Consider the following 57671-nt stretch of genomic DNA (forward strand, 5'->3'; position numbering starts at 1 on the left):
GGCTGGTGGATGGGCGCGCCATGGACTATGAAAAAATATATCGATGATGTATTTACCATAGGCCATGGTACGTTGTATGCCAATGATGGCCGTTCACGTAGTGACGCAACCAAGAAATATGGATCAGGTGGGCTAATTCACGACAAAAAATATATGCTCTCTCTCACGTGGAATGCCCCAATGGATGCATTTGAAGATCAAGAACAGTTCTTTGAAGGAGTTGGGGTCGATGGTGTCTATCTACCCTTTCACAAAGCAAATCAATTTTTAGGTATGCAAGGTTTAGAAACTTTTATTGTCAATGACGTGATTAAAGCACCAGATATCCCGCAATATTTAGAAGCTTATCGCAGCCACTTAAATAGCATTTTTAATAGTTAAAGGAATCGGTATGCTAACTGTTATTGCAGAAATTCAAATGCACGAAGGTGTAACACATTTTGAAACTGTCTTAAATGCATTTAAAGAAGTGACCCCTTTGGTGCTACAGGAAACAGGGTGTTTCGGTTATGAGCTTTATATCGATCAAGCCACCCATGCCAGTTTCCAACACCCCTTATCCAATTCGATTATTATGTTTGAAAAATGGCAATCTTTAGCGGATTTGGAGCAGCATCTGAATACAGCACATATGCAGGATTTTCAAAATAAAGTGAAAGATGCGGTGAAAGAAACAAAAATTCGGATTATGCATTTGGGTTTGAACAGCAATTAAATCCCTCGTAGCATGATGATTGTGTATGAAATTATCACAAGACTGTTAAAAACTGATAAAGTAGCCTGCGCTTAGCAGGCTTTTTTATGCTCCCTCGCCATGGTACTCATTTTTAAATGGGTAACTAGATGGGCAAGGATAAAAGCACAAAGCGATAAAATTATGCAACTCAAGAGGTTACATCTGAAATGCTTCTCATGATCGACAATTATGACTCCTTTACTTACAACATCGTGCAATATTTTGGCGAGTTGAACCAAGAAGTGAACGTAGTCCGTAATGATGCCGTGACTTTGGAAGACATTGAACGATGGCAACCGAAGTATTTGGTCATTGGTCCGGGACCTTGCTCACCTACTGAAGCTGGTATTTCTATCCCAGCCATTCAACATTTTGCTGGAAAAATTCCATTGTTGGGTGTGTGCTTAGGTCATCAAAGTATCGGACAAGCTTTTGGCGGTAATATCGTTCGCGCCAAAACCATCATGCATGGTCGTTTATCGGACATGTATCACAGTGACAAGGGCATTTTTAGCAATCTACCTTCACCATTCTCTGCAACCCGCTATCACTCTTTGGTGATTGATCAAGCGAGCTTGCCAGATTGTTTAGAAGTTACTTGCTGGACCCAAGAAGCTGATGGCTCAATGGAAGAAATTATGGGCGTAAAACATAAGACACTGCCTGTCGAAGGTGTGCAGTTCCACCCAGAATCGATCCTCAGCCAACACGGTCACCAAATCTTCAAAAACTTTTTAGAGATTTATGCATAAATGAATATTCAACAAGCTTTAAATCATATTACCAAAAATATCCATCTTACCCAGACTCAAATGGAAGAGGTCATGCGCACCATCATGAGTGGTGAAGCCACTGATGCACAGATTGGTGCATTAATGATGGGGCTACGCTTAAAGGGCGAAAGCATTGATGAAATTACGGCTGCTGCACGCGTGATGCGTGAATTTGCCACAAAAATTGATGTGAGTGATGTACCAAATCTAATTGATATTGTCGGTACAGGTGGTGATGGACAAAACTTATTTAACGTTTCTACCGCTTCAGCCTTTGTGATTGCTGCGGCTGGTGCCACTATTGCCAAACATGGTAACCGCGGTGTTTCAACCAAGTCAGGTTCATCAGATTTATTAGAGCAAGCCGGCATTCAGCTTGATTTGAATATGCAACAAACTGAACGTTGTATTCGTGAAGTTGGCGTCGGTTTCCTGTTTGCACCCAACCATCATAAAGCCATGAAATATGCAGTGGGTCCACGTAAGGAACTCGGTATCCGTAGCATCTTCAACTTACTCGGCCCGCTTACGAATCCGGCTGGAGTAAAACGTCTGGTGATTGGTGTGTTCTCGAATGAATTGTGTCGCCCAATTGCAGAAGTGATGAAACAATTGGGCGCTGAACACGTGATGGTGGTGCATTCTAAAGACGGACTAGATGAAATTAGCCTCGCATCATCAACTTATGTTGCTGAACTGAAAGATGGTGAAGTCACTGAATGGATCATTAACCCAGAAGATGTCGGGATTGAATCGCAAACCCTCACAGGTTTAATCATTGATGATTCTGCTGAAAGTTTGGCACTGATTAAAGATGCACTCGGTCGAAAAAAATCTGATCGTGGCGCCAAAGCCGCAGACATGATTGCTTTAAATGCAGGTGCAGGTATTTATGTCTCTGGTTTAGCCAAAAGCTATAAACAAGGCGTAGCATTAGCGCATGACATTATCTACGGTGGGCAGGCTTTAGAAAAAATGAGTGTGCTATCTGAATTTACTAAAACACTCAAACAATACGAAGCTTAAGGAAGAATGCTCACATGGTTGATATCGCAAATACAATTTTAGGCAAAATTGTTGATCGTAAACATGAAGAACTGGCAGCGCGCCTCAAGCAACGTAGCCTGCATGATGTAGAACAATGGGCGCAAGAAGCAACACCCGTGCGTGGTTTTGCTCAAGCCTTAAGCCACAAACGCCCAGGCGTGATTGCTGAAATCAAAAAAGCATCACCTTCAAAAGGGATTATTCGTGAAAACTTTAATCCTGCGGAAATTGCAGCTCAATATGAACAAGCAGGTGCAGCGTGTTTGTCTGTATTGACCGATGTCGATTTTTTCCAAGGTGCGGATGAAAATATTCAAATCGCACGTACGCACTGTGCTTTGCCAGCACTACGTAAAGATTTTTTAGTCGACCCATACAATGTCATTGAAGCACGTGCCTTACACGCGGACTGTATTTTACTGATTGTAGCTTGCTTGTCAGACCAACAATTAGAAGAAATGTCGAAAACAGCGTTTGAGCATAATTTAGATGTTTTAGTTGAAGTACACGACGAGGAAGAACTTGAACGTGCATTACAACTTTCTGAGCGCTGCTTATTAGGGGTGAATAACCGCAACCTTAAAACTTTTGATGTGGATTTAAATACATCAATTCGTTTAAAGAAACTCCTTGATCCTTCTCGCTTACTTATTACTGAAAGTGGGATTGCAACCCCAGAAGATGTTCGTATGATGCAAGAGTATGATATTCATAGCTTCTTGGTGGGTGAAAGCTTCATGAAGCAACCACGTCCAGATCATGCCTTCACCGCATTATTTGGTCAGCCTGAAGAGGTTTGAGCTTACGAGATGCAGCCAATATCTTATTGGCTGCATCTTAAAATTAAATGCTGAAGTTTTTTAATTTCAGCTGTAATAATTTTTTCCTCTCACAAATAAAATTAATAAACTTATTAAAACTATAAGATTCTATTTCAGGAATAAAATGACGTTTTTTAAAGTTAGTATCTCTTGATTTTAACCATTTATCAAAATCTTCTGCATTCTTTTCCTTATTTTCAGACTCGGTTAAAAGCTCTAAATTTAAAATAGAATTAAAATTTTTCTGATACTCTATAATTAAATCACTTGAGTACCCTCTTTGCTTTAGTTTTGAATTTGTGAACTCTGATTTAGGGTAAATATGATCCTCATTGAAAATTTTATCCTTCCAATCCCTATCTGGATAGAGTAAAGATAAGATCAGATAACTATATTTTGTAGAATAATGTACAGACAATAAATTCTCAATTTCATTATCACTAAATGAATCTTCAATATTGAGTTTTTTATTTAAAAGCTGATATGGGAATCGACTAACATCCTCTATATTAGCAATTACTTCCTGTAAGTTTCTTAGTGTGGTATCAGAAGAACCGCCAAAACTATTTTTTAAAAGTACAAGTGTCAACCACTTTTGTATAAAAATCTGATTTTCAACATCACTCTTATCTGTAGAATCAACAAAATTTTTCCTATTCAACTTTTTCAAATATAAAGCTACAGGTAAAATAGACATTTTAGCAACTAAGTTTTTATCATTAAAACCAAACTTATTAACGAGTTTTACTGCATCTTCTATATTTATCTTAATATTTTCCCAATTTTCTTCAATTTTTTCTAGATTTTCTTTATTAAAATTTTTAACTTTATACTGAATAGGTAAGTTATCTGTTAAATATAAACACCCTTTAAGTACAAAATCTTTTTCGAAAGAATAACCATTTCCAATTGTATTAATATTATCCGTGAAATTATAAATTTCCTCTCTAGCATTCAAAGTATTCCATTTTGCAGTGGCTGTTGAAAGCAGGATATCACTATACTCTAATTTCTTTCCGCCTGTATTTGCACGAATAAAAGCTTCTACAACTTTGTCATAATCTTGAGACTTTTCCTCATAATAATTGAGTAATCGTAATGTATGGATACGGGAATGTAGTCGACCAATATGTGTATTAGCAATATCTCTTTCCTCATCGCTAAAGTCTTTGAGGTTTTGCTTCATATCTTTCTTAGCATCTTCAGCATCAATAAAGTTTAAAATATCGCCAACAAGATACCAACATTGTGAGTTCGGATCTTTATTGTTTGGTATACCGCTTTCTCTAAACTCGAATTGATAAACCAATTCTTCAGGATCATCACTCTTAATAGCAGGTTTAAGAATATTCAAATATAATCTTTTCTTCTTCCAATTATAGTAAAAGTAACGATATGACCCTCTTAAACCAATTAGTAATGACGTTAATCGTTGCTGACCGTCTAGTACTAAATAAATATCTTGATTGATCCCATTAAGATTTGCTTCTTGATTGTGGGGTTGTTCTTTATCAAAATCTCTTATAAAATCATAAGCGATCCATTGATTCTTATTTTCTTCTCTTATTTTCCAAAACAAAAAAGTGCTAATTGGATAATCTCCCATAATAGAATCAAATAGTTTCTCAATTCCATAAGTATCCCATACATATTCTCGCTGAATGGCGGGAAGATATGTTGTTCTATTTAAATATTCTGTTACAACCTCACTGATTGTTTTGGCTATATAACTCATTATCAACTTCTCAAAATCTTAAAAATAATCATTTATAAATAAAGTAACTTTTTAAAAAAACTTCATGCAACTTGAATGCGATACAATGCAGTTCAAATTGCAAACGAATAATACTATAATTATTAGATTAACCCTATCTTGCAGTTATTTCTGGACATTATGAGCAAACATGATTCATCGCTTTCTAAAGATCAGTACAACTTACTGAAAGCCTTTAAGAAGCAAATTAATCATCCCCATTCAGCAGCTGCTGAACAGCAAGTTGAAACGAAAAAGCAAGCCGTAGTTGCTGAACCCGATGAAGCCGAATTATTTCTAAAATCCATGCAAGGTGTACAAAAAATGGCTGCTGGCAATATTGCACAGCTTGCCAAAACTCCCAAAAAGAAATTAGATGCTCAAATGTTGGCAAAACGCGCATCAGCAGAAGGTTCCATCCAGTCCGAAATGGCTGAACTTTCCGATACACAAGCCATGCTCAACCCTGTGGCTAGCCAAGCGAATTTGAGTTATCGCATTGCAACGTTGCAACATAAAGTCTTCGAAGATTTAAAAGCAGGAAAAATACGTTGGTTTGAAGCTGTAGATTTACATGGCTGTACCGTAGAGCAAGCCCGTGCCGCCGTATTGCAAATTATTCAAATGGCAAAAGATGAAAATCAAAATGTCATTAAAATTGTCCATGGCAAAGGGCCTGAAGCAATTTTAAAAACCTATGTAAACGGCTGGTTACGCCAGCATCGTGACGTACTGGCTTTTGTCAGTGCACCTGATAATCAGGGCGGTACGGGTGCTGTTTTAGTTTTACTCAAACGTTCAGAAAAAAATCCAAAGCACAAACAGTAATCGGATTTTGATATTAAACACGGCATTGTTTCGGTTTTCTGGTACAATGCCGTCCTTGTTCAATATAAGAGTAAGTGAAAACGTCTTATGTCTATGCAGCAATCCTACGCAAATATTTTAACTGCCGTTGGTGAAGACCTGAATCGTCCAGGTTTACTTGATACACCTGTGCGTGCTGCTAAAGCGTTTTCGTATTTAACGTCTGGTTATAGTAAGACGCTAGAAGAAGTGACCAATAAAGCGGTGTTCCCATCGGACAACCGAGAAATGGTTTTGGTGAAAAATATTGAATTTTATTCGCTTTGCGAACACCATCTCCTCCCTTTCTATGGTCGTGTACATATTGCGTATTTACCAGAAGGTCATGTACTTGGCTTGTCTAAATTTGCACGTATTACTGAAATGTTTGCGCGTCGTTTACAAATTCAAGAAAACTTGACTCAACAAATTGCTGAAGCTGTTGCTGAAGTAACGCAAGCGCGTGGTGTTGCCGTGGTTATTGATTCTGCACATATGTGCATGATGATGCGTGGTGTGGGTAAACAAGAGTCGACAACACGTACCGTTTCATTTGTTGGTGAATTTAAAACAGATAAAGAATCACGTCGTGAATTCCTCAGTGCTGTGCCTGAAAGTTACTGATTCATCTCAAATGAATTAAAAAATAAACCCCGAATGTTTCGGGGTTTATTTTTATCTTATTGTGAACGCTGATTCACGCGTTTTGACAACTGCTCAGCCGTTTCGACACGTTCAGAATAACGATCCGTTAAATACGCCGATTGTCCACGAGTTAATAAAGTAAATTTGTACAACTCTTCCATCACATCCACAATACGATTGTAATATGACGATGGCTTCATCGACCCATCTTCTTCAAATTCCAAGAATGCCTTAGGAATAGAGGATTGATTTGGAATGGTGATCATCCGCATCCATCGTCCTAAAATACGCATTTGGTTGAGCGCATTAAACGATTGCGAACCACCACAAACTTGCATCAACGCCAGTGTTTTACCTTGTGTGGCACGAATTGCTCCCGCTGCTAGCGGAATCCAATCTATCTGTGCTTTTAAAATAGAACTCATAGCGCCATGCCGTTCTGGTGAACACCAAACCATGCCTTCTGACCACAGTAATAACTCATGCAGTTCTTTGACTTTTGCATGTTCTTGATCCGCATCTTCGGGTAAAGGTAGACCTTTAGGATGGAAAATTCTGACTTCAGCACCGAAATATTGCAAAATTCGTCCCGCTTCTTGTACTGCCAAACGACTATAAGATCGATCACGGTTTGAACCATATAACAGTAAAATGCGTGGCGGATGCTCAACAGTTTTCGCTTGTACCTGCGCTAGTGTCGGTTTTGGCAATAAATCTAAATCAATATTTGCAAAACTCATCCCAACACCTCAGTTTTAAAATATTTTTTGCCTAACCATAAAGACACACTAACCAGTGCAATTAACACAGGAACTTCTACCAATGGGCCAATGACGGTGGTAAATGCAACTGGAGAAGCCAAACCAAAGGTTGCTATCGCAACAGCCAATGCCAGTTCAAAGTTATTGCCCGCAGCCGTAAATGAAATCGCAGTGGTACGCGCGTAGTTATTGCCCATCCATTTACTCATAAAGAAGCTGATAAAAAACATCACAACAAAATAAATGGTCAATGGAATCGCAATACGCAATACATCCATCGGCAGGCTGACCACTTCTCCACCTTTAAGGCTAAACATCGCCACAATGGTGAACAGCAATGCCATTAAACTGAGTGGACCTATTTTTGGCAGGAAATGGCTTTGATACCACGCCAAGCCTTTTTGTTTAACTAAAATCAAACGAGTTAAAAAGCCCAATAAAAATGGAATGCCTAAATAGATCAGTACCGCTTGGGTAATCATCCAGAAACTAACTTGAATGACTTGTGCCTCAACCCCGAAATATGGCGGCAAGAAACTCAGGAATAGCCATGCATAACTGCTGAAGAATAAAATCTGGAAAATACTGTTAAATGCAACTAATGCTGCAACATATTGATTATCACCACATGCCAGATCATTCCAAACCAAAACCATGGCAATACAACGTGCCAGCCCAATTAAGATCAGTCCTGTCATGTATTCGGGATAAGATTGTAAAAATATGATTGCCAAAATAAACATCAGACACGGTGCAATCAACCAGTTTTGTACCAGTGAAAGCGTCAAAGTGCGTTTATCTTTAAAGACTTCTGGTAAAGCTGCATAGTCGACCTTTGCCAATGGTGGATACATCATCACAATAAGACCGATGGCAATTGGAATATTAATACTTCCGATATGCATTTGGTTTAAAGCCGCAGATGCTTGTGGAAAAAACACCCCGATTGCCACCCCAAGTGCCATCGCGATAAATATCCACAAAGTTAAATTGCGGTCTAAAAAAGAAAGTCTAGAAGTCGACATGTGTTTTCTCAAGCAGGGAGATTTCATTCATCGAATGAATGACATTCGATATGTTTTATAATCAGCTTACAACAAACGGACATCTAGCTTTCAAGATAGGAAATACATACGATTCTGACTACATTCTAGCAGTACTGAACTCAACCCCATCATTCAACGCCTTAAGTTAACCAACCCTTGGACAATAAGCTTGCTGAATGATGTGATTTAATCACAATAAATATTCACCGAAGTATTCAAATAAGAGGTTTGTCTGTCTGTTTGCGCTGACTGAGCAATGATCTTTAACACCGCATTCGCCCATTCAGGTAAATCAGGATTCACACGGTAATAGACCCACTGCCCTTGGCGCTGATCCAATAGAACTGATAAATTTCTTAACAATGCCAAATGCCGTGAAATTTTAGGCTGACTTAATTGCAGTAATTCCGTCAGTTCACACACACAGACATTTTCTCGTGCCATGACCCACTTAATAATGTCCAAGCGAGTGGGGTCAGAGAGACATTTAAAAAAATCAGTTTGATCCATTTTACAGCCCAAAAATTAATAATTGCAAATATACGCATATCCATATATAAATGCAATAAAGTTTATTTAACGAAAGAAGATGTCTAAAAATGATTAAGATTTATCATAACCCAGCTTGTGGTACGTCCAGAAATACCCTTGCCCTCATACAAAATACAGGACAAGAACCAGAAATTATCGAATATCTTAAAACCCCACCTAATAAACAGGAATTAACCGATTTAATCAAGCATTCAGGTTTATCGGTACGTGAAGTTCTGCGCAAAAATGTTCCCCCTTATGAAGAGTTGCAACTCGATCAGTCAGCACATAGTGATGAACAACTCATTGATTTTATGTTGCAATATCCAATTTTAATCAATCGACCTTTTGTGGTAACAGAACTCGGTGTGAGATTATGTCGTCCTTCTGAGGTCGTTCTGGAAATTCTTGCAGAGCCGCAACGCGGTAGTTTTAGCAAAGAAGATGGTGAACTCTTAATCGATGAACAGGGTAACTTGATTCAAAAGTAAAACGTGCACAAGAAAAAAGGCGCTTTCGATGCACCTTTTTTCTAAGCATTAGTTCAGAAGAATCGAACATAACCCAAGCTCAGCTTGTTCCAATCTTTTTCATCTTGATATTGATACTCCCACCCCACGCGTAATGCATTCTGCGCATTCAATGCATACTGCATTTGCGAATTCAATCTGATTTGCCATTGATTCGAATCTTCCCAATATGGCAACTCAACTTGCACGATAGAATTAATATGATCTGTCCAAATATTCTGGCAACCTACTGTTGGTCCCATCCCCAATCGCCAACCTTTCTCTAACGATTTTCCACCTTGAAGATAGGTTTGCATTTGCGCATAACATAGATTCTCTCGTTTTGAATCTGCATAGCTATAACCCATCTGCATTTTTAAACTAGCAACACCATGTTGATTCTGCTCGCTAAAATGCCCTGAAGAATCCGTTGCTTCTTGTTGCCAACCTAGATTGAACCCCCATGTTAACGGCGTTTTAAATGCTGTAATCGGGTTATAAGAATTTACCGTCAGAAAGTCAAAATGTTCTAACTTTAATTCATCCTCACGGAATTGAAGAGAACCATCCCAGAATAGCAATTGTGTTCCAACACGGTATCCACCTTGTGGATCAATCAAATCATGATAGGCTTGACGGTGTCCCAACTCAATAAATTCATCGCCTTGAACAGTTCCCGCTTTTACCGAAAAATTTCGAGCATCATGAGATTGTGTCGGATCAATACGTGGTCGTTCAGGTTCTTTACGTTGCCTCTCTAAATCGATTGTACTGCGTAAAATGAGTAATTCACGAAGATTAGGCTGTGCAAAGGCAACATCCACTTTACGTGCGACCAATTGCAAATACAGATCGTCATAGGCCATTTCTAAAATTTTGGCACGATCTTCCGCAGAATAAGCCGCCAAAATTTCCAGTCTTTGTTTTTGCTCGGCAAAGGCAACCTGATGTGCTGTTTTGGCCAAACTTTGCCCATGCTGTTTGGCTTGTGCCAATAATTGGGTTTCTAAAGCTGGACGATAAACTGTTTCACGAACAATCCCTTGTTGATCAATGGCCTTAATGGTCTGCATTGGAATGGCAGCCACTTTAAACTGTTGACTTAAATTGAGTTCGGGACGGACTAAATCAATTAATCCTAATAGGCGATAAGCACAGTTATCACTGACAAAATAATAGGGAAAAGTCACATGTTGCATTTCCCAGATATGCTGAACCAAAAAGCGAGTTTCTTCTGGGTTTAAATTGAGTTCATATTCCCACAAGTCTCGACTTTCTAAGTCACCATATTCTTTTACCTTACGATAATATGGCATTAAAGAGTATTCGCCAGGATATTGTCCTGTTAAACCTTTCCAAGCAAAAGACCAACCATCAGCGCTTGCGACCGTGGCTGCATAGTTCACCGCATAGGAAACCAAGTTTAATTGCTTCTGATCTTTGGGGTCTAAACGCAATAGAGTATGCCCAAACATCGAACTCGGATTCCCCATAAAGTCCGTTGCATAAATTAAAGTGGCTTTATAGGGTTTGATTTCACCAAGCCATTTGTCTAATTCAGGGCATTCAACGTGTGGTAAATCTGCCGTGGCAATATTCAGTTGCTGAATTAACCATTGGCTACGTGCTGGAAATCGGCAGCGAACGGATTGATTCGGAGCTGCGGATAAGAACAATGCTTCGATATTGGCATTTAATTCATTTTGTAAATGTGTACGTCCTTCTGGGCTAAGAAAATAGCCTGTATAGTGAACTGCACTCTGCCCTTTGGAGTCGGCATACATTAATCGTTGCCAGGTTGTCTCTTGCACAAGGTGTTTCTGAGTTGCCATTTGAACATAGTGCATGGACGTTGTTGGTTCAGCGGCATACGCCAAACTAGAACCGAATAAAGCTGTAAATAATGCAATCTTTTTCATTAAAGTTTAATTTTTTAGATATAAAAAACCCTGTCATTGACAGGGTTTTACAACAATCAATTAGACGTAAGCTTTGAGAACTGCGTCTTTTGCCATTACAGCTTGTAGAGAGCTTAGAACCTTGTAGGAATCTTTGTTCTCTGTAGAATAAATTTCAGCAAAGTTTTGCTTAGATACGGCAAAGAAACGTGCTTTATCTTGTGCTTTGATATTCAGCAATTCAGCCAAAACATTCAAACTTTCACCTTGACCCACCGCCATATCACGCGCCAATGCTTCTGCATTTTCATTGGTAAAAGTGACAGCTTGTGCAGTGACTGTACCCGAACCACTACAACCGAGAGTACCAAAGGTGATACCAAATAATTGGTTGGCAAATAAACCATTTGTTGTAGCGGCAAGTAACTTCGGCACTTTACCTGATTGACCCGCCCAAATCTCAGAACCAATACCACAACCTGCATCGCTATCTGCAAATGCTGCTGTAGAACCTATTGCCAATACTGCTGCTAACGCTACTTTTTTTAACATCGCACTTCTCCAGAATTATTCTCTGAGTGTTCTAATTATTCACATGTAATGATGGATTACACAAACTTAGATTATCCGCATATCCCTAATAACGCAAAACAATTTATACTAAAGTTAAAAAATGCAAACTAAACTGTTCATATTAATCATTATTTAGATGCCAATCGCCATTTGAGCTGCGTATTCCAAGAATTTTCAAGACTAAAACTAAACTTAATAATAACAACAGATACCACGAACCTAACTTCCCCCAACCCACCATATGCCAAGCTTCGACCTGACTTGGATAAAGCCAAATTTTGTAAAATGTACTCACGTTTTCTGCAAGCCAAATAATAAAAGCCAAGACCGATAAAATGGGCAACATCGGTAATTGAATGGTGTGATGTTGTAACTCAAAACGAATCTTGGTTTTCCAAAACATCACAATACTCCAGCCAAACAATACATAGCGAATATCTGGAATAAAGAATTTGCTCATAAAATTCAAATAAGACAACACCGCCAAGGTCAACATATGACTAAATTTGGGCAAAGCCTTAAAAGACACGGTATAAAGCCGTAAAGAGCGAGCAAAAAAACTTCCCACTGCTGAATACATAAACCCAGCAAATAAAGGAACAGTCCACAGTTTAAAAATTGCAGGTTGTGGATATTGCCATGAAGCAATTGCAGGATGCGTAAGAAAAATTTCCATCCCCATTGCCATAATGTGAAATAGGGCAATGACTCGCGCTTCTGCCCAAGATTCTAATTTTAAATATAATAAGCCGCATTGAATCATTAAGGCATAAAACAACAGGTAGTCATAACGATAAAAACCATAATGTTGTTCATAACCTAATGGAGCTGTAACCACAAAAGCCAATAATAAAAGTATTCCAAATAAGGCAGCCGAAGCTGCCTTATAAGAAAACTCAACACAAGATTGAGCAACACGCAACACAATAAATACTCAACCTAAATTTATAGATATTTGGCGCTATATTCATGTACGGTATCAATGAACACTTTTGGATGATCAGGATTCACCCATTGGGTAATACCATGACCCAAATTCGCAATATATCCCGTTTTTTCACCATTGGCATAAGCGTCATCCAACATGGCTTGAGTCGCTTTTTGAATCGTTTGTGAAGAACCATATAATGTTGCTGGATCTAAATTACCCTGTAATGCTACGCGACCATTCACGACTTTACGTGCTACAGACAGTGGCGTCGTCCAGTCTAATCCCAGTGCATCTGCACCAGTTGCGACCATTGGTTCTAACCATTGACCACCACCTTTGGTGAATAAAATCACTGGAATTTTTCGTCCATCTTTTTCACGCTTTAAACCACAAACAATTTTATGCATGTAATTTAATGAAAATTCGATGTATTCACGATGCGCTAATGCACCACCCCAACTGTCAAAAATTTGAACAGCTTGTGCACCCGCATCAATTTGCGCATTTAAATAGTCAATAACTGCAATAGCTAAACGGTCAAGTAAAGCATGTAAGACTTCTGGCTGCGCGTACATCATGTGCTTGGTATAACGGAAGTCTTTACTAGAACCACCCTCAACCATATATGTCGCTAACGTCCAAGGGCTTCCAGAAAAACCAATCAGTGGCACTTGACCACCTAAAGCAGAATGAATGGTCGATACCGCATTCATGACATAATCTAAATCAGACTTTGCATTGAATTTCGGCAAATTCATGACATCTTGCTCGGTACGCACAGTTTTATGAAACTTTGGACCTTCGCCTGCTTCAAAATACAGGCCTAAACCTAAGGCATCTGGAACGGTCAAAATGTCCGAAAATAAAATTGCAGCATCTAAGTCATAACGACGTAAAGGTTGTAAGGTCACTTCACATGCAAACTCAGTATTTTTACATAAAGAAAGGAAATCACCTGCCTTTGCACGTGTTTCACGATACTCAGGTAAATAGCGCCCTGCCTGACGCATCATCCATACAGGTGTAGTATCAACAGGCTCACGCAATAAAGCACGCAGAAAACGATCATTTTTTAAGGTCGCCATTGACTTTCCTAACTTAATTTAATCTTTGCAGCATCATAACAAAAAGGACTAAATTTTAATAACTTCTCACACGATTAAAATTTAATGTTCTTGTTCGACAAACGTCTATTTACACAAAACAAATACTGCATCTGCCATTTTTTTCTGCAATACTTGTGTAGTTTGTCACTTAGTAAATGAATAATTCTTAAGGTTGAATTACATGTTCGTTCGCACAATACTCGCAATGAGTTTAGGCTGCCTTTTTGCTGGCACAGCTTTTGCCACAGCTACTACTGCTGAACAACCATTAAAGCCCAAAGTCGTTACCAATACTGCCGTAGAAGACCCAATTAATCCTCTTGCTGTAGGCGCAGCATCTTCAGCACAAGATGCACAAATTACGCCTCAAGAACAGCAAGACTTAAATAAAGCGTCACAGACTTTACAAAATCTTCAACAATCTGAAGATAACACAGCAGATATTGGAACTGCTCCAGCTAGCGCGGCTGTAGCAACGAGTTCAGCAACAGCACCGACCTCTCCTGCTGCAAAAGCCTCTTGGACACTTGATGGTCTGAATAATGCATCTTGGTTTGACAATATTGGTAAAGGTCAATTCCCTGTATATGCACGAACTCAAGTCATGTTGAATAACGCACATGCTTCGCCTGGGGCTATTGATGGTGCTAGCGGTAAAAATACGTTAAAAGCACTGGCTACTTTTCAGCAAATGAATGGTTTGCAGCCTACAGGGACTTTAACCAAAGAAACTTGGGATGCATTGATCGCGAAGCAAAGCAACCGACCAGCATTTGTAGAATACACCATTACTGATGCCGATCTTCAAGGTCCATACGCAGCTTCAATTCCCCACGACTATGCATTACAAGCCAAAATGAAAGGTTTGTACTACACACGTGTGACTGAAATGTTGGGTGAAAAGTTCCATATGGACGAAGATTTCTTAAAGAAACTTAATCCAAAAGCAACATTCAAGAAAGCTGGCGAAAAGATTATTGTGACCAATATTCGCAATGAACTGCCAGAAGACATTCATTTAATTGTCGCGCATAAAGGTGCAAAACAACTGTATCTATTCAATAGCCGCAACCAAATGATTGCTTCTTTCCCTGCGACCATTGGTAGCGCGGATACCCCATCCCCTGAAGGGACTTATAAAGTAACTGGTGTAGCGCAAAATCCTTGGTATAGCTACTCACCAAGCAACTTTATTCAAGGTAAAAATTTAAAGCCACTTTCTTTGCCACCTGGTCCAAACGCTCCAGTCGGTAACATTTGGATTGGTTTAAGCAAAAAATCATTTGGTATTCACGGCACACCAAATCCATCTGCAATTTCAAAAACTGCATCACATGGCTGTATCCGTTTAACCAACTGGGATGCCAACGACCTCGGTAAAAAAGTTCGTTCTGGCGTGACTGTAAAATTCCTGAATTAATTCTTGCAATTAGCCCGAAATAGCCTGCACTTGCAGGCTATTTTTTTAAGTTGAAGTTCTAATGGTATTTTTGTTGCAAAAATAGAATGAACTGTCGCTTATATAAGATTTAAACCACATAATCGAAACGCTATGATGAGTCCATGAACAAATTAAAAATAGGATAACGATTATGCAAAGTTATTTACATCGTAGTGAAAATCGCGGTCACGTCAAAGCAGGATGGCTCGAATCAAAACATAGTTTTTCTTTTGGCAGTTGGTATGATCCTAAATATATGGGAGTAAGCGTATTACGTGTCATTAACGATGACATCATTGCTGCCCATAATGGTTTTGGCACACACCCACACGACAATATGGAAATTTTGACCTGTGTACTTGAAGGGACTATTTCTCATAAAGACAGCATGGGCAATGGGCGCCATATCTCTGCGGGTGAATGGCAGCTCATGAGTGCAGGTACAGGTGTGCAACATATCGAAATGAATCAGGGTGATGTTCCTGTACATCTACTGCAAATTTGGATCCATCCTAATGTACGTGATGCTGAACCTAATTATCAACAAATTCAATGTGATCCAAAATTACAGCCGAATCAATGGCATGTCATTGCAGGCCCAAATAGTGATGCTGCTATGCAGATCCGCCAGCAGGCCGAGGTCAAAACGGCCTTTATACAAGCAGCGCATAATTTAGTCGTCAAAACGACGCAGAAACTCAATTATGTTCATGTGATTTCTGGCGAGCTTGAAATTGCGGGTGAGAAATTGAAAGCTGGTGATGCATTAGCATTTGCTGAAGAAGCTGAAATTAAAGCTTTGACAGACAGTCAATTGATTTGGTTTGATTTACCAGTTTAATCAGTACATCCAATCTAAGCATTGAATTTACTTAGCCATGTATTTGCATGTTCTGACCTTGTCACATGCAACGTATATTGATAGTAAGAGCATAAAAAAACCTCACAATTGTGAGGTTTTTTTATGCTCTTCGGAAATTAATAGCCCCATGCTTTCGGATCTAATGGCAAATCCACAGCGACTGAAAGCCCTGTATCATTACCATGCACATCTGAATCACTCACCCAACCATTTAATTTCAAAGGAACATCTGGGCGTAGATAATGTGACCATGTTAAATCGAATGCTTTCACTTCATCTTTTTCTGGGAATGCCTGATTAATATCCAGATTAGACTGATTCACTTTAGCCACTAAAACACGTCCAGAAACACGGTTCATCGGGTCAAGACGAATATTACCGCCGACTGAATACATTTCACCATCACCGCCCATTGCATGGCCTAATGGGAAACCATGTTGGTAATAACCATCTTTATATACATAGTGATTATATGAAATACCTTTCACATCACCATTGGTACGGGTGTCCGCCCACTCTGTATACAATTGGAATGGCATATTTTTAACGCTTGAAGAGTAATCTACACCAGCTAAATACATTTTTTTAGATGGAAGCAACCCAGCCTCATCTTCACCCACATACTGACCATAAACGCTCAGTGGTGTATTCAACCATTGGTTTAGATTTAAACGCGCATCAAAACCCGCAAGTTGGTTTGACTTATCATCATCCGAGTTATAGAAATTATCATTCCCTTTAATCGCATTCCATAATGAATCCCAACTTTCCGAACGCCCATCACCACCCCATTGAATCATGCGTGACGCACCCAATTCCAAATACGGTAAAGGCTGAGCAGTTAAACGTAAGCCAATCAGTTTGGTGTCTGGAATAGCATCATAATCTGCGAGTTGACCTGCAAAGGCTTGATATTGCCAAGGTCCAATCCATGATAACCATTTCGTTTCAAATGCACTTTGGTCAGCACGCTGCATAGTCAAACCATAAACTGGACGGCTTGCATCACCACGGATTAAGCTACCATCATGTCCTGGCCCCCAATACGTTGGCATTTGACCAGCAATCAACCACTGGTTCCACAGTTTACCCGCCAAATATGATCCTTCAACATTTACATATTCCCCGTTATCGATCATCGGGTCATGTTCAACATTTATTTTTAATTTGGCATCCCAATTTTCGCTGCCTGCATTTAATTCTAATGCGCCCACATATTGAGATTTGTTGCTTTCAGCGAAGGCCTGTGGAAATTGTTTTTCATCAGTTGCAGCGTAAAGACTCACTTTCGCCATCTGATTGTCCGCTTTAAGACTGGCTAGAACAGAGTCAACTACTTTTTGTTGTTCTGGTTGACTGATGCGTGCTTTGGATAACGCACGTTGAATTTCATCCCCACTCATTGGCCATGTTGATGTACTGATTTGAATGACGCCTTGTTGATTTAACCAATTCAAATCCGAACGTAAATCTTGATTATTCACGACAATCCCTTGCGCAAAACCCGATGACACTGACACCACCAACAACGCCGAAACTAAAGATCTTTTTAAAAACATTATCGTGACTTTCTCGTTACTTAATTCTGCCGACTACCATATTTTCTTTGATTAGAGATTGCAACCTGAGTATTGATTTTTGTTGTAAATCAGCAACAAAAAAACCCGCCGAAGCGGGTTTTTTTTATTGCATACAAACCTTAGTCTTTACGGCGCATGTGTGGGAATAAAATCACATCACGGATACTTGGCGCATCAGCAAAGAGCATAACTAAACGGTCAATACCAATACCTTCACCCGCAGTTGGAGGTAAACCATATTCAAGTGCTTCAACAAACTCAGCATCATAGTGCATTGCTTCGTCATCACCCGCATCTTTCTCTGCAACTTGTGCTTGGAAACGTTCAGCTTGATCAATTGGGTCATTTAACTCAGAGAAACCATTTGCCAATTCACGACCACCGATAAAGAATTCGAAACGGTCAGTAATATGCGGATTATCATCATTACGACGTGCTAATGGTGAAGTTTCAGCAGGATATTCAGTAATAAAGGTTGGTTGACGTAATTTAGTTTCAACCGTTTCTTCAAACACGATCGTTTGAAGCTTACCCAAACCAAAACCTGGCTTCACTTGTTCCTTTAACACTTCTTTGGTGAACTTTGCCAAAAACTCACGGTCATTGACATTTTCAGGGGTAAAGTCTGGGTTGTTTTCCAAGATCGCATCAAACATTGAAATTTTCTTGAACGGCCCTTTGAAGCTAAACACTTCGCCTTGGTAAGGCACATCTGTGCTGCCCAAAATATCCAAAGCTAATTTTTCCAGCATATTTTCAGTCAAAGCCATTAAATCTTTGTAATCTGCATAGGCTTGGTAGAATTCAATCATGGTAAATTCAGGGTTATGACGTGTTGATACCCCTTCATTACGGAAGTTACGGTTAATCTCAAACACTCGTTCAAAACCACCAACCACCAAACGTTTTAAATAAAGTTCAGGCGCAATACGCAAGAACAAAGGCATATCTAAAGCATTATGATGCGTTTCAAATGGACGCGCAGATGCACCACCTGGAATTACATGCATCATTGGTGTTTCAACTTCCATGAAACGTTCGTTGTTCAAGAATGCACGGATTCCTGCAACAACTTTGGCACGAATTTCAAACGTCTTACGTGTTTCTTCATTTACAATCAGGTCAAGATAACGCTTACGGTATTTCGCTTCCGTATCGGTTAAACCATGAAATTTATCTGGAAGTGGGCGAAGTGATTTAGTTAAAAGCTCAAAATGTTCGATGTGAACATATAAATCGCCTTTACCCGAACGACCGATATAACCTTCTACCGCAATAATATCGCCAAGATCTAAGCTCTTGATGGTTTCTAAAGTTTCAGGTGTTAATTCCTTACGCGCAACATAAAGCTGAATACGGCCTGTCATATCTTGAATCACAATGAATGATCCACGATTTAACATGACACGACCCGCAACTTTCACATAAACGTGTTCAGCCGCTTCAATCTGCTCTTTCGATTGATCTTGAAATTGTTCTTGTAAATCTTGTGCATAATGTTCGCGCTTGAATGAGTTCGGCCATGGGCTAACGCCCGTTTGTTTGGCTTGCTCTTCAATTTGCTTCAACTTGGCATGACGCTGTGCAATTAAATCGTTTTCGGAAATAGGTTGTTCAGAAGTCGATTGAGCGTTGTTTTGCGTCATCTCTGCCTCGTAAAAATACTAAAAAATGAAGTGCTATAGCATAGCAGATTCCTTCATGATTTCGTATGATTTCTCTTAAACAAAATAATGACTTTGAATTTAACTTTCTTTTCTACAACTTTATTATTCTACTGTTCTGCTAATTCTTGAACACGCTGCAATCCTTGTTCAAAAGCTTGCTCCATCATGTATTTATAATCCTCCATTGTTTCCAGTTCGACACTCAGTACAGTTTTTCCATCAACTTCCTCCAAAGAATATTGCTCGAGTAATCCTTGCCATTGCTGAACTTCGGGGCTGGTTAAATCCTCCACTCCACCTTGCAATAGACCTTGATATTGAAAAATAACTGAACAATTCGGTAGATAAACTAAAATCGTTGCAATCAAACCATCGCCATTGCTGTCTATAAATAAAGTTCTTCCACCCACTGTCCAGTCAGACTGTATTTTTGATCCTTCCGTAAAGAATTTGGTCCATTCAGTATAGGTATCTGGTGACCAAAGAATATTCCATATTTTTTCAGGGCTTGCATCTATATCGATACTAAAGCGAAGATGTTCCATCATTTTTTTTACTCAAGCGGCTGGCTTCTCTCCAAACTACTGAATAATTCAACTAAACAGTAAAATAAATCGTTAAAAAATATTTATCAACTTGGCCAATTCCACTGGAAACACGATATATCTCTCTGTTTTATTTATTATTAAAAACTACGTCACTATATGACGCATTATCTCCTTAGACCAAATGCTAAGATCAATGCCAACTGAAGATTCGTAAAATAAACTCAATTTTAAAAGTTGAAAAGTGAACGTTTATTATTCCGTTCTATCTTTGCAAAAAGAGAGCCTATGAATGCGATAACAATCAATATAGACCAATCGAAAATTCTTTTTTTTCATGGATTAGACTCATCTAAAGAATCGACCAAATTCCATGCAATTGACTCTGCCAAAAAATATTGTATAGATGTCGATTACAGAAATTTAAACTATTCCACTGTTGCCGAATTTTATCAAAATGCGTTAACAACTATTAAACCTGACTTATTAATAGGCCACTGTTTAGGTGGATATTGGGCACTCAAAATGTCCTTACAGCACCGAATTCCCTGCATTGTAGCCAATCCCACTTTAACTCCAGATTTCCGTGCTGATTATCCTGCAATTACTGAATTCGATTTAGAACATGATATTCCTCAAATTGCCTATGTTGAACTGGGTGATGAGGTTTTAGATATGTATGCAACGACGGCTTTTTTAGAACCTTATATGCAAGTCGATGCAGTTGAAGGTGGGCACCACCGACTGGCTGCTCCAGAACGCATCAACCAACTGATTGATTATATGGAACAAACCTTTATCTTTTAGCGCAATAAAAAAGCCAATCAAACGCATTTGATTGGCTTTTTCTACAGCTATTGCGTGCTTAAGCGACAGCAGCTTCTAATGGTTTTGAGTTTTCTTCCAATACAGTCCACACTTTAAAACCTAAATCTTGATGCAAAGTCGGCAAATCTAAGAAAATGCTCGCACCCAATACTTGATGCTGACATTTATCCATTAATTGTTTCACTGCTTTTAATGTGCCGCCTGTCGCAAGTACATCATCGACAATAATGACTTTTTGTGGCTGAATATTGGCTGCAATTTCTAAACGATCGACACCATATTCAAGGCTATATCCCACTCCAATCACTGGAGGTGGTAATTTCCCCGCTTTACGAACCAATAAAAGACCTTTGTTTAAGCGTTGTGCCAATAGGCTCGCAAGTACAAAACCACGTGCTTCAACCGCCACGAAGCTCTCAACTTCTGCCAACTGTTCTTCTGGAATACTTGCAATAAGAGCATCGGTTAATGGCGCAATATTACTCATAAACAATGGGGTCAAATCGTAGAAGCAAATCCCTGGTTTTGGGAAATCTTGGACAGTACGAATGTGCGACCACAATACAGCAGACAAATTTTTCATGGGAGAGAATTTAAAACGAAAGGAATAGGTGAATTTTAACGCTTATTCAACTTTCAGGATAGATAATAACCCGATTTTGAAGCTTAGGTATTTTGAGATCGTTTTTGCAAGAAATTGAATTATATAAATAATTTTTATAATAAATATTAACTATAGACTTGTATGATTATAATATAACTGTTTTATACTTTTAAATCTGCTCGACCTTAGTCTGATAATCCCCAATCAAGCTCGTTGCCATGAATCCATTCTCAATTGTCTAACAAAAATACACAGCAGTGTTTGAATTGATAAGTTTTGTCCTACTCAGCCATTCAGATTTAGGATTCTCCAATTAAAATCCGATATTTGCTTTACATTCGTCCTAGAACTGCGTAAAAATTTAGGCGAAAATAGCGCTAGCAATTAGATCATTAGAGCCATGCGGTATATGAGTTATTGCTGATCTAAATTGACCCGATCAGAATTGGAGAATCAGATGAAAAAGTATCAATGCATCGTTTGTGGATGGATTTACGACGAAGCAGAAGGCTGGCCGCAAGATGGTATTGTTGCAGGCACTAAATGGGACGATATTCCAGATGACTGGACTTGCCCAGATTGTGGTGTTTCTAAAGCCGACTTTGAAATGATTGAAATTTAATAATAACTAAAAGACCCTTCTAGTGGTCTTTTTTTACACCTTATTCTTGGAGAAAAAAATGCAGCCTATCGTTATCATTGGTTCAGGCATGGCTGGCTATACCGTGGCACGTGAGTTTCGTAAACTCAATGCGGAACAAGAACTTATTATGATTACCGCAGATGATGCCAGCAATTATGCGAAGCCAACCTTATCTAATGCATTAGCAGGCAAAAAATCTCCTGAACAAATCGCCTTGGGCGATGCTGAAAAAATGAGTTCACAACTCAATATGCGCATCGAAACCCATACCTGGGTTAAAGAAATCCGTAGCGAGCAACATCAACTCATCTTAGAAAAAGATGGACAATCGAGTACGTTGGACTATGCAAAACTGATTCTTGCGGTAGGTGCAAACCCAATCCGTCTCGCCATTGCTGGAAATGGTAGTGACGATATTCATGTGGTCAACTCCCTTAATGACTACAAAGCATTCCGTGCAAGCCTTGATCAATGCCAAGATCAACGTGTGGTGATTTTAGGTGCAGGATTAATTGGCTGCGAGTTCGCCAATGATCTACAAAATACAGGGCATCATGCCACAGTCATTGATTTAGCAGCACAACCTTTAGGTCGCCTACTGCCTGCGCACATTGCTTCGGCGTTCCAAGAAAATCTGGAAGAAACAGGCATCCATTTTGTTTTAGGCACAACGGTTGAGAAAGTATCTAAGGTCGAAAATGGTGATTATCTTGTCACTTTGGCCAATGGACAATCTGTAATCGCTGATATAGTGCTTTCAGCAATTGGTTTACAGCCGAATATTAGTTTAGCTAAAACAGGCAATATTCAGACCAGCCGCGGCATATTAACCAATAGCCATCTAGAAACAAATTTATCCAATATTTATGCCGTAGGTGACTGTGCAGAAGTAAATGGAACGTTATTGCCTTATGTCATGCCAATTATGCAGCAAGCACGCGCACTGGCAAAAACCTTAAATGGTGAGCATACCGCAGTACATTATCCTGCGATGCCTGTAGCCGTCAAAACGCCTGCGGCACCACTCACGGTTCTACCTGCACCAATTGATGCTGACGTGAATTGGGAAACTGAAGAGTTTGATGATGGCATGTTAGCCAAAGCACTTGATAGTTCAGGAACTTTACGCGGTTTTGTCCTGTTAGGTGCAACTGCAGCGAAACAACGTTTGGCACTCACAAAGTTAGTTCCAGACTTGATTCCTGTATCAGTTTAAGTTCAAAATATAGGGGACGTTCACATTTTGAATGTCCTCTTTAGGGGAGAAAGAAGAATGAATAGCGTATTACAATTCAAAAATTCACCTTATACCCCGTTTATGCATGAAACCAAGGTAAACTTGGGGAATGGAATTGAATTACACGTCGAAGTTGGCGGTCAACCTGACCATCCAACCATTTTACTGATTATGGGTTTGGGCGCTCAATTATTATTCTGGCCCGATTTCTTTTGTAAAACACTGATTGATCATGGCTATCGGGTCGTTCGTTACGATAACCGTGATATTGGCTTGTCTTCTAAAATACGCCATCAGGGACCACGTCTAAATACAATTAAATTAATGGGGCGTTTTGCACTGGGTTTAGAAAACCAAGGTGCGCCTTATAATTTACATGATATGGCTGATGATGCCGCCTTGCTCATTGAGCGGATGGGACTGGAAAACGTCTTTGTACTGGGTGCATCCATGGGTGGGATGATCGCGCAGATTTTGGCCGCAAAAAATCCAGATAAAGTCAGTAAATTAGGACTGGTGTTTACCAGCAACAATCAACCCTTACTCCCACCTCCTTTTCCAAAGCAATTGTTCAGTCTTATTGGCCGACCAGAATCGAATGATGAGGAAGGGATTATTAACCACAGCTTAAAAGTCTTTAATATTATTGGTTCACCTGGTTATATCAATCAGCTTGAAACCATGCAAACCGCTCGTAAATTATATCAACGAAGTTATTACCCAGCGGGTGTACTTCAACAGTTTTTAGCAATATTATGTACAGGCTCCTTGCTACAACTGGATAAGCAGATTCAACAACCGACCCTTGTGGTTCATGGTTCACGTGATCGCTTGCTCCCGCCTAGTCATGGTAAAGCTGTTGCAAAAGCAATTACAGGCGCTAAATTTGAATTAATTGATGGAATGGGGCATGATATCCCTCCGCATTTCATTCCTCATCTTAGCGGATTATTTGCTCATCATTTTAAATCTTAAAATTAGGACACTATGGCTGCATTACCATCCCTGAGACAGCTGTCATACCTTGTAACACTGTCTGAAACGCTGCACTTTACTGAAGCGGCGCGTCGTTCGTTCGTGACCCAATCTACTCTTTCAGGTGGGATCATGGAACTTGAACGCTTACTGGGTGGCGTCCTCGTTGAACGCGATCGCCAAAATGTACGTTTAACCCCGCTTGGCGAACAAGTTGTCGCCCGAGCCCGTGTTCTACTTGCTGATGCTCAAGACTTGATGCGTTTAAGTCGTGAAATGAGTGAGCCTTTGACTGGTGATCTACATTTAGGTGTTATTCCAACGATTGCGCCTTTTATTCTGTCGCAATTACTTGATGAAGTGCATAAGCAACTGCCTAAAATTCAGTTGCATTTGCATGAAGCACAAAGCGAAAAAATTGTTGAAAAACTTGAACATGGTAATTTAGACATGGTGTTGTTGGCGCTGCCATTTGACACGCGTGGACTTAAAGTTGCTGAAATTGCAAAAGAAGACTTGTTCTTGGTGTGCCACAAATCTGACCAACGCTCGACGCAAGCGGTAACGCTGGAAGATTTAGATTTATCACGTTTAATGTTGTTGGAAGAAGGACATTGCTTACGTGATCATGCTTTAAGTGCTTGCCCAATTGGCGAACGTAAAAATGATCATCGTTTAAAGGCAAGTTCATTACCCACTTTAATTGAAATGGTCTCTGCGAACTTGGGCTTTACTTTATTGCCTGAAATTGCATTGCATACCAATATGATTAAAGCCAACTCAGACTTGATTGTAAAACCTATTCAAGATGCACCAAGTCGTACATTGGCATTAATTACCCGTAAGAGCACACCCTTGCAAAGCGAATTTGATGTGCTCTTGCAAATCTTACAGAAAATTACCTAAGAACGCATATTCAAGTTCAATTAAAAACCCCGGTGTTAGCACTGGGTTTTTTATTTCCACACGAATAACCTTCTTACAATTACTCGACATAATCCCATCCCAATGCAATAAATCTGCAATGAATTGTTTTTATTCTGTATCAGCTCTTTTAAAAATGCATTTTTTAAGAAAATTTTCAGGTTCAGAATTTATAAATGCGCAATGAACAAAAGACCTTAGTCGACTCTCAAAAATAAGAACAATGTTGAGTTTTTGTGATCGCTAATCTCCCGTACTAAAAGTTTTTTAGAAGATATTGCTATGCCAGCTCGCTTTTTATCTCCTTGGTTTCCCCTTTCGCTAGGATTATTGTGTTCGCTCAGCGCATCATTCAGTATGGCCGCCGAGCCACTCAAGGTTGACCCCTCTACTCTGACCATTATTGGTTATCATGAAATTACCGATCAAAAAAATGCCCTTATTCCTGACTATGCAGTAACACCACAACAGTTTAGTCAGCACCTTGACTGGCTACAAAACAATGGTTTTCACTTTGTCAATGTCAACCAATTGATTCAAGCTCACCAAGGCAAATACCGTTTGCCAAGTAAACCCGTGTTATTGACGGTAGATGATGGTTATCAATCATTCTACACTCATGCCTACCCTATCCTAAAAGCTAAACATATTCCTGTAGTTCTTGCTGTTGTTGGTTCATGGCTCACTCCTAAGGCCAATCAACCTGTACATTTTGGCGATGACGTTATCTCACGCGACAAAATTCTGACTTGGGCTGAACTGAAAGAAATGCAAGACAGTGGTTTGGTCGAAATTGGGAATCACAGTTTTAATTTACATCGTGGCATTAATGCCAATCCGCAAGGTAACTCTGAACCTGCGGCTATTACACGTGAATATGATGCAAAACACCAACGCTATGAAAATGATCAGCAATATACCACCCGTATTACACAAGACTTAAAACACAACAATGAGCTACTCCAAGCTCACGGTTTAAAAGCACCACGTGTCATGGTTTGGCCCTATGGTCGCTATAACATGCAGGATGTGAATATTGCAAAACAGTTAGGTATGCCAATTACCATCACTCTGGATGATGGCCCCGATCATGTGCATGGTTCTTTGCAAACGCTGAACCGTATTTTGGTTGAAGGCAATATGAGCACAGCCGATCTGGCACAAGAAATCAAAAATCGTGAAATGAATTTGGGCGATAACAACCGCCCACAAAAAATCATGCATATCGATTTAGACTATGTTTATGACCCTAATCCTAAACAACAAGAACGCAATCTGGGCATTTTGCTCGATCGCATTCGTGCTATGGGGGTCAATACCGTCTATCTACAAGCATTTTCAGATTCTGATGGCGATGGTTCTGCCAATATGGTGTATTTCCCAAATCGTCATTTACCTATGCGTGCCGATCTATTTAATCATGTGGCTTGGCAAATTCAGACTCGAACCCAAGTCAGCCGTATTTATGCTTGGATGCCACTTTTGGCATGGGAACTCCCTCAAACCGATCCTGTCAGCAAAGATGTGGTTGAGACCCAACAAGTCAGCCAAGATCATTTAAACATGGGTTATTTACGTTTATCGCCTTATTCTCCACGCGCACGCCAAACCATCAGTGAGATCTATCAAGATTTAGCAAAATCTACACCGTTTAATGGCATTCTGTTCCATGACGATACCACCTTATCCGATTATGAAGATGCCAGCCCAAATGCTTTAACGGCCTATGCAGCACAAGGTTTACCGACTGATTTAGCGAAAATTCGTGCCGATGATGCATTACTGCAAAAGTGGACAGCATATAAAACCAAAACCATTGATGACTTTGCCATGCAACTTGCTGGCCAAGTCCGTCAGTACGAACCCTTCCTGCTTACTGCACGTAATTTATATGCGCAAGTGGCATTAAAACCTTATGCGGAAAACTGGTATTCACAGTCACTTGAAGAGTCCTTAAAACGTTACGACTTCACTGCGATTATGGCAATGCCTTATATGGAACAAGCACCTGATGCAGATCAGTTTTATCGTGACATCGTACAACGAGTTAAATCTTTCCCGAATGGCATGAAAAAAACAGTCTTTGAATTGCAAGCTACCAACTGGCGTAACAATCAGAAAATTCCTTCACAGGAACTGGCAAGCACAATTCAGTCCTTATATACCCAAGGGGTTATGCATGTTGCCTATTACCCTGACGACCCAATTCAAGGACATCCAGACCCAAAAGTCATGCATGATGTTTTTGCAACCAAATCTTCTCAATTAATTCCATAAAGGGAGTTGAGCATGTTCCCTCATTTCAATCTTTGGCTGCATCACGCACTCAACTTTGTATTTTATTACCCCTTGTTTATGTCTTACTTGTGGATGTTAGGTGCACTAATTTTCTATCGTAAAGAACGCAAACAACCTGCCTATCAACAACCTGAGGCTCTACCGCATTACCCATTGGTTGCGGTATTAATTCCTTGTTTTAATGAGGGGGACAATGCAGAAGAAACCATTAGCCATGCCTTAAAACTCGACTATCCGAATTTTGAAGTCATTGCGATTAATGATGGTAGTTCGGACAACACCGCTGAAGTATTGAACCGATTGGCACATCAACATGAACGTTTACGTGTGGTACATCTTGCGCAAAACCAAGGCAAAGCCATGGCTTTGCAAGCAGGTAGCCTTGTAACAGAAGCAGAATTTCTATTAGGGATAGATGGCGATGCCCTACTCGACCCGCATGCTGCAACATGGATGATGCAACACTTCATTGCAAATCCAAAAATTGCAGCGGTGACAGGCAATCCAAGGATTCGTACCCGCTCAACACTCTTGGGACGAATTCAGGTGGGTGAGTTTTCTTCAATTGTGGGGATGATCAAACGTGCACAGCGTACCTTCGGACGGCTATTTACGGTATCGGGAGTGATTACTGCATTTCGTAAAAGTGCCGTACATCAAGTGGGATATTGGTCGCCAAACATGCTCACCGAAGACATCGACATCACTTGGAAATTGCAGCGTGCGGGTTGGGACATCCAGTTTGAACCAAACGCTCTGGTGTGGATTTTAATGCCTGAAACGCTTTCTGGGCTTTGGAAACAACGTCTACGTTGGGCAATGGGTGGCGCTCAGGTCTTAATCAAAAATTTGGATGTATTCATTCAACCGAAGTTAAATTTCTTATGGCCACTCATGTTAGAACTTTGTCTAACGCTGGTTTGGTCCTATTTAATGTTATTATTGGCCATTTTGTGGCTTGTGCATTTTATTTTCCCAATAGCTGCATTGAGTAGTATTAGCTCTCCATTCTTACCTTATGGCAGTGGTGTATTACTGGGAGCGACCTGTCTTATTCAGTTTGCTTTAAGCAAATGGATGGATAGTAGATATGAACCGAATTTAGGCAAAAACTACTTCTGGATGATTTGGTATCCATTTGTATTCTGGCTCATTACCCTTGGGGCCACCATTATGGCTTTTCCAAAAGTGTTGTTACGTGGTGAAGATAAACGCGCGCGCTGGGTAAGCCCAGACCGTGGTGTTCGTTTATAACACTCAACACGATTAGAGTATCTCAAAATGAAATCTCAACATGATTTAGTGATTGATTTGCGTCATCTACTGCCTTGGCATAAACGCTATATGTCCAACACCACTACGGCATTAATGTGGGGTGCATGGTTTATGCTTTGGCGTCCCTTCTTGCTGGTCTGGATTCTTATACAATTACAGAAAAGTGTAGCGGTGCATCATCTCTTAAATGCACTGAGTATAAGCCTTGAATATGGTGGCATAGAACTGCTGCTCTGTAGTGCTGTTTTATTGCTCTGGAACCGATTTATACCTTCTGCAAGTGTTAAAATAGAGTCAGAACAGTCTTTAACTACACAGCAGTATGCCGATTATTTCGAGCTCAGCAACCAAAAAATTGAACAATCTCGACAGCATAAAATCACTGTGGTTCATCATAACGATCAAGGACAAATCGTTGATCTGGAATAATCAAATATAGACAACCACCATTCTTTTTAAAAAATTAACCTCAAGATTTCTTGAGGTTTTTTTATTTCTACTCGATTAATAGTTCAAACAAACTATTTCACATGCTTGGTCTGTACTCAGTTAAATCCAAAACATTAAATTTCATTCATCTTGCTATACCAATCTTATGCCTATTCAATTCATAAGCTTCAATCACGCTCAATTTCCGAGTAACTAACACAATCAATCTCCGCTTACTCCATTTCCAGATCTATAGCTATTGACCCAACACTAGTGCTTACAGATGCATAATTATTTTCAACCCAATGTACCCACTAAACAATCCAACAGGCACAAAAAAAGCGCTGACGATGCAGCGCTTTTATTTCGTATCTTAAAGACTTTAAGAGACGAACTGGAGGAAAATCCAGTATAAACCACCAGATAAACAAATGGTGGCAGGAAGTGTAAAAATCCATGCCGAAAGAATTGTTTTGACAGTAGCAAAATTCAAGCCTGACTTGTTCGCAACCATTGTCCCTGCAACCGCACTGTTTAATACGTGTGTTGTAGACACTGGCATACCAAAACCATCCGCTGCTGCAATAGTTGACATTGCCACAAGTTCAGCAGACATGCCCTGACCATAAGTCATGTGATGTTTACCAATACGCTCACCAACAGTCACCACAATACGCTTCCAGCCCACCATTGTCCCTAGACCTAAAGCCAAAGCTACTGCAACTTTTACCCAAGTTGGAATGTACTGTAAGAAGCTATCTAAATGACTACGGTACTCTTTTACCACCTTTTTCTCAGCTTCGGGCATAGCAGGTAACTGGTCTGCTTTATCCAAACGCTTGAACGCAGTTGTGCTCAAATACATATCATTGCGGATAGATGAAATTGCACCTTCAGGAATATTTTTCAAGTCTCCATATTGAGCAACACGGTCACCCAAATGGTCGGTCAAACTTGCCAAAGCAGGTACGACTTCTGGGGTCATTTCTTTGGTTTGAATATAAGTCGTAATGGTTTGACGCGCCTGCTCGTCTGAAATATCTGCATGTGCAGGATATATAGCAACCGCAGCTTGCGATGACAATTTCTCAAATGACTGGATATGTGCTGAGTCTAAATTCTTGTTCAGTGAATAAGCCAATGGTACCAAACCAATCAAAATTAACATGATTAAGCCCATGCCTTTTTGACCGTCATTTGAACCATGTGCAAAGCTTACACCTGTACAGGTAAAAATGAGAATGGCACGAATCAGTGGCGGTGGTGGTTTATTGCCTTCAGGTGGTTGAAATAATTCGAGCTGACGCTTGAAAACTTTTTTCACCAATAAGAAAACAACAGCCGCAAATGCAAAACCAATTAAAGGAGAAAACAGTAATGCTTTACCCACTTTCATCACTTGGTCCATATCGACGCCACTGGCACCACTACCCGAGTGTAATAGGTAGTTCATAATCCCTACACCCAAAATAGAACCAATTAAAGTGTGCGAGCTTGATGCAGGAATACCCAAGAACCAAGTGCCTAAATTCCACAGAATGGCAGCAATCAGCATGGCAAAGACCATAGCGAAGCCTGCCCCTGAACTCACATTCATAATCAGTTCAACTGGCAGTAAAGCGATAATGCCGTAAGCAACCGCACCACTCGCAACCATAACCCCAAGGAAATTACAAAAACCAGCCCACATTACTGCAACAGGTGCAGAAAGAGCATTGGTATAAATCACTGTTGCAACTGCATTGGCTGTGTCATGGAAACCATTCACAAACTCAAAGCCTAGTGCAATCAATAATGCCGTCGCTAAAAGAATAACAGAATACAAACTTAATGGTGGTACATGCGACAAGTCCGCAGATACCTGAAACCCAATATAAATGAGGGTCGCAATAATGACCGTAAAAAACACCGGCATAAAAAACTTCGGTGTTGGAACATGCACATTCGTCGACTTGTTCGATGCTGAATGCATACGATCTTGGACGGGAGGAGTTTTTGAATTCATGCAGACGGTTAAGAGGATAATAAAATCCCCTTATTGTTAAATTAAATTGTGACAATTATATGACAAACAGGTGTCATATAAAGCCAAATTTTTAACAATTGACCTGTTTTAAATCACTCCGCGCTACGATGGGGAGGATTTTTGGCTTTAAATCTGTTTTTTTCAAATACTTATAACAAAAAAATATTTCATGCAAAAAAGTAGTTGATTTTCAGAATTGTAAAAAAAATTATCATTCTCTGATGCGCTTTCACCTTGAAATTGAAACCGATTCATCATGCCTATGTAATATTGCATTTCAATGAAATCGCCAAATAACTCTGATTTCTTACATGAATATGGCTAACTTGACAGTCAAAAAGCTGAATTAAAATAAAATTAGGCCTGAGTTCTGCTAAAATATGCCCCATTTCAAGACTTGCCGTGTATTGGGGTTATTTATGTCCACGCTTACCACCCTTAAAAAACTTCTCGCTGAGCGTATATTAATCATTGATGGTGCGATGGGCACCATGATTCAGCGCCATAAGCTCGAAGAAGAAGATTATCGTGGTGAACGTTTTGCAGATTGGGCGCATGACCTCAAAGGTAACAATGACCTTTTAGTGCTGACACAGCCACAAATTATCCAAGGTATTCATGAAGCTTACCTCGATGCGGGTGCAGACATTATTGAAACCAACAGCTTTAACGGCACCCGTGTTTCAATGTCTGACTACCACATGGAAGATTTGGTTCCTGAAATTAACCGTGAAGCCGCACGTTTAGCCAAAGCAGCTTGTGAAAAATATTCAACTCCAGACAAGCCTCGTTTTGTTGCAGGCGTACTTGGCCCAACCTCACGTACCTGTTCGATTTCACCCAATGTCAACGACCCTGCATTTCGTAACATTACCTTTGATGAGCTCAAAGAAAACTATATTGAAGCAACTCATGCGCTGATCGAAGGTGGTGCAGACATTATCTTGATCGAAACTGTGTTCGATACTTTAAACTGTAAAGCCGCAATCTTTGCGGTGAAGGAAGTGTTTAAACAACTTGGTCGTGAACTTCCACTCATGATCTCGGGCACCATTACCGATGCTTCAGGTCGTACCTTAACAGGTCAAACGGCAGAAGCGTTCTGGAACTCGGTGCGTCACGGTGATTTACTTTCGATTGGTTTTAACTGTGCCTTGGGTGCAGATGCCATGCGCCCACACGTCAAAACCATTGCCGATGTTGCAGATACCTTTGTTTCAGCGCATCCAAATGCAGGTTTACCCAACGCTTTTGGTGAATATGATGAAACACCTGAACAAACTGCAGCGTTCATCAAGGAATTTGCTGAAAGTGGTTTGATCAATATTACAGGCGGTTGCTGTGGTACCACACCAGACCATATTCGTGCCATTTATAATGCAGTGAAAGACATTCAGCCACGCCAAGTTCCTGAAACAAAGCCTGCCTGTCGTTTGAGTGGTTTAGAGCCATTTAACATTTATGATGACTCATTATTCGTTAACGTGGGTGAGCGTACCAACGTTACAGGTTCAAAAAAATTCTTACGCTTAATTCGTGAAGAAAACTTTGCCGAAGCTTTAGAAGTTGCACAGCAACAAGTTGAAGCTGGTGCACAAATTATTGATATCAACATGGATGAAGGGATGCTCGATTCGCAAAATGCGATGGTACATTTCCTCAATCTAGTGGCATCTGAGCCTGATATTTCTCGTGTGCCAATCATGATTGACTCATCAAAATGGGAAATCATTGAAGCAGGCTTAAAATGTGTACAAGGTAAACCTGTTGTTAACTCGATTTCCTTGAAAGAAGGTTATGACGAGTTTGTTGAAAAAGCTCGCCTATGCCGTCAGTACGGTGCTGCGATTATTGTAATGGCTTTTGATGAAACAGGTCAGGCAGACACCGCTGCACGTAAGCGCGAAATCTGTAAACGTTCTTATGATGTTCTAGTCAATGAAGTGGGCTTCCCTGCTGAAGATATTATTTTTGACCCGAACGTGTTTGCCGTTGCAACAGGGATTGAAGAACACAATAACTATGGCGTCGATTTTATTGAAGCCACAGGTTGGATCAAACAAAACCTACCACATGCCATGATTTCAGGCGGTGTATCCAACGTATCGTTCTCATTCCGTGGTAATGAACCTGTGCGTGAAGCGATTCACTCTGTGTTCCTTTACCATGCCATCAAACAAGGCATGACCATGGGGATCGTGAATGCTGGTCAAATGGCGATTTACGACGATATTCCAAAAGAACTGAAAGATGCGGTTGAAGATGTTGTTCTGAATCAGAACCAAGGAGAATCAGGTCAAAACGCCACAGAGAAACTGCTTGAAGTCGCAGAAAAATTCCGTGGTCATACTGGCGCTCAGCGTGAAGCTGAAAACCTTGAATGGCGCAATGAATCTGTTGAAAAACGCCTTGAATATGCATTGGTCAAAGGCATCACCACTTATATTGATGAAGATACTGAAGAAGCCCGTTTAAAAGCCAAACGTCCACTGGATGTGATTGAAGGCGCATTGATGGATGGTATGAACGTGGTCGGCGACCTGTTCGGTTCAGGCAAAATGTTCCTACCTCAAGTGGTTAAATCTGCGCGTGTGATGAAACAAGCTGTGGCTTGGCTTAACCCGTACATCGAAGCCGAAAAAGGCAATGCACAATCTAAAGGCCGTGTGTTGATGGCAACGGTAAAAGGCGACGTTCATGATATTGGTAAGAATATTGTTGGCGTGGTTTTAGGCTGTAACGGTTATGACATTGTCGATTTGGGCGTGATGGTGCCTGCGGAAAAAATCTTGCAAACCGCGATTGATGAAAAGTGTGACATCATCGGTTTATCAGGTTTAATCACCCCATCTTTAGATGAAATGGTGTTTGTTGCGAAAGAAATGCAACGTAAAGGTTTTGACATTCCGTTATTGATTGGCGGTGCAACCACTTCGAAAGCACATACCGCAGTGAAGATTGATCCGCAATATTCAAATGATGCAGTGATCTATGTTGCCGATGCTTCTCGTGCTGTGGGTGTGGCAACGACCCTGTTATCAAAAGAAATGCGTGGCAACTTTATTGCCGAGCATCGCGCTGAATATGCCAAGATTCGTGAACGCTTAGCCAACAAACAACCGAAAGCAGCCAAACTGAGTTATGCCGAATCGATTGAAAATGGCTTTAAAGTGGATGCGAACTATGTGCCACCGATTCCAAATACTCTAGGCACACAAGTCATTACCAACTATCCGTTGACAACGTTGGTGGAGTATTTCGACTGGACACCATTCTTTATTTCTTGGAGTTTGGCGGGTAAATTCCCGAAAATCTTAGAAGATGAAGTAGTCGGTGAAGCTGCAACAGATTTGTACAACCAAGCGCAAGCAATGCTTAAGGACATCATCGAGAATAATCGTTTCGATGCCCGTGCCGTGTTTGGTTTATACCCTGCACAACGTACGGGTGCGGATACAGTCAGTGTATTTGATGAAGCGGGTCAAAACGTTACGCATACCTTTGAGCATATTCGTCAGCAATCTGACAAAGTCACAGGCAAACCAAACTTATCTTTAGCGGACTTTATTAGCACTTCTAAAGACAATACCGATTATCTTGGTGGTTTCACGGTATCAATCTTTGGTGCAGAGGAATTGGCGAATGAATATAAAGCCAAAGGTGATGATTACTCTGCAATCTTGGTTCAGTCTTTAGCGGATCGTTTTGCCGAAGCCTTTGCAGAACATTTGCATGAGCGTATCCGTAAAGAGTTCTGGGGCTATAAAGCCGATGAGACTTTGAGCAATGAAGAACTGATTAAAGAGAAGTATGTCGGTATTCGCCCTGCACCAGGTTACCCTGCTTGCCCAGAACATTCTGAAAAAGCGGTGTTGTTTGATTGGTTAGGTTCTGAAGAAAAGATTGGTACCAAGTTGACTGAACACTTTGCGATGATGCCACCTTCTTCTGTGAGTGGTTTCTATTATTCGCACCCACAAAGTGAATACTTTAACGTGGGCAAAATCTCTCAAGACCAACTTGAAGATTATGCAAAGCGTAAAGGTTGGTCACTGGATGTAGCGAAGCGCTGGTTAGCGCCGAATTTGGATGATTCAATTGCATAATTTAAAATAAAAAATCCCCTCTAGTGAGGGGATTTTTTAAAAATTAATCTCCCCTAACCCCTCTTTTAAAAAGAGGGGGACTTTCGCGTATCACTTGAATTACGTGACAGCTCCTCCCTTTTTTAAAGGGAGGTTGGGAGGGATTTATAAAGTCTCATATTTTTTAAAATCATAAAGACATAATAATTTTTTATAATTTGAATCTAAATCACCATCAATTTTTACTAGATAATTTTTTAAATCATCAGGCGAAAGTGAATTATTAAAAACTTTATAAAATATATAATCAATTTTATAGCTTTCAGGAATATTTTTAGTAGACAAAATATCATCAATATTATTTAAGCTGTGAACATCAAATCTACTTAAACTAGTTTTCAGATTATTTGTAAGCTTTAATTTTTGCTGAACTTTTAGAATCTCTGCTTTTTGCAAATCAGGAACTAGATGTACAAACCCAAAGATAGGAAACCAATGTGATTTAGCTATTGGGAACTCATCGATCAACTTTATCAAATTTTCACTTTCATTTGCAATAATATCAAAATAATCAATTATTAACTGCGATGAATCCGTATATGTATATTCAATAGTAGATTTAGACTTTGGAGAAATAGCCAATATTCTTTCTGAATTTTTTAATTGATCAATATCCTCTGCAATACTAACTTTTATGGTTCCACCTGAAGTTATATCCTTAACATTATCTAATACACGTCTAATTTCATAAGTTGATACTGGTAAGCTTAATGACTCTAATGCACGGTATAATTCAATATAGTTATCTGTTTTAAGTTTATTTATTCGTAAAGGATAACCATGTACATCAATATCATGATCTAATATTTCTAAAGAATCTGATCCCTCTTGGTATTCTACAAGTAAAAAATTATTTCTTATTAATTCTGCTTGTTCTGAATTAAATTGTACATATTTAAAAATAGTACTTAGAATTTTTTTTATATTTGTATCATTAACACTGTAACCTAAAAATACTATTGGATTATGAACAAATAGAGAAATTAATTGTGCTCGAATTAAATCATATCTCTGATCAAAATCTGCATAGTCTTCTGTCGTAAAAACTAATTCTTCTGGATTATCAACACTTCCATGAATTTTATATACCGAACCATAGGGATTACTTAATAATATATTATTTCCAACTAACGGTTCAAAATCTGTAACATCTTCTATTAATTTATCATAATTTGTTGTGATTATTGATGATATGTTTTTGGACAACAAATTAAATACTTCCAACTCATCGCTCTTTCCATTTCTTTTATCTAAATTTTTTAATAATGAAGCTATATAAATTTTAAATTTATCAGAAGTAATGCCTTCACCACTTTTACGATAATATTCATCATTTATATCTTTGAACTTTCCATTACGATCTTCAGAAACTTGACGATTAAATTCCTCCTGTAAAAAAGAAGCTAATTGCATGAAATCATAGTTTCCTGATTTTCTGTCGTAAACTCGTCCTTTTAGATCATAAAAAAACTCATTGTTTCCTTTTAATTCAAATGCAATTTGTTTTAGAAGCCCTTCCCATGAGTATGAATTTTCAAGATAACGTAAACTAAAACCTGTACCAATAAAGAGTACAGGATGGTTTTTATAATTATTAATAAAATCAAATATATCCATAATTTTCTACATAGCAATGCTTGTTGTATTGCTGATTTATAACATTAAAAAAAAAGAACTTCCATTATTTAAACTCAAATCCCTCCCAACCTCCCTTTAGAAAAGGGAGGAGCCTCACGAATCAAAAACCATCATCAAATTCACGTGAAGTCCCTCTTTTTTAAAGAGGGATTTAGGGAGATTCTTTCAAACAATATAAATAAATCTGTTCCACCACAGCATCAGTTTCAGTCAAAATCTGCCTGTTACTAAACCTCACCACCACAAGCCCCAACTCACTTAAAGCCTCATCTCTTGCCTGATCAGCCTCCAATCCATCTTCTGTGTAATGCTGCCCGCCATCACACTCAATGACCAAATTCACTGTTGGACAGTAAAAGTCCACGATAAAGTTAAGAATTGGCTTCTGCCGATAAAACTGCAATCCTAAAATCTGTTTACGCCTTAACCTCTGCCATAGCAGTTGTTCCGCATCGGTCATATTGTTGCGTAAATCACGCGATGGAAGTTTTAAGTTCTTGTTATAAGGTTGCATCACGACGCTCTTTTTTTAAATATTCTTTTAAGAATCTTGGCATAATATCCACCAGAGAATAACAATGCACGAAACATCATCATGAACACAACCCAACTTTTTCTCGGTGTTATCTTTAGCTCAATTGGTTTAGGCTATTTTTTGTATGGAAAAAAGCAAAAAATGACTGTGCCCTTTGTAGTCGGTCTGGTTCTCATGGTTTTTCCTTATTTTATTGAAAGCAATTTCCTACTGAGTGGCATTGGTATTGTATTATCAGTTATTCCTTATTTTTTACGTTTTTAATTCGATTTAACAGTTTCAAGCGATTCGCACTGGATGTTTAACACATTCCAGTGATGCATCATCTCGCGTAAAAATACAAAGTAAACCAAACTAAAAATACCCTGTTCTGCCACTTTACACACATAATATTCACGACGCGTAATGAACTCATTAAAGCCACTTTCAAGCTGTATACGGTCTATGCTGTGCTGATTTGGAAAAAATAAAGTCAGAACTTCCTGAAATAAAGCATCTGCACTGATTGCACTTTTAGGCTGCGCATAATGAATAGGAACCGATTCTAATAGTTCTTCAATCACATAAATCATTAATTCGATAGCAAGTTCATCCAGTACTTCATGACGCATACTATTCGATTGTATGAATCGTAAGCCTTTATCAATCTGAAAGTGCTGCCCATCAAGCTCAAAACTCAGTTGCTCCAAGCCTAAGGAAAATTTTATTACTGCATTGGAAGTAGTCATGGCATTGATCCTCCAAAATCAAAGCACACAAAGATTGAGTGCATCGAGAATTTAATGACAACCCCTACCCAAATACAAACGCGCCATCCTATTCTTCCTACAAGATAGCGCGTCTAAACCTAAAGTTCTGCGGTATTCGGTTTAGTTTGCTTTGGTCTTCGGTAAAAATGCAGTGGCAAAGCCCAATAATGGTAACAATGAACACACAGCAAACACCCACTCAATGCCTTTTACATCGGCTAAATATCCTAACCCTGCTGCTGCAATGCCACTCACGCCAAACATTAAGCCGAACATTAAGCCTGCAATCATGCCGACCCGTCCAGGCACAGCTTCTTGCGCATAGACCACCATGGCAGCAAAGGCAGAAGACAGTACTAAACCTGTTATGACTGACAATACTGTGGTCCAAAATAAATTGGCAAAAGGCATCATTAAAGCAAACGGTGCCATGCCAACAAAGGACACCCAAATCACTGCTTTACGACCAATCTTGTCGCCAATTGGCCCACCTGCAAATGTACCCAGTGCCACCGCAGCCAAGAAGGCAAATAAATGCAACTGAGCACTTTGCAAACTGATATGGAATTTATGCATCAAGTAAAAGGTAAAGTAATTACTGATACTGGCGATATAAGTGAATTTAGCAAACATCAACACACAAATGGTCGACAGCGCAATAACCAATTGACGTCCATGTAATTTGCTTTGAACTTGCTGAGCCTTGGCAGCCAACTGTTTTTTACTGTGGCTGATGCTCCAACAACTCACACCAAACAATACCCAAATGGCCAGCAGCGCAAATACAATCAATAAGGCCACGGCATGTTGTCCAAATGGCACAATAATCAACGCCGCCAATAAAGGTCCAATCGCTGTACCCGTATTACCACCTACCTGAAAAGTCGATTGTGCTGTACCAAAACGCCCACCCGATGCCATACGCGCCACGCGGGAAGCTTCAGGATGAAAGGTGGATGACCCCACCCCAATCAGAGCAGACCCGATAAGTAATACCGTAAAACTAGGTGAAAATGCCAACAATAAAATACCACTTAAGGTCACTAACATACCCAGTGGCAACAAATATGGTTTAGGTTTTTTGTCGGTATAAAGACCAATCCAAGGTTGCAGCAATGACCCAGTTATTTGATAAACCAATGAAATCAGTCCAACTTGCGCAAAGCTCAGCGAGAAATTGGTTTTCAGCATCGGATAAATTGCAGGGAGAACGGCTTGAATCAAGTCATTCAGTAGATGTGCGACTGCCACAGCACCCACAATTTTTACAATCATTCCTTGTGGCTGAAGATTTGCCACAGCTTCATCCATGCTTTCCTTCGCCTGTATTGAAGACGTCATAGCTGAAAAACTCCAATCATTGATATTTCAACAAATATTGTAAAATGTCATTCAGGAGCTTATCTTCCAATAATCCACGCCTAAGTGACAAATTGCAGATTGATATGTCGAATTTATTAATTGAAACGGAAATGTCCGAATTGGTGATAGGGCTATCCTCTGAACATACTTACCGAGAAATAACCCCTGCACATAGCCATTCACGAGCGCAGTTTTTGTACGCCTCGACCGGAATTATTCAAGTGTTTACCCCAAATCATGTTTGGTTGATTCCACCCATGTGTGCGTTATGGATTCCTGCACATATTGAACATAGTGTGATTTCTTTAAGTCGGGTTAAAATGAATACTGCACTGATAGAAGCGCAAGCCGCATCGGTATTGGGTCAACAGTGCTTTATTATTCGGGTCAGTAAGTTATTGCATGAATTATTGATTCGTTTAAATGCGATTGAACATATTGCTGTGTCTGAATTACTCAGTTCAAGAGAACTTTCCCGTGCATTACAAATCCTGATTTTTGATGAAATTCAGAAAGCCAATTCTTTATCGATTCAAATTCCATGGCCGCAAGACAAACGGCTATTAAGTATCTGTCAGGCGCTCTTACACGAACCTCAACACCATAAAGACTTAAGCACATGGGCAGATGAGATAGGCACCAGTGCCAGAACGCTCATGCGGATGTTCCAAAAGGAAACTGGACTGTCCTATCGGGCATGGTTGCAGCGAATGCATATTGCGCAAGCCTTAAGTAAAATTGCGAACGGAGAGTCCGTTGCACAAATTTCAAGAGCACTTGGATACAGCAATCCAAGCGCATTTAGTGCCATGTTTAAACGGCATTTAGGGCAAACACCGCAGCAATTTAAATATAAAGATGAATAGAACGGTGACCAATATTGCTTAGGCTGTCACTCGGTCTACAAATAAAATACCGTTGAGGTGATCTACTTCATGTTGCACGATACGTGCTGGAAAGCCTTCAAAAGTCGTTTCCATAACATCCCCTTCCAAGGTGTGATAAAGCACTCGAATGGCTTGTGCACGCTCAACCTGCGCACGTTGATTGGGCACACTTAAACAACCTTCTTCACCCAAACTAGTCACTTCAGAAAACTCTAAAATTTGTGGATTAATCATGACCACAGGCTGCATCTCAGACGCATCGGGATAACGAGGATTCGGACGCGAAGCAACAATAATCACTTGTTTAGAAATATACAATTGAGGTGCTGCAATACCGACACCATTACGCTCCAACATGGTTGCGTGCATAGCAGACGCCAATTGCATTAGCCATTCACTATTAAATTCTGCCTCAGCAACTGGTGCTGCTTTCAGTTTTAATATGTCTTCTCCGCGTTGGGCAACGGGTAAAATCACACTCATACACTGTTCCTAAGATCAAGACTCAACGATTGGTTTCCATCTATTCTGAACCAGTTATCCATAAATTGAAATTGGTAGTTTCATGATGAATTTCTAGCCTTTATGTATTCTTGTGCAACTCTTGGCAGTTCAAATGGGCTTTTACCAAACTGTTTTGCCAAGTACAGGCTAAAATAAATATAAGCTTAAAAATGTTTATCGCCCATCCTTTTGAGATGAGCGATAAATCGAGTTCCTTACGACACGTCATACATGCTGTCATGAAATTTTAATGTAGACTCTTTCACCCCATCTCGGTCGTGATCAGAGCAGCCTTTCACCTGATTCCCTGCTATTTATAAACTTGGCAATAAACGAGAAAGCAGCAATTCATTTAAACAACCGCTTGCCAGTAATTCACTTGCCTGCTCAATATCAGGGGCAAAGAAACGGTCTTCACTGTAGTAAGGAACTTGGTCGCGCAAGATTTTACGGGCTTGTTCCAATTTAGGCGAGCTTTTTAAGCCTTCTCGGAAGTCTAATCCCTGACAAGCGCCTAACCATTCGACAGCTAGAATGCCACGAACGTTATCAGCCATGTACCACAGTCGTTTTCCTGCATTCGGCGCCATTGATACATGGTCTTCTTGGTTCGCTGAAGTTGGCAAACTATCAACACTCGCAGGATGTGCAAGTGCTTTGTTATCACTGGCTAAAGCTGCTGCAGTCACTTGAGCAATCATAAAGCCTGAGTTAACCCCACCATTGGCCACCAAAAACGGTGGAAGCTGTGACATATGACGGTCCATCATCATCGAAATACGACGTTCTGACAGTGAACCAATTTCTGCAATTGCCAATGCTAGATTATCTGCCGCCATGGCTACAGGTTCTGCATGGAAGTTACCACCTGAAATCACGTCACCTTGTTCTGCAAAAACCAGTGGGTTATCCGATACGGCATTGGCTTCAATTTCTAAAACTTCTGCCGCCTGACGGATTTGGGTTAAACAGGCACCCATCACCTGTGGTTGGCAACGTAAAGAGTACGGATCTTGTACTTTGCTACAGCCTTCGTGTGAATGGGCAATTTCACTTGATTCTGTTAAGAGGTCGCGATACGCCGCCGCTACATCAATTTGACCACGTTGGCCACGCACTTCGTGAACTCGGGCATCGAACGGTGAGCGTGAACCCAGCATTGCTTCAACACTTAAGCCACCACAAACTGTTGCAGCCGCAAATAAGTCTTCCGCTTCAAATAAGCCGCGTAAAGCGTAAGCGGTCGAAACTTGTGTACCATTTAAAAGGGCTAAACCTTCTTTTGCTGCTAATGAAATGGGTTCTAAGCCTGCAATTTTGAGTGCTTCAACTGCCGGTAACCATTCACCTTTATAGCGTGCTTTGCTTTCACCCAATAAGATTAATGACATATGCGCCAGTGGTGCCAAGTCACCTGAAGCACCTACTGAACCTTTTAAAGGAATGTGTGGATAAACTTCAGCATTAATTAAAGCCAACAACGCATCAATGACTTTACGGCGAATCCCTGAAAAGCCACGTGCCAAGCTATTGGCTTTCAATAGCATAATTAAGCGAACCATGGCATCGTCCAGTGGCTCACCCACACCTGCGGCATGCGAAAGAACTAACGAACGCTGTAATTGTTCTAAATCTTCTCGTTCAATTTTAGTCGATGCCAATAGGCCAAAACCTGTGTTAATGCCGTAAGCGGTGCGCCCTTCATTTACAATCTGTTCTACACAAGCCACGCTTGCATTAATGGCTGGGGCAGCACTTTCATCTAATTTAACTTGAATCGGGTTGAGGTAGGCTTGGCGAAGGTCTGCAAGTGTAAGTTGACCAGGTTGAAGTAAGAGTTCCATCTTTGTCCTTTGCTTCACGATATTGTTCAATCTCAATGCATGTTTATCCATAAAACAGCATTGCATTTACTTCTATCTATTTGTTATTGCATCATCATTATCAGATTCAGGAAGATAGCATCAACCCAATCTGTATATCAATGTATTAGCTTGTATATACATTTCTTTATTACATAAAGCAGCTTCGTTGAAAAGCTGATTTTGGGGATTTTTTTAAAAGCGCAAGATTAACTATTTATCCTCAGATACTTGAATCAAAAAAGTCTGGTCTTTGGCTGAATGTCCATTTGATTCCATTAAATTTTACTTAATTCAATCACGCAGCACTGCCGTACAGCGGATGCAGAAAAAATAAGATGTTTCTCATTGGGATTGGAATGTAGATAGATGCTCTGGTGTTGCTCAAGCTTAAATGGTTGACCATCCACAGACAGCTCTAGTGCCAAAATGCTTTGATTAAAAATAAAGACGACATCTGCTGAAGAGAAAAACTCAAGAGCTGATGAATCTTCTATCCATTGGTAGCGAGCAGTATAATGCTGTGGTGAATAAATTAAATTAAAATCACGGATTGGCCCCGCCAATAGATTACAACTGACCAGACGATCCCCACTAAATTGGATCGACTGCAACGTCTGTAAAGTGTGGGTTGCTCCATCAATATTTAATGCAATACCCGTTCCCTCTAATACCGTCAAAAAACGTTGCATTCCCATAAACTGAGAAAAAGTCCCTGAAGTCGTGACATCTGCCATTGAAATGCGCCAATCAAACTCGGTCAAATCCTCTCCTGCACTACGTGCCAGTTCTAAGGTATAGCCTGCGCCATTTTTCCAAGGCATTTTTTTATAGTGCTTCGCTGTAAGTAACTCAATCATAGCGTAAATTTACCTTCTAAATAATCACGGCTGTCTGGGTCAATCAGTCGTACACTTGAAATAAGCTGTTGGTTTACCCTTGTACGATGGCAAATCCATAAACAGGCTGATTTTTTAATTTTTAACCCGTTACATGCTTGAGCTAACGCTTGAATAGTCGCGACAATATGCTCATCTTCAGTGATTTATACTCTCGACATTAAATACGTCTTCGAGGCAATTTGACTAAAAGCTTGGTTTAAATCATGCTCGAATCTGTGCATTTGCTAAGCTCGTAGCAAATCATCAAATTCATCTTAACGTATTGCCCATATATTTGTATATACAGGACTATACATTAAAATATATTCTGATTAGACCGCCGTTGTCTCACTCAATGCTCTAAGATCTTTGTTGTTGGTAAAAAAGAAAAGCCATGTAGATACATGGCTTTTCTCTGATTCATTTGGGGTTCAACATTAAGCTGGAATTTGTTGAGTAATACAGTGAATATTGCCACCACCCAACAGAATTTCACGTGCAGGCACACCTGTAATTAGGTAATCAGGATACATTTGCTGGAACAATGCTTTAGCTTGCTCATCTGTACTTTCATCAAATAATGGGAAAATAATATGCTGGTTACTAATTAAGTAATTCACATAAGAACCCGCCAAACGATTGCCTTCAACACGCTCAATTGCATTGCCTTTTTCGACATCGTTAATTTCATTTTCACGCGCAAAAAGTGGCCCTGGTGCTGGCAATTTCCACACTTTTAATTTACGCCCTTGAGCATCCAGACTATTTTCCAACACCTTGAGTGCTGCGACAGAGCGTGGATATTGCGGATCAGTTTCATCGTCGGTCCAGTGCAATGCCACTTCACCTGGGCGAACAAAACAGCACATGTTATCTACATGACCATCCGTTTCATCGTTAAATACCCCCTCAGGTAACCAGATAAAATTTGTGACCCCTAAACATTCTTGCAGAATTTCTTCAATTTCATCCTGTGTTAAATCTGGGTTACGGTTTGGATTCAGCAAGCATTCTGCTGTGGTTAATAATGTGCCTTCACCATCCACATGAATTGAACCCCCTTCAAGCACCAATGGCGTTGCGAAAGTTTCTAGCTCATGCATGGCAGTAATGTGTTTTGGAATGAGTTGATCTTGGTCCCATGGGAAATATAAGCCACCATTTTCTCCGCCCCAAGCATTAAATACCCAATCAATTCCCAAACGTTCACCTTGTGCATTTTTCACAATGGTTGGGCCTGTATCACGCGTCCAAGCATCGTCACTTTCCATTTCATACAAAGTCACTTCTGCTGGCATGGTTTGACGTGCCTTTTCCATTTCTGAAACTGGAACTGCCATAAATACAGGGGTCTTTTTCGAAATAGCAGCGGCAACCTGAGCAAAAGCTTGTTGTGCAGGTTGCGCATTGTTGCGCCAGTTGTCTGTACGGTATGGCCAAATCATCCACACGGCTTCTTGCGCTGTCCATTCGCCTGGCATACTAAAACCCTGTTGCTTTGGGGTTTTTACTGTTTTTTGCTTTTCTACCACAAGTTCCATTTTTACACTCTCTTGAATTTTTACATGTTCAATTTTTTGATTTAGTGAATTAAAGTGGTTCACTCACACTGACTTAACTGTTTGAAACTTCCTCTACAGGAGATCCCAATGAGATAGGCTGCCTTTTAATTTTCTTGTACAACACCAGTACAATTCCTACGCATAACCAAATTCCGCCAAATTCGAGTGCTGATTTTTCCAAGTTAATCCATAAACCCAGTAAAGAAAGCACCGATGCCAAAGGTAAAAATAGGTTCATAAACAGGTTTTTAAACCCAGTACGTTCTTTTCTAATCACAAAGAATTTCATGAAAACTGAGAAATTCACCATGGTAAAGGCAATTAAGGCACCAAAGCTGACATAATTCACCACCGTAGCGAGGTCTACATAAATTGCCAGTAATGAAATTAAGCCTACAAAAAAGATGGAATAAAGTGGTGTACCCAGTTTTGTACTGACCGATCCAAATACGCGCTTATTGAAGATGCCATCACGCCCCATAATATGAATTAAGCGTGAAGCACTCGCATGAGTTGCTAAACCAGAGGCAAAGGCATTCATAATTTGTACAGTTAACAATTGCGTCTGAAATGCTGCGCCACCGACAATCAAGGCAATTTCTGGTAAGGCTTCATCAGGATTTTTGAATTGCGCCAAAGTTGGAAACTGTAATGTCACGAACCAAGATACTGTGATAAAAATTGCACCGCCCAATAGAGTGGTCCAAATAATCGCTTTTGGAATGGTCTTGGTTGGATTTTTGGTTTCATTTGCCAAAGTCGATACAGCATCAAATCCTAGATAGGAAAAGCACACTAAAGACACACCAGCGACCAGCGTGGTCAGTTCTGGATCACCATTGAACATTGGCTTCAATGTCATCACCTGGCTATAACCTTGTGAGTCTCCTATACCTGTTACTACCAGATAGATAAAGACCAGCATCATAATTAAAGTAGCAACTACAAATACAAAGCTGAAATTCGCCAGAATATTAATGCGGAAGCTATTAATCAAGGTAACCAATCCCACCATGATGAGTACCCAAGTGGTATAAGAAACATCGGGGAAAATGGAATTTAAATAAAATCCAGCAAGTAAGGCATTGATCAGTGGTAGCAGCATATAGTCCAATAAGGAACACCAACCGACAAAGAAACCCATGGTTTTACCGCAGGTTTCAGTGGTATAGGTATAAGCTGAGCCCTCTTTGGGCGATAATCGACTAAAACGTGCATAACTCAATGCGGTTAACAACATGGCAACCAATGCCAACAAATAGGCTAAAGGCACTTGACCATTGGTGACTCTTGAAATAATCCCAAAAGTATCAAAGACCGTAGCTGGTGCCATATAGGCGACCCCTATGACAACCACTTGCCAAAGGGATAGACTCCTGTGTTTATTCTCACCTTCCATGCTTTTACTCCTGTAGCAATGCAAGTATCTGATTTAATGCAATATTTGTTCCAACTTACTGCATATATACTGAGAAGAGCATCCTTTTCCTTCTCAATAATCCTTAAAACCACATCTAAATCGTAATTACATTTTCTTCTAAATAACTTTGCATTCCAGACTCACCAAGCTCACGCCCAGTGCCGCTCTTTTTGAAGCCGCCCCATAACGAACTTGGGTGAATCATTTGGAAAGAGTTAATCCAGATGTGTCCAGCACGAAGTCGCTTGGCAAGGGTTTTACCGTGATCGACCGAGCCTGTCATGATGGTGGCTGCCAAACCAAATTCTGAGTCATTCGCGACTTGAACAGCTTCATCTTCACTACTAAAGGTACGACAGCACATGACTGGACCAAAGATTTCTTCTTTCCACAAACGGCTGTGGGTTGGTACATCAATAAAAATTTGCGGACGGATATAAAACCCCTGCGCTGGACATTGAATATTTTCCGCATCAACCAAGGCTTGCAGTTGTTCTTGTTCTGCAAGTGTTAAATATTCATTCACTTTATTGAATTGTTTTTGCGTGGTCATTGGACCCATGCTGAACTGACCTTCAGCTTCTTGTCCCAACAAAATGGCTTCTGTCGCTTGTTTAAGCTTTTGGTAAAACTGTGCAGCTATCGATTCATGCACCAATACACGCGACATGGCAGAGCACATTTGTCCTGAGTTATAGAACATACCGCCAACAGCTTTTTCCACAGCATCATCAATGTCGGCATCTTCTAACACTAAAAATGCAGACTTACCGCCCAATTCAAGGGTGACACGTTTGACTGAAGTTGCCGCAGCTTGCATCACTTGAATACCAATTTCGGTACTGCCGGTGAAAGAAACTTTTTGTACCTCTGGATGACGGACCAAATGTTCGGCTGCAATCGCATCACCAAGGACTAAATTAAAAACGCCTTGCGGAAAATTAATTTGATTCAGCAATTTAATAAATTCGAGTTCTGGTAATGGCACCAATTCCGAAGGTTTAAAGACCAAAGTACAACCCGCTGCCAAAGCAGGTGCAATTTTCCATGCACTGGTAATTAAAGGGAAATTCCACGGAGTAATGAGCGCCACCACACCCACTGGATTTTGCTGATGGGTGAGTTCAGTGCCATGATCGGTTTGGCTAGTTTTGCTAAAGGCAAATTTCTGTACTAAATCGGCATAGTAGCGATAGCATTTAATACTGTTCTCGACATCGGCTTTGGCTTGGCTCAGTGATTTGCCATTGTTGCTATGTGACAGTTCAACCAATTTTTCTTTTGCTTGTTCAAGTACATCGGCAATTTTATTTAACCATACCGCACGCTCCGCTGCGCTAGTATTACTCCAGCTTGCTAAAGCATGATTTGCTGCTTCAACCGCAGCATCCACATCATGGATTGAGGCTGTCACAAAGTGTGCAAGTGCTTGCTCACTGCGTGGATTGATCACCACAATCTCGGTGCTGCCTGTCGTTGCAGCCCATTGTCCATTGATATAATTTTTCATCTTTTTACTCGCCTTTGTCTGTGTCCATCATTTGAGGCTTAATCTGTCTCTTGTGTGTACACCACAGCAGGACCATTATTACAGTTCGTCTTTCTTGACTTTTTATCTTGTTGTTTGCCCAAAACCATTGTTTAAGCAAACAACTACTGAGCAACCGACCCAAATGGATCAGGTTGCCAGAAGGTTGGATGAGAATAAAACTTATAAATGACCTTCAGCTTTTAACTCTGCAATCGTGTTTTGAATTGCATGACGTAAGGTTCTAACGACAAAATCAACTTGGTCACGTGTTAAAATTAACGGTGGAGAAAGAACATTCATATGACCCACTGGGCGTACAATCAGACCTAATTTCTGGCAGTGATTGGCAATACGCTTACCCACACCCACTGAACCATCAAATAACTCTTTGCTTTCTTTGTTGCGCAAGTTTTCAATACACATCATGAATTTCTTGCCGCGCACCTGACCCACAATTTCCAAATCAGCTAAGGTTTTGAGCTGCTCTTCAAAATAAACACCGACATCTTGTACATGTTCGCAAATGTTTTCGCGCTCAATAATCTCGATATTTTTTAATGCAGCCACACAGCTCACAGGATGACCTGAATAGGTAAAGCCATGTGTCAATAAGCCACCCTTGTGATGCGGTTTACTAATGGCTTCATAAATTTCATCAGAAATAATGGTTGCACCCAAAGGTAAATAACCTGAAGACAAACCTTTAGCACAGGTAATGATGTCTGGCACGATCCCGAATACTGCTTCTGAAGCAAACATATGACCTAAACGACCAAATGCTGTTACCACTTCGTCCGACACATACAGCACGTTGTATTTCTTACAAACAGCCAACGTTTTCACATGGTAGCCTTCTGGCGGCACAATTACCCCACCTGCGCCCATAATTGGCTCTGCAAAGAATGCCGCAACATTGTCTGGGCCTAGTTCTAAAATGGTATCTTCTAATTCCTGCACTTTTTCATTACAGAAATCTTCCATCGACTGAGATTCAGGCTTGCGGTACGGGTTTGGACATGAAACGTGATGGACCAGTTGGTTGTGAATTTCAAAACCAATATGGTCTGCTTCAATGCCTGTTAAGCTCATACTGATGTAAGTACTGCCATGATAAGCATCTTTACGTGCAATCAGTTTTTTCTTTGAAGGCTGACCAATTTGATGGAAATAATGGTGAATTAAACGCACTGCGGTGTCGTTTGCAACTGAACCACCACAACCAAAAAACACATGATTTAAACTTTCTGGTGCATGTTCAGCCAACTTCGCTGCCAATTTTGCTGCTGGCGCAGTGGTTTGATGACCAAATGGTGAGAAGTACGGCAACTCCATAATTTGTGCAGATACTGCATCGGCAATTTCTTGACGACCATAGCCCACATTCACACACCACAAACCACCAATACCATCTAGGTATTTGTTGCCATGTGCATCATAAACAAAGACATTTTCACCTTTTGCCATAATTAAAGAACCTTCTTCTTTAAATGTGGTGAAATCTGTCCATGGATGAATCACATGGTCTTTGTCTTTTTGCCAAATATCTTGAATATCAACTTCTACAGGTAATTTAGAGTTCATACTTTGTCCTTCCTAACATTTCGCAGCAGATCAATCCTGAGGGCTGCGTTTTAACTGGGTATTTATTGAATCATGTATTTAGACAGCTTCTGCACAATGCGGTTGCACTGTATTTGCTTGCATAGCGTCATAATTTAAGATGGCATTGAGCAAGACATCTGCACCCTGCGCTGCATCCAGTGCATAAACATCTTCAGCTTCGTTATGGCTTAAACCATCAATACACGGAATAAAAATCATGGTGGTTGGGCAGTGTTTTGCAATATTAATCGCATCGTGTCCTGCGCCACTGACAATGGTCTGGTTCGAATAACCTAGCTTATCCACAGCTTTTTGTACCGTTTCGACACATTCCGTATCGAAATAAGTTGCTGGACTTAACCAATGCTGAGCAATGCTAATCTCTAAGTCATGATGTTCCGCAAGGGTCTGTAAAATTCTGCGTGTTTCTTCTTCCATTTCTTTCAATACGGCATCGTTTGGATTACGTAAATCGATGGTCCATTGAATTTGACCTGGAATAGTATTGCGTGAAGAATTCGCAACTTGCATTTCACCAAAGGTCACTAATCCTTCTGGAAAGCGTTTACGAATATTACGCTCTAACTCCGCGATCATTGCCGCTGTACCCACCATGGTATCTTTACGCATATACATTGGTGTGGTGCCTGCATGGGCTGCTTTACCTTTGGTTTCTATATCCAGCCACAAAATTGCTTGCCCACCCGTCACTACACCAATGGCGATTTGGTTCTGTTCTAAAACAGGTCCTTGTTCAATATGCGCTTCGTAATACGCTTTGAATGGACGAGCTAAAGGGGTTTGACCTAACTGAGCTGTACGCACCAATTCCGAGTAAACTGAAACACCTTGCTTATCCGTACTTTCATATACTTTTTGCTTCGGTAATAAACCAGTAAATACCGCAGAGCCCATCATCGCTGGGGTAAAACGCGCGCCTTCCTCATTGGTCCAAACCACAACCTCTAAAGGATGGTAAGTCGTAATTCCCTCTTCAGCCAAACGTTGCAAAACTTCCATACCAGACAGTACACCGTAGATACCATCAAAACGACCACCTTTTGGCTGTGTATCTAAATGGCTACCCATCACGATCGGTAAAGCTGTATCAGAATGACCTGCTCGTCTTAAAATTAAATTTCCAATTTCATCATAATCAATTGAAAGATTGATTTTTTTTGCCCAATCAATCAGTAAAGAGCGTCCAGCAACATCTTCATCTGATAATGCTAAACGTGTATTTCCGCCTTTATCCGTTGCGCCAATTTTTGCCATTTCCATCAGCATTTGCCACAAACGTTCCGCATTCGCTTTCATTACTAGAAACATCCATTTTATAAAATACTTTTTTGTGTCTTTTTCAGAACACCAAATTTCATAAATTCACTCTAGAAAAAAAACCGAGCAGCAACAAGTGATATATTTTTAAGCGAAATATTAGTAAAACTTATACCCTACTATTTCATTCAACTTTACTGGTCAGAACTATATTAAATAGATTGCCATATGAACCAAAATATAAAACTCAGACGCACCGTTCAAAAATGACTAGCACATTGATATTGATCAAGTTCATCAAAAATAAAATTGCAATCTATAGAGGTACACAACCAATTTTGCTTATTTTTTTAATCCAAAATTATTTTAATTGCACCGAATACAGCACCTTCACCACACTGAAGATGCTGAATTAACAATCAACAATCCGATGTAAAAATAAACAAATTGAATATTGTCTGAAAATACAAATAACGAGTAACAACCCAACAACTCAAATAAGCACGACTTTAGTGATGCCTTCAAAAACTCGGCAACCAACCAAAAAAAATATTGGTAAAATACAAAGAATTATTCTAATTTTCCAGAATAACCCTTATGTACCTTAATACGCTAAATTTAAGTATGACTAGATTTAGAATACTTTAGTGATACTAAAAATCACTGAATCATTGGCATACTTTAATTCTTTATTGATATTTGAATCGACATAATACAAATCAAAAATAAAGTCGTTATAGTTATAATTTCCGCCTACTTTATAATCATAATATGCGTCTTTCTGATCTGTTGCCCAAAGAACATCATAGGCTTCATGACTTGAAAACTTGTTATAACCGACTTGGGCGTAAGCATTCCAGCTTTTAGCAATTGGATAGGTATAACTGGTTTCATAACGAAGCATTTTACCAGTTTGGAAGAAATACTCTGGAGAATAATAGAAGGTGAAATTTAACGCATCATCATCAGTTAATAAGCCCATACCTGTTGCAGCAACAGAATATTCTTCATAGTCAGTATCAGGTAAAGATTTATCCGAACCAGGATAATTAATATCACCATATTGAATATTGAGTTTAAGATGATCATTAACCAAATAATCATATCCTAAATAATAATCCAGCTCTATGCTGCTACCAATATCAAGCTCACTGTTCGAAGCAAAAAGTTGCGCATATAAGCCTGAGTCATGATCTATTCGTAAAGTACCTTGTACCGCAGGATCACCTTCCGTTTGCGAATAACCGCGTGAATAATAATCTGTTAAAAATGAGACCGTACCACTGGTTGAAAAACTTTTTAAGATATTTGATTCTTCGACAGTTTCTGCATGCACACTCGAAATTGCCATTACTGCCAATAAACTACACATTAGCTTATTTTTCATTACTAACCTTCCATCAATTCCATGATTTTTATTTGGTTTTTTATTGTCATTCTTTTTTTACGAAAGCATAGAACCAATTCCTACAATTCAACAGGAACCATTTCAAAACACAAATTAATTATATTTTTCAATATCTTAGAATAATTCATTCAAATAAAATGCAGCGACTAAGATGATCGCTGAAGTATAAAACAAGATAAAAAGCATTTTTTTCGCTATAAAGAGAATAATAAGATAGTGTTACAGAGCACAACCATATGTATATACCTTCAAATGAAAAAAAATGAATTGCTTGATTCATTTTTTTGAATGATTCACATTAAAAACACCTCTTAAATCATTAATAAAATATTGCTCTACTAAAGATAACTCCCGATCTTTATGCCATGCTAGTGAAATTGGGATAATGGATACATAAGGAAAAGGCGGAAGCTGTTTAAATAAATGGTAGTTACTGCTTTTTTCAATAATATTTTTTGGCAATAGACCAATACCAATGCCATTTTTAATAAAACGAATGACTTCATCCATATTATTGGTAGTCACAAGCAAGCGATTATTCTTTAAAATTTTCTCACGAACTTCGCTTAAAGGTGATAATGGATCATTTAATTGTTCACTTTGAAAAGAAATAAATCCATGTCCTTTAATTTGATCTATTGTCTCAATATTTTCTGTATATAACGCATGTTTATCACTACAAAATAAGGCATATTTTTGATTAATCAAAGTTTGATAATTAAGTTTTGAGTGTTGGATTTGATTAATTCCAATTCCAAGTGCTGGAATCTTTTGTAATAATAATTGTTGAATTTCTTTGCTTTTCAATACATCAACTTGAAAATCAACTAACGGATATTTCTCATGAAAATCATGTAATAATTGATCATAACGTGTGGACTCAATACGACTCAGCACTAAAAGTTTAATTGTTCCAGACAAACTATTTTTTTCAGTATTTAATCTTTCTTCATAGTCCATTAATTGACTATAGATCATCATACTTGCTTCAAATACAATCTCACCTGTAGCGGTTAAATAAAACTTTCCTCCTGTTCGTACAATTAAGGGGTCTCCAATCTGCTCTTCTAATCTTTTTAAACTTTGACTGATCGCCGACTGAGTTAAAAATAATTTAATCGCCGCTTTATTCAAACTTCCTTCTTGAACAATCACACGGAAGATCCGAAGCAAAGACCAATTACATTTATCGAGCAATACATTTGATCTCATGCTGACTTACCTCATTTTATGTGATCTCATAGACTTCCTTCTAATCATATCAAAATTGAAAGCGACACTGTTCTTATTTTTGGTATTCATTCAATCCTAATGTATTAATTTTCTATTTATTTATAGTCCAATAAATAGCATTATTTTTAGATAAAAAACCTCATCAATAAAATGTTACTTAGCCCATTTAAAATGAGTATATAAAATTTTATAACAACAAACTTCAAAGCTATTTTTATTTAGTATTTTTTCATTAATTTAAACATCTTTAACTTTATTTAAATTCAAACATAAAGTTTTCATTTTCCATATCTATTACTTGTGAATTATCAAAAGTAAATAAAATGAAACAAGATCTGAAGAGATGGGTCCTCCCCTTCAGACCTTAAGAAGCATTTGGTGTTTGCTCTATACCCTTAATTTGAACTTTTTTAGGTAAAGATACGAGAGCCATTTAATTGTAGGCGAAGAGTGCCAATTGATTTTCATTCCACAAGTTGGTTAGCACTGGATCTACGTTTAACCATTAAGATTTGATTGACAAGTTCAATCCAAGCATCCGTATGTGTGAAGTTCATCATTATTGTTGGGAAAATAACAAAAATATCTACACTTTTGTTTCGTGTAAATTGATGAAAATAGTAGAATTTTGTGAATATACTGATATCAAATTGACAGATTTGCTTGTTTTTAAAATTTTTGGTGATCCTAAGTACATTGAAATCGAACCAGCATGAAATTAAATTCATTTTCTGCGGTTGTTTGTTTCATTAGCGGCTAAGGCCATATTCAATAACTTATAAAAATATTTATCATATTGAAAATTTCCAACTTAATTTAAACATTTTTCTGGCAACACTGATAACATCCACAATATTCATTAAATTGCTTTATTGAATAATCTAACCTCTAGATAGAAAAGAATATATTTTCATGGAAATCAAGCAAATAAAGTATTTCTTAACAGTCGTTGAAGCAGGAAGCATTGGTAAAGCGGCTCAAAAACTCGATGTTGGTGCTTCGGCTATTAGTCAACAAATTAGTAAGCTAGAACAAGAATTAAGCATTCGCCTGTTACAGCGTAATGCTTTTGGCGTCACACCTACACCCGCGGGTCTGGCCTTTTTAAAACACTCTCAACTTATTTTGCGTCAAGTGAACTTTGCAATAGATGCTGCGCATTCAGCACGGCTTTCTGGTCATGTCAGTCTGGGTTTTCCACCGACCATTACCGCTTTAATTGGCATCCCTTTAATGAAATTAATGTCTGAACGCTATCCAGACATTCGCCTCGAAATTGTCGAGACACTTTCGGGCAACCTGATTCAGTCAATCAACTCACGTCAACTTGATATCGCCATTATTTTTACCAATGAAATTGACAAGCAATGGTCCATACAACCGTTGGTACGTGAGCAAATGTATTTAATGGCACGAAAAGAAGTGCTTGAAAAATACGGTCTTGCCGACTGCATCAAAAGTGGAATTATTCAGTCTCAACAAATTGGTGACATTCCTTTAGTCCTACCACGGCAGCGTCATAGCTTAAGAAAATTGCTTGAACATAAGATTGGGCAGCTTAATGTTGTCTATGAAATTGATGGTCTGCACTTACTCATGGACAGCTTGATTCACCTTGACCTTGCAAGCATTCGCCCCGGAAGTGCCTGTCTGCAAGAATACAAACATAAGCTTCAACTACTTAAACTGATAGACCCTGAGGTTGAGCGAATCAATTACTTGGTCAGCCTTGCCGAAGAAGAATTATCACCTGCTGCACTCGCTGCAAAATCAGCAATTAAAGCCTGTGTGAAAGAACTGATTCAAAACCAAATCTGGCCGTGTTCTGAAATTATTTTATAAAGGGTCATTAATTTTATTAAAGACCTCATTAATTTTGCCCTCTCACTCCCTCCTACTGTTTACGATTACATTTTCATCTGAATGATAAGTAGATTTCTGTTTATCGGAATATAGATGTGTAGTTTGAACTGGAAACAAGGCATCACATTTTCTACGCAGGATACCTTTAAATCTCATCTCTAACCCATGTGCTATTTAGGTTTATTGAATGAGTCAATTTAAAGCCCTCTATTGAAGATCGTGAATGTTTCCATTTTGTCAGGCCAAGGAGGTCTCCAATGGATGTCGTGAATAACCGTAGGGCTACTTTTAAAAAAATATTAAATGTAACGAGTGGCAACTTTTTAGAACAGTACGATTTTTTTCTTTTTGGTTTCTATGCCACTTATATCGCAGCAAAATTTTTCCACTCTGAAAATGAATATGTCTCTTTAATGATGACATTTACCGTATTTGCTGCGGGCTTTCTTATGCGTCCTCTCGGCGCTATTTTCTTGGGCGCTTATGTCGACAGAGTTGGTCGACGTAAAGGTCTTATTGTGACTTTAAGCCTTATGGCAATCGGAACCATCTTAATTACCTTTGTACCGGGTTATGAGACGATAGGTATTCTTGCGCCAATTTTGGTGGTGATTGGACGTCTATTACAAGGCTTCTCGGCAGGTGTTGAATCTGGCGGTGTATCGATTTATCTCGCTGAAATTGCAACAGATAAAAACCGTGGATTTATCACAAGCTGGCAATCTGGCAGCCAACAAATTGCGGTTGTATTTGCAGCATTACTTGGCTACTGGCTCAACACCATTTTAACTACTGCTCAAGTGGGTGAATGGGGCTGGCGTATTCCATTCTTAATTGGTTGTTTGATTATTCCTTTAATCTTCTTGTTCCGTCGTACGTTAGAGGAAACTGAAGACTTTAAAGCGCAAAAAACTCATCCATCAACCAAAGAAATTTTCAGCACGCTTGCGAGCAACTGGCGCATCGTACTTGCGGGCATGATGATGAGTGCCATGACCACAACCACATTCTATTTCATTACGGTTTACACCACGGTGTATGCAAAACGTACTCTAGAAATGTCGGTAACAGATAGCCTTTTAGCGACTGTATTTGTGGGTTTATCGAATTTCTTCTGGTTACCAATGGGTGGCTTACTTTCAGACAAAATTGGTCGTCGTCCAGTTTTAGTCGGCATTACAACCCTTGCCATCTTTACAACGTATCCAGTTTTAAGCTGGTTGGTGAGTGACATTAGCTTTACCAATCTGATTATTACGCTTGCTTACTTCTCGTTCTTCTTTGGTTTGTACAACGGCACCATGGTCGCAACCCTTGCCGAAGTAATGCCAAAACGCGTACGTACAGTTGGCTTCTCTTTAGCATTCAGCCTTGCAGCAGCTATTTTTGGTGGCATGACTCCAATTGCATGTACATATCTAGTTGAACACACAGGCAATGCAAGCACACCAGCATTCTGGCTGATGTTAGCAGCGGTATGTAGTCTCATCTCAAGCTTGTATTTATGCCGTGGTTCTAAGCAGAAGAATGCTGACCCAATTGCTGAACCTGCGAAGGTTAGCGCTTAAAACAACAACGACTTAACCTGAAATTTTAATGAACAGTACGGCGCATGTTGCAGCCGTACTGTGCTCTCCTATCATTAAAGCGAGATACTATGAAAAAGTCCCCTATCTTCATGACCATTTGCCTAGCTGGTGCAGGCTTAGGATCAACGCTTGCTAACGCAGATACACTCGAAGTGATTAGCTCAGGCGGTTTCTATTCATCTATGGAAAAACTCATTCCGATATTTGAAAAACAAACTGGTCACACGGTTCACCTTTCATCTGGTTCATCAATGGGCGCGTCGCCAACTGCGATTCCAAATCGACTCGATCGTGGTGAACATTTTGATGTGG

Annotated in this window: 51 protein-coding genes (2 of these 51 only partly in view); 24 read left to right on the forward strand and 27 right to left on the reverse strand. The window is 39.6% G+C overall.

What is annotated here, in order from left to right; genetic code table 11:
* The 5 genes from E0H87_RS02730 to trpC all read left to right on the forward strand — a co-directional run.
* Positions 1-381 carry the 3' portion of an NAD(P)H-dependent oxidoreductase gene (locus E0H87_RS02730; protein ID WP_131322170.1) on the forward strand. The gene continues 204 nt to the left of window position 1, outside the view, so the window shows 381 of its 585 coding nt (coding positions 205-585); its start codon lies beyond the left edge, outside the window; its stop codon occupies positions 379-381.
* Between the two features lie 10 nt (positions 382-391).
* Positions 392-715, forward strand: coding sequence for a putative quinol monooxygenase (locus E0H87_RS02735; protein ID WP_131322172.1), 324 nt, complete (start codon positions 392-394; stop codon positions 713-715).
* Between the two features lie 188 nt (positions 716-903).
* Complete coding sequence (locus tag E0H87_RS02740) at positions 904-1488, forward strand: anthranilate synthase component II (RefSeq protein WP_131322174.1); 585 nt, start codon at positions 904-906, stop codon at positions 1486-1488.
* Positions 1489-2535, forward strand: coding sequence for an anthranilate phosphoribosyltransferase (trpD, locus tag E0H87_RS02745; protein ID WP_131322176.1), 1047 nt, complete (start codon positions 1489-1491; stop codon positions 2533-2535). It abuts the gene before it with no gap.
* Between the two features lie 14 nt (positions 2536-2549).
* Positions 2550-3356, forward strand: a complete 807-nt coding sequence (gene trpC / locus E0H87_RS02750) for an indole-3-glycerol phosphate synthase TrpC (protein ID WP_131322178.1) — start codon at positions 2550-2552, stop codon at positions 3354-3356.
* Positions 3357-3399: 43 nt separating this feature from the next.
* Here trpC and E0H87_RS02755 read toward each other — a convergent pair whose 3' ends face one another.
* Positions 3400-5112 (reverse strand): DUF262 domain-containing protein, encoded by a 1713-nt coding sequence (locus E0H87_RS02755; protein ID WP_131322180.1) that lies wholly within the window; start codon positions 5110-5112, stop codon positions 3400-3402.
* Positions 5113-5271: 159 nt separating this feature from the next.
* Between E0H87_RS02755 and E0H87_RS02760 the strand changes: the two genes are divergently transcribed.
* A complete protein-coding gene (locus E0H87_RS02760) occupies positions 5272-5958 on the forward strand; it encodes a Smr/MutS family protein (RefSeq protein WP_131322182.1) in 687 nt (228 codons plus the stop codon).
* Positions 5959-6051: 93 nt separating this feature from the next.
* A complete protein-coding gene (folE, locus tag E0H87_RS02765) occupies positions 6052-6600 on the forward strand; it encodes a GTP cyclohydrolase I FolE (protein WP_171458336.1) in 549 nt (182 codons plus the stop codon).
* Positions 6601-6656: 56 nt separating this feature from the next.
* Here folE and arsH read toward each other — a convergent pair whose 3' ends face one another.
* The 3 genes from arsH to E0H87_RS02780 form a co-directional block, all read right to left on the reverse strand.
* On the reverse strand, positions 6657-7361 hold the full coding sequence (arsH, locus tag E0H87_RS02770; protein WP_131322186.1) for an arsenical resistance protein ArsH: 705 nt from the start codon (positions 7359-7361) through the stop codon (positions 6657-6659).
* Positions 7358-8407, reverse strand: coding sequence for an ACR3 family arsenite efflux transporter (arsB, locus tag E0H87_RS02775; protein WP_131322188.1), 1050 nt, complete (start codon positions 8405-8407; stop codon positions 7358-7360). The genes arsH and arsB overlap by 4 nt, the downstream gene beginning before the upstream one ends.
* A gap of 207 nt (positions 8408-8614) precedes the next feature.
* On the reverse strand, positions 8615-8938 hold the full coding sequence (locus E0H87_RS02780; RefSeq protein ID WP_131322190.1) for an ArsR/SmtB family transcription factor: 324 nt from the start codon (positions 8936-8938) through the stop codon (positions 8615-8617).
* A gap of 89 nt (positions 8939-9027) precedes the next feature.
* Here E0H87_RS02780 and arsC point away from each other — a divergent pair, with 89 nt between their 5' ends.
* Positions 9028-9450: an arsenate reductase (glutaredoxin) gene (arsC, locus tag E0H87_RS02785; protein WP_131322192.1), complete on the forward strand. Its 423-nt coding sequence runs from the start codon at positions 9028-9030 to the stop codon at positions 9448-9450.
* 53 nt (positions 9451-9503) lie between these two features.
* On the opposite strand, the gene E0H87_RS02790 is transcribed toward arsC, so the two are convergent.
* From E0H87_RS02790 to hemE, 4 genes are all read right to left on the reverse strand, one after another.
* Positions 9504-11387 carry a DUF4105 domain-containing protein gene (locus tag E0H87_RS02790; RefSeq protein WP_131322194.1) on the reverse strand — a complete coding sequence of 628 codons (1884 nt, stop codon included), beginning with the start codon at positions 11385-11387 and terminating at the stop codon, positions 9504-9506.
* A 60-nt stretch (positions 11388-11447) separates the two neighbouring features.
* On the reverse strand, positions 11448-11918 hold the full coding sequence (locus E0H87_RS02795) for a DUF3015 family protein (protein WP_131322196.1): 471 nt from the start codon (positions 11916-11918) through the stop codon (positions 11448-11450).
* A 142-nt stretch (positions 11919-12060) separates the two neighbouring features.
* Positions 12061-12861 (reverse strand): DUF817 family protein, encoded by an 801-nt coding sequence (locus E0H87_RS02800; RefSeq protein WP_413773106.1) that lies wholly within the window; start codon positions 12859-12861, stop codon positions 12061-12063.
* 23 nt (positions 12862-12884) lie between these two features.
* Positions 12885-13955 (reverse strand): uroporphyrinogen decarboxylase, encoded by a 1071-nt coding sequence (gene hemE / locus E0H87_RS02805; protein ID WP_131322200.1) that lies wholly within the window; start codon positions 13953-13955, stop codon positions 12885-12887.
* A 202-nt stretch (positions 13956-14157) separates the two neighbouring features.
* Here hemE and E0H87_RS02810 point away from each other — a divergent pair, with 202 nt between their 5' ends.
* Together E0H87_RS02810 and E0H87_RS02815 are read left to right on the forward strand one after the other, a co-directional pair.
* A complete protein-coding gene (locus E0H87_RS02810) occupies positions 14158-15396 on the forward strand; it encodes a L,D-transpeptidase family protein (protein ID WP_131322202.1) in 1239 nt (412 codons plus the stop codon).
* Between the two features lie 172 nt (positions 15397-15568).
* Positions 15569-16258 carry a pirin family protein gene (locus tag E0H87_RS02815; protein WP_131322204.1) on the forward strand — a complete coding sequence of 230 codons (690 nt, stop codon included), beginning with the start codon at positions 15569-15571 and terminating at the stop codon, positions 16256-16258.
* A gap of 137 nt (positions 16259-16395) precedes the next feature.
* Here E0H87_RS02815 and E0H87_RS02820 read toward each other — a convergent pair whose 3' ends face one another.
* The 3 genes from E0H87_RS02820 to E0H87_RS02830 all read right to left on the reverse strand — a co-directional run bounded on the left by E0H87_RS02820 (position 16396) and on the right by E0H87_RS02830 (position 20074).
* A complete protein-coding gene (locus tag E0H87_RS02820; protein WP_131322206.1) occupies positions 16396-17838 on the reverse strand; it encodes a capsule assembly Wzi family protein in 1443 nt (480 codons plus the stop codon).
* A gap of 140 nt (positions 17839-17978) precedes the next feature.
* Complete coding sequence (lysS, locus tag E0H87_RS02825; RefSeq protein ID WP_131322208.1) at positions 17979-19505, reverse strand: lysine--tRNA ligase; 1527 nt, start codon at positions 19503-19505, stop codon at positions 17979-17981.
* Between the two features lie 128 nt (positions 19506-19633).
* Entirely contained in the window at positions 19634-20074 is a 441-nt protein-coding gene (locus E0H87_RS02830) for an SRPBCC family protein (RefSeq protein ID WP_131322210.1), read from the reverse strand.
* Between the two features lie 285 nt (positions 20075-20359).
* On the opposite strand from E0H87_RS02830, the gene E0H87_RS02835 reads away from it, so the two are divergent.
* On the forward strand, positions 20360-20878 hold the full coding sequence (locus tag E0H87_RS02835) for a YqiA/YcfP family alpha/beta fold hydrolase (RefSeq protein ID WP_131322212.1): 519 nt from the start codon (positions 20360-20362) through the stop codon (positions 20876-20878).
* A 58-nt stretch (positions 20879-20936) separates the two neighbouring features.
* On the opposite strand, the gene E0H87_RS02840 is transcribed toward E0H87_RS02835, so the two are convergent.
* The gene (locus E0H87_RS02840) at positions 20937-21482 is read right to left on the reverse strand and encodes an adenine phosphoribosyltransferase (RefSeq protein ID WP_131322214.1); all 546 of its coding nucleotides are present in this window, start codon (positions 21480-21482) and stop codon (positions 20937-20939) included.
* Between the two features lie 478 nt (positions 21483-21960).
* Between E0H87_RS02840 and rubA the strand changes: the two genes are divergently transcribed.
* The 7 genes from rubA (at position 21961) to pgaD (ending at position 29284) form a co-directional block, all read left to right on the forward strand.
* On the forward strand, positions 21961-22125 hold the full coding sequence (rubA, locus tag E0H87_RS02845; protein ID WP_016166951.1) for a rubredoxin RubA: 165 nt from the start codon (positions 21961-21963) through the stop codon (positions 22123-22125).
* A 58-nt stretch (positions 22126-22183) separates the two neighbouring features.
* Positions 22184-23362 (forward strand): NAD(P)/FAD-dependent oxidoreductase, encoded by a 1179-nt coding sequence (locus E0H87_RS02850; protein ID WP_131322216.1) that lies wholly within the window; start codon positions 22184-22186, stop codon positions 23360-23362.
* Between the two features lie 57 nt (positions 23363-23419).
* On the forward strand, positions 23420-24358 hold the full coding sequence (gene estB / locus E0H87_RS02855; protein ID WP_131322218.1) for an esterase EstB: 939 nt from the start codon (positions 23420-23422) through the stop codon (positions 24356-24358).
* A gap of 12 nt (positions 24359-24370) precedes the next feature.
* A complete protein-coding gene (gene oxyR, locus E0H87_RS02860; RefSeq protein ID WP_131322220.1) occupies positions 24371-25264 on the forward strand; it encodes a LysR family transcriptional regulator OxyR in 894 nt (297 codons plus the stop codon).
* Positions 25265-25564: 300 nt separating this feature from the next.
* On the forward strand, positions 25565-27559 hold the full coding sequence (gene pgaB / locus E0H87_RS02865) for a poly-beta-1,6-N-acetyl-D-glucosamine N-deacetylase PgaB (RefSeq protein WP_131322222.1): 1995 nt from the start codon (positions 25565-25567) through the stop codon (positions 27557-27559).
* Positions 27560-27571: 12 nt separating this feature from the next.
* The gene (gene pgaC, locus E0H87_RS02870; protein WP_131322224.1) at positions 27572-28834 is read left to right on the forward strand and encodes a poly-beta-1,6-N-acetyl-D-glucosamine synthase; all 1263 of its coding nucleotides are present in this window, start codon (positions 27572-27574) and stop codon (positions 28832-28834) included.
* 27 nt (positions 28835-28861) lie between these two features.
* Positions 28862-29284, forward strand: a complete 423-nt coding sequence (gene pgaD / locus E0H87_RS02875) for a poly-beta-1,6-N-acetyl-D-glucosamine biosynthesis protein PgaD (RefSeq protein WP_131322226.1) — start codon at positions 28862-28864, stop codon at positions 29282-29284.
* A 382-nt stretch (positions 29285-29666) separates the two neighbouring features.
* Here pgaD and E0H87_RS02880 read toward each other — a convergent pair whose 3' ends face one another.
* A complete protein-coding gene (locus E0H87_RS02880) occupies positions 29667-31289 on the reverse strand; it encodes an inorganic phosphate transporter (RefSeq protein WP_131322228.1) in 1623 nt (540 codons plus the stop codon).
* A gap of 440 nt (positions 31290-31729) precedes the next feature.
* On the opposite strand from E0H87_RS02880, the gene metH reads away from it, so the two are divergent.
* Complete coding sequence (gene metH, locus E0H87_RS02885) at positions 31730-35416, forward strand: methionine synthase (protein ID WP_131322229.1); 3687 nt, start codon at positions 31730-31732, stop codon at positions 35414-35416.
* 144 nt (positions 35417-35560) lie between these two features.
* On the opposite strand, the gene E0H87_RS02890 is transcribed toward metH, so the two are convergent.
* Positions 35561-37072, reverse strand: a complete 1512-nt coding sequence (locus E0H87_RS02890; RefSeq protein ID WP_131322230.1) for an SIR2 family protein — start codon at positions 37070-37072, stop codon at positions 35561-35563.
* Positions 37073-37244: 172 nt separating this feature from the next.
* Positions 37245-37607 carry an endonuclease domain-containing protein gene (locus tag E0H87_RS02895; protein WP_131322231.1) on the reverse strand — a complete coding sequence of 121 codons (363 nt, stop codon included), beginning with the start codon at positions 37605-37607 and terminating at the stop codon, positions 37245-37247.
* An 81-nt stretch (positions 37608-37688) separates the two neighbouring features.
* On the opposite strand from E0H87_RS02895, the gene E0H87_RS02900 reads away from it, so the two are divergent.
* Positions 37689-37892: an amino acid transport protein gene (locus E0H87_RS02900; protein WP_131322232.1), complete on the forward strand. Its 204-nt coding sequence runs from the start codon at positions 37689-37691 to the stop codon at positions 37890-37892.
* Here the strand turns inward: E0H87_RS02900 and E0H87_RS02905 are convergent.
* Entirely contained in the window at positions 37889-38356 is a 468-nt protein-coding gene (locus E0H87_RS02905; protein WP_131322233.1) for a hypothetical protein, read from the reverse strand. The two genes, E0H87_RS02900 and E0H87_RS02905, sit on opposite strands and share 4 nt — an antisense overlap.
* A 141-nt stretch (positions 38357-38497) precedes the next feature.
* Positions 38498-39718, reverse strand: a complete 1221-nt coding sequence (locus E0H87_RS02910) for an MFS transporter (RefSeq protein WP_131322234.1) — start codon at positions 39716-39718, stop codon at positions 38498-38500.
* Positions 39719-39822: 104 nt separating this feature from the next.
* On the opposite strand from E0H87_RS02910, the gene E0H87_RS02915 reads away from it, so the two are divergent.
* Positions 39823-40605, forward strand: a complete 783-nt coding sequence (locus tag E0H87_RS02915) for an AraC family transcriptional regulator (protein WP_131322235.1) — start codon at positions 39823-39825, stop codon at positions 40603-40605.
* A gap of 18 nt (positions 40606-40623) precedes the next feature.
* Here E0H87_RS02915 and def read toward each other — a convergent pair whose 3' ends face one another.
* The 10 genes from def to E0H87_RS02965 all read right to left on the reverse strand — a co-directional run bounded on the left by def (position 40624) and on the right by E0H87_RS02965 (position 53886).
* Positions 40624-41109, reverse strand: coding sequence for a peptide deformylase (def, locus tag E0H87_RS02920; protein ID WP_131322236.1), 486 nt, complete (start codon positions 41107-41109; stop codon positions 40624-40626).
* Between the two features lie 335 nt (positions 41110-41444).
* Positions 41445-42974: a histidine ammonia-lyase gene (gene hutH / locus E0H87_RS02925; RefSeq protein WP_131322237.1), complete on the reverse strand. Its 1530-nt coding sequence runs from the start codon at positions 42972-42974 to the stop codon at positions 41445-41447.
* Between the two features lie 296 nt (positions 42975-43270).
* Complete coding sequence (locus E0H87_RS02930) at positions 43271-43852, reverse strand: HutD family protein (protein WP_131322238.1); 582 nt, start codon at positions 43850-43852, stop codon at positions 43271-43273.
* Between the two features lie 458 nt (positions 43853-44310).
* Positions 44311-45414, reverse strand: a complete 1104-nt coding sequence (aguA, locus tag E0H87_RS02935) for an agmatine deiminase (RefSeq protein ID WP_131322239.1) — start codon at positions 45412-45414, stop codon at positions 44311-44313.
* Positions 45415-45487: 73 nt separating this feature from the next.
* Positions 45488-46834 carry an APC family permease gene (locus tag E0H87_RS02940; RefSeq protein WP_131322240.1) on the reverse strand — a complete coding sequence of 449 codons (1347 nt, stop codon included), beginning with the start codon at positions 46832-46834 and terminating at the stop codon, positions 45488-45490.
* A gap of 115 nt (positions 46835-46949) precedes the next feature.
* On the reverse strand, positions 46950-48365 hold the full coding sequence (locus E0H87_RS02945) for an aldehyde dehydrogenase family protein (RefSeq protein WP_131322241.1): 1416 nt from the start codon (positions 48363-48365) through the stop codon (positions 46950-46952).
* A gap of 201 nt (positions 48366-48566) precedes the next feature.
* Positions 48567-49967, reverse strand: a complete 1401-nt coding sequence (locus E0H87_RS02950) for an aminotransferase (protein WP_131322242.1) — start codon at positions 49965-49967, stop codon at positions 48567-48569.
* Between the two features lie 78 nt (positions 49968-50045).
* Entirely contained in the window at positions 50046-51305 is a 1260-nt protein-coding gene (locus tag E0H87_RS02955) for a Zn-dependent hydrolase (protein WP_131322243.1), read from the reverse strand.
* Between the two features lie 595 nt (positions 51306-51900).
* The gene (locus E0H87_RS02960) at positions 51901-52653 is read right to left on the reverse strand and encodes a TorF family putative porin (protein WP_131322244.1); all 753 of its coding nucleotides are present in this window, start codon (positions 52651-52653) and stop codon (positions 51901-51903) included.
* Positions 52654-52950: 297 nt separating this feature from the next.
* The gene (locus E0H87_RS02965; RefSeq protein ID WP_131322245.1) at positions 52951-53886 is read right to left on the reverse strand and encodes a LysR family transcriptional regulator; all 936 of its coding nucleotides are present in this window, start codon (positions 53884-53886) and stop codon (positions 52951-52953) included.
* Positions 53887-54819: 933 nt separating this feature from the next.
* On the opposite strand from E0H87_RS02965, the gene E0H87_RS02970 reads away from it, so the two are divergent.
* The 3 genes from E0H87_RS02970 to E0H87_RS02985 all read left to right on the forward strand — a co-directional run.
* Positions 54820-55749, forward strand: coding sequence for a LysR family transcriptional regulator (locus tag E0H87_RS02970; protein WP_131322246.1), 930 nt, complete (start codon positions 54820-54822; stop codon positions 55747-55749).
* A 278-nt stretch (positions 55750-56027) separates the two neighbouring features.
* Positions 56028-57338, forward strand: coding sequence for an MFS transporter (locus E0H87_RS02980; protein ID WP_131322247.1), 1311 nt, complete (start codon positions 56028-56030; stop codon positions 57336-57338).
* An 89-nt stretch (positions 57339-57427) separates the two neighbouring features.
* Positions 57428-57671, forward strand: partial view of a substrate-binding domain-containing protein gene (locus E0H87_RS02985; protein ID WP_205677736.1) — the 5' portion only. Its footprint extends 551 nt past the window's final position; 244 of the gene's 795 nt are visible here — the first part of the coding sequence; it begins with the start codon at positions 57428-57430; its stop codon lies off the right edge, out of view.

The sequence above is a fragment of the Acinetobacter sp. ANC 4178 genome, from assembly GCF_004331175.1.
GTDB lineage: Bacteria > Pseudomonadota > Gammaproteobacteria > Pseudomonadales > Moraxellaceae > Acinetobacter.

Excerpts from the sequence above, each read along its gene's own strand:
- E0H87_RS02735 (WP_131322172.1), top strand. The coding sequence starts at position 392 with ATGCTAACTGTTATTGCAGAAATTCAAATGCACGAAGGTGTAACACAT.
- E0H87_RS02740 (WP_131322174.1), top strand. The coding sequence starts at position 904 with ATGCTTCTCATGATCGACAATTATGACTCCTTTACTTACAACATCGTG.
- trpD (WP_131322176.1), top strand. The coding sequence starts at position 1,489 with ATGAATATTCAACAAGCTTTAAATCATATTACCAAAAATATCCATCTT.
- trpC (WP_131322178.1), top strand. The coding sequence starts at position 2,550 with ATGGTTGATATCGCAAATACAATTTTAGGCAAAATTGTTGATCGTAAA.
- E0H87_RS02755 (WP_131322180.1), bottom strand. The coding sequence starts at position 5,112 with ATGAGTTATATAGCCAAAACAATCAGTGAGGTTGTAACAGAATATTTA.
- E0H87_RS02760 (WP_131322182.1), top strand. The coding sequence starts at position 5,272 with ATGAGCAAACATGATTCATCGCTTTCTAAAGATCAGTACAACTTACTG.
- folE (WP_171458336.1), top strand. The coding sequence starts at position 6,052 with ATGCAGCAATCCTACGCAAATATTTTAACTGCCGTTGGTGAAGACCTG.
- arsH (WP_131322186.1), bottom strand. The coding sequence starts at position 7,361 with ATGAGTTTTGCAAATATTGATTTAGATTTATTGCCAAAACCGACACTA.
- arsB (WP_131322188.1), bottom strand. The coding sequence starts at position 8,407 with ATGTCGACTTCTAGACTTTCTTTTTTAGACCGCAATTTAACTTTGTGG.
- E0H87_RS02780 (WP_131322190.1), bottom strand. The coding sequence starts at position 8,938 with ATGGATCAAACTGATTTTTTTAAATGTCTCTCTGACCCCACTCGCTTG.
- arsC (WP_131322192.1), top strand. The coding sequence starts at position 9,028 with ATGATTAAGATTTATCATAACCCAGCTTGTGGTACGTCCAGAAATACC.
- E0H87_RS02790 (WP_131322194.1), bottom strand. The coding sequence starts at position 11,387 with ATGAAAAAGATTGCATTATTTACAGCTTTATTCGGTTCTAGTTTGGCG.
- E0H87_RS02795 (WP_131322196.1), bottom strand. The coding sequence starts at position 11,918 with ATGTTAAAAAAAGTAGCGTTAGCAGCAGTATTGGCAATAGGTTCTACA.
- hemE (WP_131322200.1), bottom strand. The coding sequence starts at position 13,955 with ATGGCGACCTTAAAAAATGATCGTTTTCTGCGTGCTTTATTGCGTGAG.
- E0H87_RS02810 (WP_131322202.1), top strand. The coding sequence starts at position 14,158 with ATGTTCGTTCGCACAATACTCGCAATGAGTTTAGGCTGCCTTTTTGCT.
- E0H87_RS02815 (WP_131322204.1), top strand. The coding sequence starts at position 15,569 with ATGCAAAGTTATTTACATCGTAGTGAAAATCGCGGTCACGTCAAAGCA.
- E0H87_RS02820 (WP_131322206.1), bottom strand. The coding sequence starts at position 17,838 with ATGTTTTTAAAAAGATCTTTAGTTTCGGCGTTGTTGGTGGTGTCAGTG.
- lysS (WP_131322208.1), bottom strand. The coding sequence starts at position 19,505 with ATGACGCAAAACAACGCTCAATCGACTTCTGAACAACCTATTTCCGAA.
- E0H87_RS02830 (WP_131322210.1), bottom strand. The coding sequence starts at position 20,074 with ATGATGGAACATCTTCGCTTTAGTATCGATATAGATGCAAGCCCTGAA.
- E0H87_RS02835 (WP_131322212.1), top strand. The coding sequence starts at position 20,360 with ATGAATGCGATAACAATCAATATAGACCAATCGAAAATTCTTTTTTTT.
- E0H87_RS02840 (WP_131322214.1), bottom strand. The coding sequence starts at position 21,482 with ATGAAAAATTTGTCTGCTGTATTGTGGTCGCACATTCGTACTGTCCAA.
- rubA (WP_016166951.1), top strand. The coding sequence starts at position 21,961 with ATGAAAAAGTATCAATGCATCGTTTGTGGATGGATTTACGACGAAGCA.
- E0H87_RS02850 (WP_131322216.1), top strand. The coding sequence starts at position 22,184 with ATGCAGCCTATCGTTATCATTGGTTCAGGCATGGCTGGCTATACCGTG.
- estB (WP_131322218.1), top strand. The coding sequence starts at position 23,420 with ATGAATAGCGTATTACAATTCAAAAATTCACCTTATACCCCGTTTATG.
- oxyR (WP_131322220.1), top strand. The coding sequence starts at position 24,371 with ATGGCTGCATTACCATCCCTGAGACAGCTGTCATACCTTGTAACACTG.
- pgaB (WP_131322222.1), top strand. The coding sequence starts at position 25,565 with ATGCCAGCTCGCTTTTTATCTCCTTGGTTTCCCCTTTCGCTAGGATTA.
- pgaC (WP_131322224.1), top strand. The coding sequence starts at position 27,572 with ATGTTCCCTCATTTCAATCTTTGGCTGCATCACGCACTCAACTTTGTA.
- pgaD (WP_131322226.1), top strand. The coding sequence starts at position 28,862 with ATGAAATCTCAACATGATTTAGTGATTGATTTGCGTCATCTACTGCCT.
- E0H87_RS02880 (WP_131322228.1), bottom strand. The coding sequence starts at position 31,289 with ATGAATTCAAAAACTCCTCCCGTCCAAGATCGTATGCATTCAGCATCG.
- metH (WP_131322229.1), top strand. The coding sequence starts at position 31,730 with ATGTCCACGCTTACCACCCTTAAAAAACTTCTCGCTGAGCGTATATTA.
- E0H87_RS02890 (WP_131322230.1), bottom strand. The coding sequence starts at position 37,072 with ATGGATATATTTGATTTTATTAATAATTATAAAAACCATCCTGTACTC.
- E0H87_RS02895 (WP_131322231.1), bottom strand. The coding sequence starts at position 37,607 with ATGCAACCTTATAACAAGAACTTAAAACTTCCATCGCGTGATTTACGC.
- E0H87_RS02900 (WP_131322232.1), top strand. The coding sequence starts at position 37,689 with ATGAACACAACCCAACTTTTTCTCGGTGTTATCTTTAGCTCAATTGGT.
- E0H87_RS02905 (WP_131322233.1), bottom strand. The coding sequence starts at position 38,356 with ATGACTACTTCCAATGCAGTAATAAAATTTTCCTTAGGCTTGGAGCAA.
- E0H87_RS02910 (WP_131322234.1), bottom strand. The coding sequence starts at position 39,718 with ATGACGTCTTCAATACAGGCGAAGGAAAGCATGGATGAAGCTGTGGCA.
- E0H87_RS02915 (WP_131322235.1), top strand. The coding sequence starts at position 39,823 with ATGTCGAATTTATTAATTGAAACGGAAATGTCCGAATTGGTGATAGGG.
- def (WP_131322236.1), bottom strand. The coding sequence starts at position 41,109 with ATGAGTGTGATTTTACCCGTTGCCCAACGCGGAGAAGACATATTAAAA.
- hutH (WP_131322237.1), bottom strand. The coding sequence starts at position 42,974 with ATGGAACTCTTACTTCAACCTGGTCAACTTACACTTGCAGACCTTCGC.
- E0H87_RS02930 (WP_131322238.1), bottom strand. The coding sequence starts at position 43,852 with ATGATTGAGTTACTTACAGCGAAGCACTATAAAAAAATGCCTTGGAAA.
- aguA (WP_131322239.1), bottom strand. The coding sequence starts at position 45,414 with ATGGAACTTGTGGTAGAAAAGCAAAAAACAGTAAAAACCCCAAAGCAA.
- E0H87_RS02940 (WP_131322240.1), bottom strand. The coding sequence starts at position 46,834 with ATGGAAGGTGAGAATAAACACAGGAGTCTATCCCTTTGGCAAGTGGTT.
- E0H87_RS02945 (WP_131322241.1), bottom strand. The coding sequence starts at position 48,365 with ATGAAAAATTATATCAATGGACAATGGGCTGCAACGACAGGCAGCACC.
- E0H87_RS02950 (WP_131322242.1), bottom strand. The coding sequence starts at position 49,967 with ATGAACTCTAAATTACCTGTAGAAGTTGATATTCAAGATATTTGGCAA.
- E0H87_RS02955 (WP_131322243.1), bottom strand. The coding sequence starts at position 51,305 with ATGAAAGCGAATGCGGAACGTTTGTGGCAAATGCTGATGGAAATGGCA.
- E0H87_RS02960 (WP_131322244.1), bottom strand. The coding sequence starts at position 52,653 with ATGAAAAATAAGCTAATGTGTAGTTTATTGGCAGTAATGGCAATTTCG.
- E0H87_RS02965 (WP_131322245.1), bottom strand. The coding sequence starts at position 53,886 with ATGAGATCAAATGTATTGCTCGATAAATGTAATTGGTCTTTGCTTCGG.
- E0H87_RS02970 (WP_131322246.1), top strand. The coding sequence starts at position 54,820 with ATGGAAATCAAGCAAATAAAGTATTTCTTAACAGTCGTTGAAGCAGGA.
- E0H87_RS02980 (WP_131322247.1), top strand. The coding sequence starts at position 56,028 with ATGGATGTCGTGAATAACCGTAGGGCTACTTTTAAAAAAATATTAAAT.